At 61.0% G+C, this 57,671-nt stretch carries 55 protein-coding genes and 1 tRNA gene (1 of these 56 running past the window's edge); 17 read left to right on the top strand and 39 right to left on the bottom strand.

Features of this window, described 5'->3' with window-relative positions; genetic code table 11:
• The 8 genes from VFO29_02010 to VFO29_01975 all read right to left on the bottom strand — a co-directional run.
• On the bottom strand, positions 1-2,938 hold the 5' portion of the coding sequence (locus VFO29_02010; protein ID HET9392287.1) for an efflux RND transporter permease subunit. It extends 575 nt beyond the left edge of the window; only the first 2,938 of its 3,513 coding nucleotides appear in the window; it begins with the start codon at positions 2,936-2,938; its stop codon lies off the left edge, out of view.
• Between the two features lie 160 nt (positions 2,939-3,098).
• On the bottom strand, positions 3,099-3,686 hold the full coding sequence (locus VFO29_02005) for a CVNH domain-containing protein (GenBank protein ID HET9392286.1): 588 nt from the start codon (positions 3,684-3,686) through the stop codon (positions 3,099-3,101).
• 50 nt (positions 3,687-3,736) lie between these two features.
• Positions 3,737-3,820, bottom strand: a tRNA-Leu gene (locus tag VFO29_02000).
• 146 nt (positions 3,821-3,966) lie between these two features.
• Positions 3,967-4,911, bottom strand: a complete 945-nt coding sequence (locus tag VFO29_01995; protein ID HET9392285.1) for an ABC transporter permease — start codon at positions 4,909-4,911, stop codon at positions 3,967-3,969.
• A complete protein-coding gene (locus VFO29_01990; protein HET9392284.1) occupies positions 4,911-5,885 on the bottom strand; it encodes an ABC transporter permease in 975 nt (324 codons plus the stop codon). The genes VFO29_01995 and VFO29_01990 overlap by 1 nt, the downstream gene beginning before the upstream one ends.
• A gap of 6 nt (positions 5,886-5,891) precedes the next feature.
• Complete coding sequence (locus VFO29_01985) at positions 5,892-6,734, bottom strand: 3-keto-5-aminohexanoate cleavage protein (protein ID HET9392283.1); 843 nt, start codon at positions 6,732-6,734, stop codon at positions 5,892-5,894.
• A gap of 6 nt (positions 6,735-6,740) precedes the next feature.
• Positions 6,741-7,652 carry a hypothetical protein gene (locus VFO29_01980; protein ID HET9392282.1) on the bottom strand — a complete coding sequence of 304 codons (912 nt, stop codon included), beginning with the start codon at positions 7,650-7,652 and terminating at the stop codon, positions 6,741-6,743.
• Positions 7,649-8,209 (bottom strand): manganese efflux pump, encoded by a 561-nt coding sequence (locus VFO29_01975; protein ID HET9392281.1) that lies wholly within the window; start codon positions 8,207-8,209, stop codon positions 7,649-7,651. Before VFO29_01975 ends, VFO29_01980 begins: the two co-directional genes overlap by 4 nt.
• 14 nt (positions 8,210-8,223) lie before the next feature.
• Here VFO29_01975 and VFO29_01970 point away from each other — a divergent pair, with 14 nt between their 5' ends.
• The 4 genes from VFO29_01970 to VFO29_01955 all read left to right on the top strand — a co-directional run bounded on the left by VFO29_01970 (position 8,224) and on the right by VFO29_01955 (position 10,768).
• Complete coding sequence (locus tag VFO29_01970) at positions 8,224-8,994, top strand: ABC transporter permease subunit (protein ID HET9392280.1); 771 nt, start codon at positions 8,224-8,226, stop codon at positions 8,992-8,994.
• Between the two features lie 7 nt (positions 8,995-9,001).
• Positions 9,002-9,895: a proline dehydrogenase family protein gene (locus VFO29_01965; protein ID HET9392279.1), complete on the top strand. Its 894-nt coding sequence runs from the start codon at positions 9,002-9,004 to the stop codon at positions 9,893-9,895.
• 1 nt (position 9,896) lies between these two features.
• Positions 9,897-10,346, top strand: coding sequence for a D-aminoacyl-tRNA deacylase (dtd, locus tag VFO29_01960; protein HET9392278.1), 450 nt, complete (start codon positions 9,897-9,899; stop codon positions 10,344-10,346).
• 83 nt (positions 10,347-10,429) lie between these two features.
• Positions 10,430-10,768: a hypothetical protein gene (locus tag VFO29_01955; protein ID HET9392277.1), complete on the top strand. Its 339-nt coding sequence runs from the start codon at positions 10,430-10,432 to the stop codon at positions 10,766-10,768.
• On the opposite strand, the gene VFO29_01950 is transcribed toward VFO29_01955, so the two are convergent.
• On the bottom strand, positions 10,761-11,147 hold the full coding sequence (locus tag VFO29_01950; GenBank protein ID HET9392276.1) for a hypothetical protein: 387 nt from the start codon (positions 11,145-11,147) through the stop codon (positions 10,761-10,763). The genes VFO29_01955 and VFO29_01950 overlap by 8 nt on opposite strands.
• Positions 11,126-12,586 carry a peptidylprolyl isomerase gene (locus VFO29_01945; GenBank protein ID HET9392275.1) on the bottom strand — a complete coding sequence of 487 codons (1,461 nt, stop codon included), beginning with the start codon at positions 12,584-12,586 and terminating at the stop codon, positions 11,126-11,128. Before VFO29_01945 ends, VFO29_01950 begins: the two co-directional genes overlap by 22 nt.
• 98 nt (positions 12,587-12,684) lie before the next feature.
• Here VFO29_01945 and VFO29_01940 point away from each other — a divergent pair, with 98 nt between their 5' ends.
• From VFO29_01940 to VFO29_01930, 3 genes are read left to right on the top strand one after another with little or no spacing between them, the layout of a single operon-like run.
• A complete protein-coding gene (locus VFO29_01940) occupies positions 12,685-13,023 on the top strand; it encodes a KGG domain-containing protein (protein HET9392274.1) in 339 nt (112 codons plus the stop codon).
• Positions 13,024-13,075: 52 nt separating this feature from the next.
• Positions 13,076-13,771: a hypothetical protein gene (locus VFO29_01935; protein HET9392273.1), complete on the top strand. Its 696-nt coding sequence runs from the start codon at positions 13,076-13,078 to the stop codon at positions 13,769-13,771.
• Between the two features lie 21 nt (positions 13,772-13,792).
• A complete protein-coding gene (locus tag VFO29_01930) occupies positions 13,793-14,464 on the top strand; it encodes a hypothetical protein (GenBank protein ID HET9392272.1) in 672 nt (223 codons plus the stop codon).
• 164 nt (positions 14,465-14,628) lie between these two features.
• Here the strand turns inward: VFO29_01930 and rpoD are convergent, their stop codons facing one another.
• Together rpoD and dnaG are read right to left on the bottom strand one after the other, a co-directional pair.
• The gene (rpoD, locus tag VFO29_01925; GenBank protein HET9392271.1) at positions 14,629-15,825 is read right to left on the bottom strand and encodes an RNA polymerase sigma factor RpoD; all 1,197 of its coding nucleotides are present in this window, start codon (positions 15,823-15,825) and stop codon (positions 14,629-14,631) included.
• A 25-nt stretch (positions 15,826-15,850) separates the two neighbouring features.
• Entirely contained in the window at positions 15,851-17,632 is a 1,782-nt protein-coding gene (dnaG, locus tag VFO29_01920) for a DNA primase (protein ID HET9392270.1), read from the bottom strand.
• A gap of 65 nt (positions 17,633-17,697) precedes the next feature.
• Between dnaG and VFO29_01915 the strand changes: the two genes are divergently transcribed.
• Genes VFO29_01915 through VFO29_01905 form a run of 3 tightly spaced genes read left to right on the top strand, consistent with a single transcriptional unit; the run spans position 17,698 to position 22,178 of the window.
• Positions 17,698-18,903, top strand: a complete 1,206-nt coding sequence (locus VFO29_01915; GenBank protein ID HET9392269.1) for an HD domain-containing protein — start codon at positions 17,698-17,700, stop codon at positions 18,901-18,903.
• Positions 18,900-19,649 (top strand): HAD-IIB family hydrolase, encoded by a 750-nt coding sequence (locus tag VFO29_01910; protein HET9392268.1) that lies wholly within the window; start codon positions 18,900-18,902, stop codon positions 19,647-19,649. Before VFO29_01915 ends, VFO29_01910 begins: the two co-directional genes overlap by 4 nt.
• Before the next feature lie 39 nt (positions 19,650-19,688).
• On the top strand, positions 19,689-22,178 hold the full coding sequence (locus tag VFO29_01905; protein ID HET9392267.1) for a M1 family aminopeptidase: 2,490 nt from the start codon (positions 19,689-19,691) through the stop codon (positions 22,176-22,178).
• A 31-nt stretch (positions 22,179-22,209) separates the two neighbouring features.
• Here VFO29_01905 and VFO29_01900 read toward each other — a convergent pair whose 3' ends face one another.
• The 7 genes from VFO29_01900 to VFO29_01870 form a co-directional block, all read right to left on the bottom strand.
• On the bottom strand, positions 22,210-23,931 hold the full coding sequence (locus VFO29_01900) for a hypothetical protein (GenBank protein ID HET9392266.1): 1,722 nt from the start codon (positions 23,929-23,931) through the stop codon (positions 22,210-22,212).
• A gap of 4 nt (positions 23,932-23,935) precedes the next feature.
• A complete protein-coding gene (ppdK, locus tag VFO29_01895; GenBank protein HET9392265.1) occupies positions 23,936-26,605 on the bottom strand; it encodes a pyruvate, phosphate dikinase in 2,670 nt (889 codons plus the stop codon).
• Complete coding sequence (locus tag VFO29_01890) at positions 26,602-27,948, bottom strand: glycine--tRNA ligase (GenBank protein HET9392264.1); 1,347 nt, start codon at positions 27,946-27,948, stop codon at positions 26,602-26,604. The genes ppdK and VFO29_01890 overlap by 4 nt, the downstream gene beginning before the upstream one ends.
• Before the next feature lie 232 nt (positions 27,949-28,180).
• Positions 28,181-28,624 (bottom strand): hypothetical protein, encoded by a 444-nt coding sequence (locus VFO29_01885; GenBank protein HET9392263.1) that lies wholly within the window; start codon positions 28,622-28,624, stop codon positions 28,181-28,183.
• Entirely contained in the window at positions 28,611-29,708 is a 1,098-nt protein-coding gene (gene rlmN / locus VFO29_01880; protein ID HET9392262.1) for a 23S rRNA (adenine(2503)-C(2))-methyltransferase RlmN, read from the bottom strand. Before rlmN ends, VFO29_01885 begins: the two co-directional genes overlap by 14 nt.
• Before the next feature lie 8 nt (positions 29,709-29,716).
• Entirely contained in the window at positions 29,717-30,400 is a 684-nt protein-coding gene (locus VFO29_01875; protein ID HET9392261.1) for a uracil-DNA glycosylase, read from the bottom strand.
• Complete coding sequence (locus tag VFO29_01870; GenBank protein HET9392260.1) at positions 30,397-30,723, bottom strand: heavy metal-binding domain-containing protein; 327 nt, start codon at positions 30,721-30,723, stop codon at positions 30,397-30,399. The genes VFO29_01875 and VFO29_01870 overlap by 4 nt, the downstream gene beginning before the upstream one ends.
• A gap of 27 nt (positions 30,724-30,750) precedes the next feature.
• On the opposite strand from VFO29_01870, the gene VFO29_01865 reads away from it, so the two are divergent.
• Positions 30,751-31,722: a glycosyltransferase family 9 protein gene (locus tag VFO29_01865; GenBank protein HET9392259.1), complete on the top strand. Its 972-nt coding sequence runs from the start codon at positions 30,751-30,753 to the stop codon at positions 31,720-31,722.
• On the opposite strand, the gene VFO29_01860 is transcribed toward VFO29_01865, so the two are convergent.
• Positions 31,661-33,094, bottom strand: a complete 1,434-nt coding sequence (locus VFO29_01860; protein ID HET9392258.1) for a DUF2079 domain-containing protein — start codon at positions 33,092-33,094, stop codon at positions 31,661-31,663. The two genes, VFO29_01865 and VFO29_01860, sit on opposite strands and share 62 nt — an antisense overlap.
• Positions 33,061-34,068: a peptide chain release factor 2 gene (gene prfB / locus VFO29_01855; protein ID HET9392257.1), complete on the bottom strand. Its 1,008-nt coding sequence runs from the start codon at positions 34,066-34,068 to the stop codon at positions 33,061-33,063. The genes VFO29_01860 and prfB overlap by 34 nt, the downstream gene beginning before the upstream one ends.
• Before the next feature lie 174 nt (positions 34,069-34,242).
• Here prfB and VFO29_01850 point away from each other — a divergent pair, with 174 nt between their 5' ends.
• The 3 genes from VFO29_01850 to VFO29_01840 are packed head-to-tail and all read left to right on the top strand — an operon-like array spanning position 34,243 to position 36,702.
• Entirely contained in the window at positions 34,243-34,986 is a 744-nt protein-coding gene (locus VFO29_01850; GenBank protein HET9392256.1) for a hypothetical protein, read from the top strand.
• Between the two features lie 28 nt (positions 34,987-35,014).
• Entirely contained in the window at positions 35,015-36,496 is a 1,482-nt protein-coding gene (locus VFO29_01845) for an aspartyl protease family protein (GenBank protein HET9392255.1), read from the top strand.
• Positions 36,497-36,519: 23 nt separating this feature from the next.
• On the top strand, positions 36,520-36,702 hold the full coding sequence (locus tag VFO29_01840; GenBank protein ID HET9392254.1) for a hypothetical protein: 183 nt from the start codon (positions 36,520-36,522) through the stop codon (positions 36,700-36,702).
• Here the strand turns inward: VFO29_01840 and VFO29_01835 are convergent.
• From VFO29_01835 to VFO29_01820, 4 genes are read right to left on the bottom strand one after another with little or no spacing between them, the layout of a single operon-like run.
• Positions 36,699-37,067 carry a hypothetical protein gene (locus tag VFO29_01835; protein HET9392253.1) on the bottom strand — a complete coding sequence of 123 codons (369 nt, stop codon included), beginning with the start codon at positions 37,065-37,067 and terminating at the stop codon, positions 36,699-36,701. The two genes, VFO29_01840 and VFO29_01835, sit on opposite strands and share 4 nt — an antisense overlap.
• A 12-nt stretch (positions 37,068-37,079) precedes the next feature.
• Positions 37,080-37,250 (bottom strand): hypothetical protein, encoded by a 171-nt coding sequence (locus VFO29_01830; GenBank protein ID HET9392252.1) that lies wholly within the window; start codon positions 37,248-37,250, stop codon positions 37,080-37,082.
• 18 nt (positions 37,251-37,268) lie between these two features.
• A complete protein-coding gene (secA, locus tag VFO29_01825; protein ID HET9392251.1) occupies positions 37,269-39,848 on the bottom strand; it encodes a preprotein translocase subunit SecA in 2,580 nt (859 codons plus the stop codon).
• Positions 39,849-39,886: 38 nt separating this feature from the next.
• A complete protein-coding gene (locus tag VFO29_01820) occupies positions 39,887-41,458 on the bottom strand; it encodes an ATP-binding protein (protein ID HET9392250.1) in 1,572 nt (523 codons plus the stop codon).
• Between VFO29_01820 and VFO29_01815 the strand changes: the two genes are divergently transcribed.
• On the top strand, positions 41,372-41,581 hold the full coding sequence (locus VFO29_01815) for a hypothetical protein (GenBank protein ID HET9392249.1): 210 nt from the start codon (positions 41,372-41,374) through the stop codon (positions 41,579-41,581). The genes VFO29_01820 and VFO29_01815 overlap by 87 nt on opposite strands.
• Here the strand turns inward: VFO29_01815 and VFO29_01810 are convergent.
• The 7 genes from VFO29_01810 to VFO29_01780 are packed head-to-tail and all read right to left on the bottom strand — an operon-like array spanning position 41,578 to position 47,607.
• A complete protein-coding gene (locus tag VFO29_01810) occupies positions 41,578-42,696 on the bottom strand; it encodes a hypothetical protein (GenBank protein ID HET9392248.1) in 1,119 nt (372 codons plus the stop codon). The two genes, VFO29_01815 and VFO29_01810, sit on opposite strands and share 4 nt — an antisense overlap.
• Positions 42,697-42,740: 44 nt before the next feature.
• Complete coding sequence (locus VFO29_01805; protein HET9392247.1) at positions 42,741-42,875, bottom strand: hypothetical protein; 135 nt, start codon at positions 42,873-42,875, stop codon at positions 42,741-42,743.
• 11 nt (positions 42,876-42,886) lie between these two features.
• Positions 42,887-43,711 (bottom strand): polysaccharide deacetylase family protein, encoded by an 825-nt coding sequence (locus VFO29_01800; protein HET9392246.1) that lies wholly within the window; start codon positions 43,709-43,711, stop codon positions 42,887-42,889.
• Positions 43,708-45,096, bottom strand: a complete 1,389-nt coding sequence (locus VFO29_01795) for an LCP family protein (GenBank protein ID HET9392245.1) — start codon at positions 45,094-45,096, stop codon at positions 43,708-43,710. Before VFO29_01795 ends, VFO29_01800 begins: the two co-directional genes overlap by 4 nt.
• Complete coding sequence (gene rimO / locus VFO29_01790) at positions 45,089-46,408, bottom strand: 30S ribosomal protein S12 methylthiotransferase RimO (GenBank protein HET9392244.1); 1,320 nt, start codon at positions 46,406-46,408, stop codon at positions 45,089-45,091. Before rimO ends, VFO29_01795 begins: the two co-directional genes overlap by 8 nt.
• A complete protein-coding gene (locus VFO29_01785) occupies positions 46,408-46,902 on the bottom strand; it encodes a YajQ family cyclic di-GMP-binding protein (protein ID HET9392243.1) in 495 nt (164 codons plus the stop codon). Before VFO29_01785 ends, rimO begins: the two co-directional genes overlap by 1 nt.
• A gap of 3 nt (positions 46,903-46,905) precedes the next feature.
• On the bottom strand, positions 46,906-47,607 hold the full coding sequence (locus VFO29_01780) for a RodZ domain-containing protein (GenBank protein ID HET9392242.1): 702 nt from the start codon (positions 47,605-47,607) through the stop codon (positions 46,906-46,908).
• A 44-nt stretch (positions 47,608-47,651) separates the two neighbouring features.
• Here VFO29_01780 and mnmA point away from each other — a divergent pair, with 44 nt between their 5' ends.
• The gene (gene mnmA / locus VFO29_01775; GenBank protein ID HET9392241.1) at positions 47,652-48,731 is read left to right on the top strand and encodes a tRNA 2-thiouridine(34) synthase MnmA; all 1,080 of its coding nucleotides are present in this window, start codon (positions 47,652-47,654) and stop codon (positions 48,729-48,731) included.
• A gap of 44 nt (positions 48,732-48,775) precedes the next feature.
• Here mnmA and mqnC read toward each other — a convergent pair whose 3' ends face one another.
• From mqnC to VFO29_01750, 5 genes are read right to left on the bottom strand one after another with little or no spacing between them, the layout of a single operon-like run.
• A complete protein-coding gene (gene mqnC / locus VFO29_01770) occupies positions 48,776-49,858 on the bottom strand; it encodes a cyclic dehypoxanthinyl futalosine synthase (protein HET9392240.1) in 1,083 nt (360 codons plus the stop codon).
• Positions 49,845-50,675, bottom strand: a complete 831-nt coding sequence (locus VFO29_01765; GenBank protein HET9392239.1) for a menaquinone biosynthesis protein — start codon at positions 50,673-50,675, stop codon at positions 49,845-49,847. Before VFO29_01765 ends, mqnC begins: the two co-directional genes overlap by 14 nt.
• On the bottom strand, positions 50,668-51,816 hold the full coding sequence (locus VFO29_01760) for a CofH family radical SAM protein (GenBank protein ID HET9392238.1): 1,149 nt from the start codon (positions 51,814-51,816) through the stop codon (positions 50,668-50,670). Before VFO29_01760 ends, VFO29_01765 begins: the two co-directional genes overlap by 8 nt.
• Before the next feature lie 49 nt (positions 51,817-51,865).
• On the bottom strand, positions 51,866-52,453 hold the full coding sequence (locus VFO29_01755) for a phosphatase PAP2 family protein (protein HET9392237.1): 588 nt from the start codon (positions 52,451-52,453) through the stop codon (positions 51,866-51,868).
• Between the two features lie 57 nt (positions 52,454-52,510).
• On the bottom strand, positions 52,511-54,820 hold the full coding sequence (locus VFO29_01750) for a DNA translocase FtsK (protein ID HET9392236.1): 2,310 nt from the start codon (positions 54,818-54,820) through the stop codon (positions 52,511-52,513).
• A gap of 26 nt (positions 54,821-54,846) precedes the next feature.
• Here VFO29_01750 and VFO29_01745 point away from each other — a divergent pair, with 26 nt between their 5' ends.
• Positions 54,847-55,923 carry an isocitrate/isopropylmalate family dehydrogenase gene (locus VFO29_01745; GenBank protein ID HET9392235.1) on the top strand — a complete coding sequence of 359 codons (1,077 nt, stop codon included), beginning with the start codon at positions 54,847-54,849 and terminating at the stop codon, positions 55,921-55,923.
• Here the strand turns inward: VFO29_01745 and VFO29_01740 are convergent.
• Both VFO29_01740 and VFO29_01735 read right to left on the bottom strand, forming a co-directional pair.
• Entirely contained in the window at positions 55,920-56,753 is an 834-nt protein-coding gene (locus VFO29_01740; protein ID HET9392234.1) for a DMT family transporter, read from the bottom strand. The two genes, VFO29_01745 and VFO29_01740, sit on opposite strands and share 4 nt — an antisense overlap.
• 3 nt (positions 56,754-56,756) lie before the next feature.
• Positions 56,757-57,638 (bottom strand): ABC transporter permease, encoded by an 882-nt coding sequence (locus tag VFO29_01735; protein ID HET9392233.1) that lies wholly within the window; start codon positions 57,636-57,638, stop codon positions 56,757-56,759.
• Between the last annotated feature and the right edge of the window lie 33 nt (positions 57,639-57,671).

The raw sequence follows: 57,671 nt of genomic DNA, 5'->3' as shown, positions 1-57,671 counted from the left end.
CCAGATTCGTCATCGCTTGGCCTACCCAGAGCGCATTGCCCTGAGCCGCCGGCGCCACACCGGCCGGTAAGAAACCGGGTTCGCGCATCTTCTTCGTGAGCGGTCCGATAAGCTGACCGGATGAGTAGCCGGGCAACATGTCGGAGAAAACGTTGACGACGCGCTGGCGGTTGTAGCGCTCGACGCGTGTCGGCGCTTTCGTCCACGTGAAGTCCGCGATAGATCCGAGCGGAACGAGCATTCCATTGTTCGCGCGCACTCGGACGTTCTTTAAGTTATCGACCGAATTGCGATCGGCGGGCGGAAATTGCACGCGCACGTCAACAAGGCCGTTGGGTGTGCGCACTTTGGTTGCGACCGCCCCGCCGACGGCGATGCGCGCGACGTTCGCCGCTGCCGAGGGTGCGACGCCGAGCAGCGAGGCTTTCGACTGATTGATGTCCACGTTTAAGCGAGGTGCGGCAATCTCGGCGGAGGTCTGGACGTTGATCGCGCCCGGAACTGTCCGCAGGAAGCGCGCCACTTTCTCGGCCGCCGGCCCGATCTGATCTTCGGGGCCGGTCATCGAATACTGCACCGCTGAGCCGTTGCCGCTCTCTTGCGCAACCTCAAAGTCGCCGCCTGGCACAAGGTAACCCAACTTGCGAATAGTGGCGACGGTTTTGTTGGTGTCCTTGATATGACCGTCGTCCATTTGCGCGGTAAGTTGCGCGAAGTTTCCGCCCGTTATTCCGCTGAAGCTCGCAGGCTTACGGCCGACCGTCGAACTTACGGACTTGACGCCCGGCAGCTTCATAATGGCGGTTTCGAGCTGACCGACGAACCGGTTCGTCGTTGCGATCGGCGTCCCCGAAGCATAACTCACCGTCATGCTGATGACGCCGGTCTGCTGCGCCGGGAAGAAGTCGAAGTTGACGCCGCCCAGCAAACCGATGGTAAGTGCGGCCACGATTGGGAAACCCAGACTTGCCAGCGTGAGCGGAGGATAGGTCCCGAGCGAACTGTACCAGCGCAGCGGCATGCAAATCAGCCAATCCAGCGCGCGGTTTTCGCTGCTCACTTTATTCCAGCCGAAAGCGCGGAAAAAGATCGCGAGTACGTACGTAATGCCGGTCACCGCAAAGAGGAACCCGTCGACGAAAGCGGTTGCGATGCCGCCGCCGCCCAAGAGCGAGAATGCATTCAGCAGCAACGCCACGCAGACGAAGACAACGAAGCTTCCGTGCGTAAGCGCAAACGGCAGCAGTTTATCGAAGTAATACTCCGTGAACGCCTCATAGCGGTGCACGATGAAATTGAGAATCAGCAACGCGACGATGAAGACGGCGAAGACATTGAGCAAGAACCAGCCGGTCACGTTGCCCAGAACGAACATGCCGAGGGCAGTCGCGACGAGCGCGATATCCATAACCCTGTTGTCCAGCGCGCGAACCCAGCCCGGGTCGCCTTCCGAACGTTTCAGCATGCTCCATTTGGCGGCCAGCAGCGGCGTGAGCGTGAACGAAACGAACAGCGAGAACAGTGTCGCCGTGACGACCACTGCCCCGTATTCTTTCAAATACGTGCCCACCAATCCGGGCATAAACGCGATCGGTAAAAAGACGACGACGTCAACCATCGTGATCGCAACTGCCGCGTTGCCGATTTCGGAGCGGCCGTTGATCGCGGCGTCGACCGGCTTCTGCCCGAGATCTCGATGTCGTGCGATATTCTCAAGCACCACGATCGAGTCGTCGACCAAGATACCGATGATAAGCGACAATCCCATCATGGACAGGCTGTCGATGTGGAAGCCGAACGCCCGCATCAGAATGAACGTCGAGAGAATCGAGCTCGGTATCGCGATCAGCACGACGATGGCGTTGCGCCACGCGTGCAAGAACAGCATCATGACGATTGCCGTCAAGAAAATGCCTTCGATCAGCGACTGACCGACGCCCCAGAGTTGCTTTGCTGTGAGGTCTGCTTGGGCGTCTTCTTCGGTGAACTTCAGTTGCGGAAAGCGCGCCTCGATGATCGCCATTTGCTGGCGCGCGACTTGCGTGGCCTTGATTTGATCGGCGTTGAGCACCGGGTTTATGCCGATATAGACGCGCGGCTTGCCGTTGAAGTGCGAGATCGTTCGCATCTCCTGGTGGCTGTCGTAGACGTGAGCCACGTCGGCAATCTTCATGCCCTGGCCTGCGCCGTTGGGCACCGCAAGCGGAATGGCCAGAATGTCGCCTACATTATTAATGTACGAATGCAACGCAATGGTCGACTCCTGCGTCGGCTGAGTCATCATGCCGCCCGGCACGTTCAGGTTGTCGTTTGCAACTGCAGAAAAGATGTCGTTTAAGGTTGCGTTCGTCCCAAGCAATTGGCCGGGCAGCGGCTCGACATGAAACTCGCGGCTGGCCGATCCGTACACGTCGACCGACTGGACGTTGGGAATTGCTTCAATCAACGGCTTGACTTGGCTGTTGATGACGTCGGCGATCTGCGCTTGCGACAGTTTAGCGGAGCTGACCGCGATGTCGAGCAGCGGCGGCTCCGACGTCCCCGCCTTTATGACGCTCGGCGGATCCAAATCGTTGGGCATGAAGACGCGAGCGGTGTCGGTGCGGCGCTGCACGTCGACTGCCGCCAAATCGATGTTCGTTCCGAGGTTGAAAACGACGCCGACCGTCGCGGTGCTTTCCTGCGCGGTGGCAGAGATATGATCGAGGTTGTCGATGCCGGCCATCTGGTCTTCGATCGGCTTGACGACCATTCGCTCCATGTCTTGGGGCGATGCACCGGGATAGTACGCGACGACGACCACCACCGGAAAGTCCGTTCCCGGCGGGTTCGAGCTGCGCCCGAGCTGGAGGAACGAAATAATGCCAAAAATCGCGAGGCCTATGAAGACCACCGCGGTGATGATGGGCCGATTGATCGCGAACCGGGTCAACCACATAATGAAAGAATCCTTCGCTGCCTTCTAAGCCTTGCTACCTCACCATACGGCTCCGAGGCCTTGGCGGTTTCACCCCGGGCGGGCCTTCTTCGCGAGACTGGCCCTGCTCCGGCACAGCAAGCACCCGCCGGCACCTGCGGACGCCTACGCGCCGGGGATGCTAATGAGGCTTTTCATCGCAGGAATTGGGGTTGCTGTCATACTTCCAGGCATTAAGGGTTAGAGTTTCCCCGTTCGTTATTTTGAGGAAAATCCACTTATAGTCGCAGGTGACGGAAAGTTTCCGCGGACGCTCTACCTCGAAGCGCTGTTCGCCGGTGATAGCAATCCCCCGCAGCGGAAACGCCGTGTGGTGGAACACAAGAGGCCCTGCACCTTTCCGCGTTTCAGAAAGATGGAAGGGCTTTTTGTTGACGTCCACACCCAAAACTTCCACCGCGAAGTCGCCGCCACCGCCGCGTATGTTCAACGTAAAGCGTCCAGGCTCGGCCGGCGACAACCAGCACTCGAGCCGCCCGCTATTGTTTTCGATGTCGCGGCCGGCACATTTCGATAGCTCGATGCTCGTCTTGCGATGCATCCGCCCGTCGGGCACCGCACACTCGGCGCTGAGCACGCCATTGCTGACTCTAATATTCCGGCATGAGTCGCGATACGACCCAGGCGGAATGCTTTGCGCGAAAGCCTTCACAGGACTAAGCGTCGCGATTAAGGCGAACATCGGGGCCAAAGCCCAAAAACGATTCATGACCGTTAAATGCGCGGGACCGGTGGGGAGCCCTGCCGGCCTTATTTTCTTGCGCGAGACTGGACTCGAACCAGCACGCCCTTGCGGGCGCTAGCCCCTCAAGCTAGTGCGTCTACCAATTTCGCCACTCGCGCGTGGAGGGTGCCCGGCCAGTCTATCTACTTAATAGCGTTCGGGTCAAGGGCCCATTTAACCGGCACTCCGCACCTTTTGGTGCTGCGCGCCCCCTACGAGCAAAGCTCGCAGGGCTCCCCGCGTGATGCGCTGGCAGAGTTGGTGTCTATTTTATTGCGTTCGGATCGAGCGCATCACGCAAGCCGTCGCCGATGTAGTTGATGGCGAGGACGGTGAAGAGAATGCACAGGCCGGGGAAGACCGCCGCCCACCACTGGTCCTGGAGCGTCGCCTCGGCGTTGGAGAGCATATTTCCCCAGGACGCCGTCGGCGGCTGAATGCCGAAGCCCAGGAACGAGAGCACGGACTCCACGATGATGACGTTGGCGACGTCGAGCGTCGCCTGAACGATAAGCGGGGCCATCGCGTTGGGCAGCAGATGACGCAGCATGATGCGCAGATCGCCGTTGCCGACGGCTCGAGCAGCCTCAGCGTACTCGCGTTCGCGCAGCGAGAGGAACGAGGCGCGCACCAAACGGGCCACACTGGGCCAAGAGAGTCCCCCGATGATGATCACAATGACGTAAAAACTGAGCGCCGCTTTCGTCGAGCTCGCCGCCACGATGCCGGTCAACACCAAGAGCAACGGCAAGAGCGGAATAGACAAAAATACGTCGGTGACGCGCATCAAAATGTAGTCGACCCAGCCCCCGTAATAGCCGGCCAGCGCCCCGAGCAGCGTCCCGATGACCAACTCCATCAGCACCGCCGAAACCGCAACCGTCAGCGAGATCTGCGCGCCGAACATCAGGCGCGAGAGCTCGTCGCGGCCGTTTTCGTCCAAGCCTAAAAGGTGGCCGCCGCACTGCGCCGCGTTTTGGAAGCACGGCGCAACGGGGTTGCCCTGCCAGTGCACTTCGTCGATCGCGTTGGGATCGAACGGCGCGAGCTTCCAAGCAAATATCGCGACCAAAATCATGATGAGCAAAACCACCGCACCCGCCATCGCCATACGGTGGCGGCGGAAACGTTTCCATACCGTGACCTTGCTATAGACGGTGCTGTCGTCTTCGGCGATGAACGGCGCGGGCAGCGGCGCTGAAATAGCCATCAGTCGTATTTTACCCGCGGGTCGAGCCAAGCGTACAACACGTCGGCTAACAGATTAAAGAACACCACCAAAAACGCGTTCACGATCAAATAGCCCATCAGCACGGCGATGTCTTCTTGCCCGAGCGCGTTGATGAACAGCCGCCCCTCGCCGGGCCATGCGAAGATGGTCTCGGTGACGATCGCGCCGCCGAAGAGCGCCGGCAGCGACAGTGCCGTTACCGTGACGAGTGGAATCAGCGCGTTCTTCAGACCGTGTTTAAAAAGCACGACGCGCCGGCTCAAACCCTTGGCTGATGCGGTGCGCATATAATCGGTGTTGATCACTTCGAGCATCGAGCTGCGCATGAACCGGCTGTACAGCGCGATGTTCAAAAACGCCAGCGCTGTCGCCGGTAGAATCAAATGCGTAATTCGATCGCCGAAATCGAACGTGTCGGAACTCGATATTCCCGCGGACGGCAATTGGATCACGTACCCGAACGGCAGCGGTATTCCGTGCACCGCAAACGCGAGCTGCAGCATCAGCGCCAGCCAAAACACCGGCATGGACTGACCGAAGAAGGCGAACGTCGTGATGAAGTAGTCCCACGTCGAGTACGGATGAACGGCGGCGAAGAGTCCGGCCGACACGCCGATGATGAAGGCGATCGTGATGGCGGTGCCCATCAACAGGAGCGTTGACGGCAAGCGCTCGACGATCGCGTTGAAGACCGGCTCGGAGTTACTGGTCGAGTACCCGAAATCGCCGCGAAGCACTTCGCCGAGCCACGCGACGTACTGCTTATACAGCGGCTGATCGAGGCCAAGGTTGTGCTTCAGGCGCGCGATGTCCGCCGGCGTGATGTGCGGATTCTGCAAGTACGGGCCCAGACCGCCGCCCGGCGCGCTGTGCACGATCAGGAAGAGAATCAGCGAGATCAGCAACAGCAGCGGAACCGCCTGGAACGTCCGCCGCGCGACGTACGTAAACAAGATTCGCTACATTAAAGCTCTGCGGGCGTGCTCCTGTAGCGGCGGCAAGCCAAGCATTTCGCGGGCTTGGGCGGGTGTCGCCGCGGGCCGTCCCAGTTCGGCCGCAATGCGAACGACGCGCGCCACGAGCTCGTCATTGGTGGCGAGCTTACCCTTCGAATAATAGATGTTGTCCTCGAGCCCGACGCGCACGTGTCCGCCCATCGCGATCGCCGCCATCGCCATCGGGAGCTGCGCGCGGCCGATGCCGGCCACGGACCACGTGCATCCCGCCGGAAGCGCATCCACCAGATCGCATAGGTTGGCAACGCTTGCGTCCAATCCGCCCGGCACGCCCAATACAAAATCAACGTGTTGCGGAAACTTCAGCAAGCCTTCGCGTTCCAAGCGGCGCGCGTTGGAGAGATGGCCCTTATCGAAAATTTCGAGCTCGGGCCGGATCTCGAGTTCGTTCATACACTTTAGGATGGCGCGCATGATCGGAAAACTGTTTTCAAAAATATCGTCGCCGAAGTTTACCGAGCCGCACGTGAGCGTTGCCATCTCCGGGCGCAAATCGAGCACGCCGGCGCGCTCTTCCGGCGTCATGCCGATCGCACCACCGGTAGAAAACTGTACGATCAAATCGCTGCGCGCGCTGATCTCGGCATAGGCTTCTTTGAAACGGCCTTTGTCGTGCGTATTGCTGCCGTCGTCTTCGCGGCAATGAACGTGAATGATCGACGCACCGGCTTGACGGCATCGCTCCGCCACCTCACCGAGTTGTTGCGGCTTCACGGCCAGATGCGGCGTCTGCTCCGGCGTGAGCTCCGCGCCGACAGGCGCGACCGTGACGATCAGCGGGTCCATTTAGCGTTATTCTTTCGACGCTTCGGCGCCTGACACCGCGTCGGCATACACGTCGAAGACCGGCAACCCGGTTTCGCGCGCTACCGCCGTGCGAAACGCCTCGGCGTCAAAATCCCGCTCGCGGCCCATCGGTGCAACCGTCACCGCGACGACATGCAGCGGACGCTCGCATCGCAGCGCAACGCGCTCCACAAACCGCAAGAACTCTTTTCCATGAATCACGACTTGCGTTGGATCGCGCACGACTACTTGCCGCTTCTCACCCAGTTCGAGCAGCCTGCGGGCCGAAGCGGAAGTCAGGCCGCCTTCGATCTTCACAAACGGCTGCTGTGGATCGTACGATTGAATGCACAGGCGCTCGACGAGCGCGCGCGCGTATGCAGCCGCTTCTTCGATCGAAGTACCCGCGTCGGCCCCTACTGCAATGACGACCGCATCGTCACCGCCGGCTAACGCCGCGACGCGATCGATCGCGCCGTCCACAATCACTTGTTCACAGCCCAACTCGCGCAGGCGTTCGACGCAACGGCGAAGCTCCGATGCTTTCGGTGGACCTGCCAACTCGTAGAACGCCGGACGCCGAACGCGAGCAAACACAACGGCGCCCGCCGCCGTCTGCCAATTAGTTTCCTCAAGCACGTCAAAATCCGAGTGAGCGGGCAAGAGCATGGGCGCGGTCGCGACAATCGTGCCGGCATCGAGAAAGAGCCTCGGCTTCGCGGCAGCGTCAACCGCGTCGAACGTTTCACCGTCGCGGCCGGCGGACGTTAACCCGAGCGAAATGCCGCGGCGCGCAGCGGCCGTTGCGATCGCGCGCATCGCCACCGTCTTTCCCGCGTTTTTTCCCGTGCCGACAACGAAGAGTGAGGTGCGACCGTTTGCGCGCGCAAGGTCGAGCAGCGCATCTCCGGTTTTCACGCCGGAAGCAAGGCTTTTGCCAGCGTGAAGGCGATACCGGTCAACGCCAGCACGATGCCGGCCCAAAGTTCCGCACTCTCTTCAGCACGCCGTCCTACAACGCGTCCGAGTGTTAAGCCCAACGCGGTCGAACAGATCGACACCACGAATATTACGCCCAGCGAAAGATAGAGCGGCACGCCGATGTACAGAATTGAGAAACCGATGCCTAGCGAGTCCAGACTGATCGACAGCGATCCGATCAAGAGTCCCCAACCGCGCGACATGTCGAGCGGAGTTTTCAGCTCGGATTCACGCACCGCTTCGAAGATCATGTACGCGCCCAAACCGATCAGCGCCGCGAACCCGATGTATCCGGCCACGTCGCCGAGCAGATGCCCAGCGAGTTTTCCCAAACCCACGCCGGCGAGATTCATCACGACCTCGGCGGTTGCAAAAGCCAGGCCGATACGCACCTTGAGCCCGCGCGAGATGCCGCGCATCCCAACCCCGACTCCGACTGCGAAGACGTCGAGCCCCAACGAGAGGGCGATGACGAGAATTTTGAGGAAGTTCAACTCGAGGACGGGTCTTGAAATTTAGCCGAATCTCCTTCTTTCATCTCGCCGCGGCGGTGCTCGTCGTCGTAATGCTTGGCCCCGTCATCGCGATGTTCGCGGCGGTCAAGCCGGGCGACGTTATCGGCGCGTTTGCGCAGCCTCAAGCGCGCGACGCGCTGACGGTGTCGCTGATCGCTTCGAGCATTGCGGTCGCCGTTGCAACGCTGCTCGGCGTTCCGGCCGCCTACGCGCTCGCACATGCTCCCGCCGCACCGCGTGCGATCGCGCTGGCTCTGCTCGCGCTGCCGCTGGCGTTCCCGCCCGTTGCCTCGGGCATCATGCTTTTGCAAACGATCGGAACCCGCACGCCGCTCGGCGCGGCGCTCGCCGCGCACGGGCTGATCTTCGCCGACTCGCTGTGGGGTGTCGCGCTCGCCGAATTTTTTGTAGCCGGCTCGTTTGTTGCAATCGTATCGACGGCCGCATTCGCAACCATCGATCCAATCTACGAGGAGTCAGCGCGAACGCTCGGCGCCGGCACGGCCACCATCTTCTTTCGCATCGCGCTGCCGCTTGCCGCGCCGAACGTACTGGCGGGCGTGGTGCTCACGTGGATGCGCGCCATCGGCGAGTATGGAGCCACGTCTATCGTCGCGTACCACCCAACGGCATTGCCGGTGCAGCTCTACGTAACGCTCTCCGCCCAAGGGATCGCCGCCGCGCTCGCGCTGAGCTACGGCTTCGTTGTGTTGGCGGCGCTCGCCATCGCACTTCAATGGGCTCTGAGGCGGCGCGTCGTATAGCGGCTCTGTGGCAGTTCTCGACCGTTTCTTCGCGCCCGACTCGACCTTCCAACGCCGTTTTTTCTTTCTAGCCAAGCGCTTCGTCGCCGGGAAAACGATCGATGCCGCGATGGCGGCGGTTCGGGAGCTGAACGTCGCCGGTATGACCGCTTCGCTCGACTTCTTGGGTGAAGACGTCCTCGAGCGCGAGGCGGCGCTCAAAACGCGCGATGCATACATGCAGATACTCGACGCCATCAAGGCGACCGGCGCGCAAAGCAACGTTTCGGTAAAGCTGACCGCCCTCGGATTGCTGATCGATGAAGACTTCGCGTTTGACAATCTGGCGGCAATCTTGGAGCGGGCGCAGTCGAACGCCGATCCGTTCGTGCGCATCGACATGGAAGGCTCGGCGGTTACCGAGTCCACGCTGCGCGTCTTTGAACGAGCCTACGCGGAGCACAAGAACATCGGCCCCGTCCTTCAAGCGTATTTAAAACGGACGCCGCGAGACGTCGAACGCACCATCGAGTTGAACGCTCGCGTGCGTCTTTGCAAAGGCGCCTACAACGAACCCGCGGCGATCGCGTACAAAGAGATGCCCAAGATTCGCGAGCAGTACTTGCAATGCGCGCGCGAGCTCTTAACGCGCGGAAACTATCCCGGCATCGCCACCCACGACCGCCGGCTCATCGCCGCAGTCAAGGAATTCGTCGCAGCTGAAGGCATAGCGCGCGACCGCTTCGAGTTCCAGATGATCTACGGCGTGCGCCCGCACCTTCAGCGTCAACTCGTGCAAGACGGCTATCGCCTGCGCGTCTACGTGCCGTTCGGCACGCACTGGGCGGCGTATTTCTACCGCCGCGTTGCCGAGCGCAAAGAGAACCTGCTCTTCGCGCTCTCCAGCATCTTTTCGCGCTAAGATGCGAGCCGTTGTTCAACGCGTTTCCCGCGCGGAGGTGCGCGTGGACGGACGAGTCACCGGCTCGATCGCCGGCGGGCTGGCCGTCCTGCTGAGCGTCGGCGTGGACGACGGCGAACGCGATGCCGAGCAGATGGCCGAAAAGATCGCCACCCTGCGAATCTTTCGCGACGACGAGGGCCTTATGAACCGAAGCGCCGCCGAAGCCGGCGGTGGCATATTGTTGATCTCTCAATTCACTCTGCACGGCGATGCGCGCAAAGGCCGCCGCCCTTCATTTGTTGCCGCGGCGCGCGAAGAGCAAGCGAAGCCGCTCTACGAACGCGTCGGGGTGCTCTTAAAGCGCGACGGCTTGCACGTAGAGTATGGTGAGTTCGGCGCGATGATGGAAGTCGAACTGGTGAACGACGGGCCCGTCACGATCTTGCTCGACACGAAAAAAGTCTTCTAGAGTTCTTCACAAGGAAACATTCCGGAAACAATCGCAGTGTATCGTATGCCGGCATGGAGAGGGACCCTACAACGCGCGAAGTGATGGACGCCGTCCTCGAACTTCGTGACGCCGTGTCGCTCGGCTTTGCCCGGGTGGAAGGCGAAATCAGAGCTTTGGATGGCCGCCTGGAAGATTTTAGAAACGACGTCAATCGCCGTTTTATTCTCGTCTTCGACAAGTTCGACAAGATTGACGAGCGTTTCGAACAGGTCGATCGACGTTTCGAACAGGTCGACCGACGCTTCGGACAGGTCGATCTGCGCTTCGAAGAGATGGACCGGCGCTTCGACCGGGTCGATGCGCGGTTCGATCAGATGGACTCAAAATTTGACGGCCTCAACAATCGCGTCGAGCGGCTCGAAACCCGGCTCGCTATTTGACCGTTTGCGAGGTTCCGTCCTGATAAACCACGCGCGTGGCAAAACAGCGCATCGCGCGGCCCAAACTCCCTGAAACCTTTGTAGGAATCTCGAACGTCACATTCCGTTCTTCGCCCGGGTTTAGCGCCAGCGGGATCTTTGTTGTGCCGGTGAGATGCGTCGTGCGAAAGTCGCGGTAGAAATCGGCCGCTATCGACAGGCCGCTAACGGGTTTGTAGGAGTCGTTCTTCACGACGGCAGTTAGGGTGACACCGTGCGAGCCGACCACGGTATCGCACGACGGAATCTCGATGGGGAGCTGTTGCGGCGTCCCGCAGCCCGAAAGGATCAGCGCAAGCGCCACAAGCGCAATGCGCACTACGGTGAATCCGGGATGCATTCGGCGCGAACGATTTTGTCGGACTCGATTAGCCGGCCCAAGACATCCGTGCCGCCGATCACGCGCCCAAAGACCGTAAAGTCGCGATCCAGATGCAGCTGCGGCGAAAGCGTGATGTAGAATTGCGTGCCCGCCGAGTCGCGGATAGCATGGGCGTTCGGCGGATCGGTGTAGTTCATGCCCATGGAGATGATGTAGCTGTTCTGCTCAATCGGATTCTCTTCGGCCGGAATGGTGTAGCCGGCGTCGCCGCTGCCGTCACCCTTTGGATCGCCGGTCTGCACGACGAAGTCGGGCACGATGCGAAACCATGGATTGTTGTCGTAATAGCCGGAGTTCGTCAGGTTGAGAAAGTTTTCGACCGTGAGCGGCGCCCACTCCGGAAAGAGCTCGATGTAAATGTTGCCCTTGGTCGTGACCAGCCGGACACGCGGATGCGGGCCTTTGGCGGGTCCGGAAACCAAAGCGATGGTCGTCGGATAGAGCGGCGGCGCAGTCAGAATTGCGTCGGGGCTCGGTTTTTGCGGACGTGCGGAGGAGACCGCGCGCGGCAAAGCGGCCAAGGATGCGAACCGATCCGGCTCCGGCGCGGGCGTGTGAATGCCGGCGGGCATTTCTTTCAGATGTGCAGTCAGCGCGCCGCCTTGCAAAACTTTGATCGACTCTAGCGCTTGCTCTTGCACACGCCACGACGGATCTGCGGTCAACGGCTGAAGCCACGCGATCGCATCCTTGTCGCCGCGCCGTCCGAAAGCACGCACGGCCTCGATGCGCACGAGGTCGCTGCGATCGTGCAGGCCGGCCTGCAGCGTTTCAACCGGCGCGCGTTTAGCGTATGCGCGGAAGAGCGTCCACATGATATGCCAGCGCACGTATGAATCGCGTTCGCCCGCATAGGCGCGCGACAGCGAACCGACGACGTCTTGCGCAAACGACGACCCGTGAAAGGCCTCGAGTGTGGTGGCCGCGCGGCCGCGCACGATGACGTCGGCCACGCCCAGGAGCTCGCGGACCCGCCGCCCGGCAGCGCGTTCCTGATTGACGGAGAGCATGTGCGCGGTCTCCAGGCGATCGGTGGCGTCGAGCGCCACCACTTGTACGGCCCCGCTTGGGTCGTGCAGCAGCGCGTTGAGCACCGGGCCTGTCGCCGGGATGCCGCCGATGAGCCCCAGGCCGTAGATGCTCATGGCACGCAGAGCCGTGTCACGATCGCCGGCGTGCCGCGCTAAGAGAGCGATGCCTTCCGGTTTTTTGGTCCGGCCGATGGCCAGCGCGGCGCGTACCGCCACCCTGCGGTCGCCTGAATTCAGAAACCCGGCGAGGGCCCCGTTGCCTAGGCTCCGGGCCGCCTCGAGGCGCTCGATTTGGACGCTTGGATTGGCTGCAGCCGTGCTCACGGCCGATACTAAGGTAAAAGCAACCGCTTGGATCAGGGTCATTTGCTCAACTTTCCGGGCCGAACTTGCGTTCTAGTATATGGAGCATGAGATTGCCGTCCTTCTAGGGCGGCGCAAAGAACCGAGGTAGAAGTCTTATTATGAACACCCCAAACGGCCCGCTCAAGAAAGCCGGCGGCATGACCGTCCGCGAAGCCGGGCAAAAAGGCGGCGAAACCGTCAAGAAAAAGTACGGCCCGGAGTTTTACGAGCAGATCGGCCGCAAGGGCGGCCAGGCTACGAAAAACGCCCACGGCCACGCCTTTTACGAGCAGATCGGTAAGAAGGGCGGCAAAAAGGGCGGCGAAGCAACGCGCGACCGCTATGGGCCAAGCTTCTACGAGGCGATCGGGCAAAAAGGCGGCCAAAAAGTTAAGCAACTCATCGAAGAGGGCAAACGCGCTGCTGCAGCCGCCGAAGAGCAAAAGAAAGCCAGCTAAGCTGGGTCGCGCCGGAATACTGGCGCTCGCAGCCGCATCCGTTATCGCAGCAATGAGCGCGGGCCCACAAGAGGCTCGCGCTATTGTTGTTCCGCGCACGGTCGGATCGGCCAGTCCGGCGCCGGAGCCATCCCGTTCGACAACGGACCTCCCACTGAACTCGAGCATCTTCTTCGTTCTCGACGGCGACATTAGCTCGCGCGGTCAAGAGGGAACCTTTGTGCGCGCACATCTGCGCGATCCCATCATTCTGGGCGGCATGACGGTCGCCGCCGCCGGCGCGCCGGTTCAGATTCGCATCCTGCACACGTCGGGTGCGCAGATGGCCAACGTCGACGGCTCAGTGGACATTTACTTTGAACCGTTCACGCTTGCGAACGGCCAATCGTTGCCGCTGGTCACTCCCAGCTCGCACATCGATCCGTCTTTAACCGCGGGCCAGGCCTCGACGCGCAACGTGACCGACACGGTCGGCGACATCTTCATCCCGTACCACTTTCTCTATCACATGCTGCGCAAGGGCATGGAGGTCGATCTCCGCCCCGGCACTGTTATGCGCGCGCGTATCGCCGCTGAATTACGCTCGGTTGCCGGCGCCGTGGCGATCGTAACGCCCCAGCCCATCGCGGGAGCGGCCGACACGCCCCGCCCACCGTTCCGGCCGGCTTCGGTGGCCACGCCTCCGGGATTCACACCGCCCACGCCGAAGCCGTCGCCAAGCGTTCTACCGACCGCTCAACCAACGTAAATAAAGACGGAGTGTTGACCCATGAAACGTGCGCTTTTCGCACTGGCGCTATCATTTTTCGCCGCGTCGGCCGTTCTGGCTCAGACGCCGGCCCCGCTCCCCGACACGCCGCTCCCGAGCGAGCTGGCGTTCGTGCAAAACGCTACTAAAGATCTGAACGCCCGCTTTCCCAATCCGGCCGCAGCGATCAAGGGCGGCTACTTCCGCTACAACAACGAGGACAAGACGGGCGCCATCAGCTACGCGAACCTGAAATGGAACAGCGTTGACCCGCGGCATCCTTCTCAGCTCTGGTACGACGTCAAGGGCCGTTTGCTCGGCGCGGACTTCTCGCGCACACTCACGATGCCGGCGGTTACACCGCATCTGTGGGGACTGAGTCCGGGCCGCTGGTTCAAATTCCGCGTCGCGCATGTGCATTGGATTTTGAAGAATCCCGACGGAACGATGAGCTACGGACTGGCGGCGCGCGCCAAGGATTGGATCGCGGCCGGCGGCGACATCAACAATCCGCAAGTCGCAACCCTCGTAAAGATGGGCAAAGTCAAAGACGCCTCACAGGTCGCGAAGATCTTTCTCTTCCCGGCTCAATGGGACACAGAGATTTGGCTGACACCTAATCCGAAGGGCGCGTTTGCGGCGACCAATCCGCTGGTTCATCCTTCGACGGAGAACGCCAAAGGCGAGATGTAGCTTTGTCGCGCGTCCCAAGCGGGGACTCGATCCGCGAAATGCGCGCACACGCCCGTACGAAAGCATTTCGAAGTTCTTTATAACTTCGCGGATCGAGCCCCCGCTTGGGCCTCGCGTCAAATCAATTGGGGTAAACTGGACGGAGTGTAACCCCGCCGATCAACTTATTCGTTTGACCAATAGTCTTTGAGGGCTTTGCCGCGCGACGGGTGGCGCAGCTTGCGTAACGCTTTGGCTTCGATTTGGCGGATGCGTTCGCGCGTTACGCCGAACTCTTGGCCGACTTCCTCGAGCGTGCGTTGATGGCCGTCTTCCAAGCCGAACCGCAGCACGAGCACTTTGCGTTCGCGGTCGGTCAAGTTTTGTAGAACGTCCTGCATTTTTTCTTTGAGCAGCATCACGGAGGCGGCTTCCGCCGGCGCCACCGCTTCCTGATCTTCGATGAAGTCGCCCAAGTGCGAGTCTTCCTCTTCGCCGATCGGCGTTTCGAGAGAGATAGGCTCTTGGCTGATCTTAATCACTTCGCGAACTTTTTCAGGCGTGAGGCCCATCTCGGCGGCGATCTCTTCAACAGATGGATCGCGCCCGAGCTCTTGCAGCAACTGGCGTGAGATCTTAATGAGCCGGTTGATCGTCTCGACCATGTGCACGGGAATGCGAATCGTGCGCGCCTGATCGGCCAGCGCGCGCGTGATCGCCTGACGTATCCACCACGTGGCGTACGTCGAAAACTTGTAGCCTTTACGGTAGTCGAATTTTTCGACCGCGCGAATCAAGCCGAGGTTCCCTTCCTGGATCAAGTCCAAGAAGAGCATGCCGCGGCCGACATACTTCTTCGCGATCGACACGACGAGCCGCAGGTTGGCTTCGGTCAGTTGGCGCTTGGCTTCTTCGCCGGTGGTGACGATAGTGGAGTTGATCGAACCGTTGCGCTCGAGTTCGCGTTCGCCGGCCTCGATCTTCATCGCGAGATTCTTCTCGTCGTCCATGGAGAGCAGCGGAACGCGGCCGATCTCCTTAAGATACATGCGTACCGGATCGTCCAGCGCCAGCCCGGCCGCTACGGCTTCTTCAGCGGCGGCCTCTTCGTCGGCTTCGGCTTTCTCTTCTTCGGTTTCCTCGACGACCTCGATGCCTGCGGCGTTGAGATCCGTCATCAATTCTTCAAAGATCTCGGCTTCGTTGAGCTCCTCGCGCGTCTCCGCCAGGCGGCCAACCTCGAGATTGATCTCGTCAAGCGTAACCGAACCGCGCTTCTTCCCGCGTTCGAGTATGCGCTTCTTGAGCTCTTCGATCGATGTGGTCGGAGCTTCAAGGACTGCGCCCGTGCCGTTCGCGGACGGCGATTTCTTGCGTGCCATTATTTTCTATCTCACCTCCTTTCGTTTATTTTTTGAGCTTGGAGACCAGGGCGTCGTACTCGCCGCGCAGCTCCGTGCTAATGTTTTGCCCGGCGGTAGCCAGTTCATCTATTCGGCGCGACAGCTCCTGATAGCGTTCCCGCTGATCGTCGAGCTGCAGCCGTTCGACTACCCGTTCCAAGTGGGCTCGCCGCTCGTCAGAGTCTGTATAAGGCGGCGTTGAACTCCGGTCCCGCTGACTCAACCCCGAAAGCAGGGCCAAGGTTTCATTATCGTCTGTAAAGAGTGAGAATACGTCCGCCGTCTGGTTCAAGCGCTCCGCGGCGGCGGCCAGGCGGTCGTAAATCCGCCGGTAGACCTCGTTGCGAAACCGCTCTTGCGGAATCCGGTCCTTAAACTCGCGCAGAAGCGACGGATCCTCGATAACGATCGCCAGGACGTCGCGCTCGAACGACGAGGGGTGCACGCTGCGCGTGCGGTGCCCGGTGACGGGCAACTGGCGCGGCGCGAAGTTTGCGCTGTTGGCGAAAAAGCGGCTGTTGCGCAGTTCGTCGACGTTGAGCTGCAGGCGCTGGGCGATCCACACGCGCCAGCGGTCCCACTCCGCCTTGGGAATGAGCCGCCGGATCAGCGTCTCGGCCTCGCGCGCGATAACCGCGGGCGACGAGAAGCCGGCCTGCAGCCGCGCAACCTCGCGCTCCAAGCGGAATTCGATCGCCGGCTTGGCGTTCTTGAGCAGCGTCGCGAATGCTTCGGCGCCGTGTTCGCGCACGAAACCGTCCGGATCGGCGCCTTCAGGCAGTTCCACGATGCGAACGCCCGAGCCGGCATGTTCGATGACTTGCGCGGCGGTCTCGATGGCTTTGTCGGCGGCCGACTTTCCGGCTGTGTCCGCATCGAAGCACAAAAAGATGCCGTCGGCATATTTGCGCAGCTCTTTGGCTTGCTCTTGCGTGAACGACGTACCGAGCGCCGCCACCGCGTTTTCGAAACCGGCTTGGTGCAGCGCGATGCAGTCGAGATAGCCCTCAACGACGATCAGTGTGCGATCGCGCGCGGCCGCGCGCCGCGCGATATTCAAAGCGAAGAGATGGCGGCCTTTCTCATACGCGGGCGTCGTCGACGTATTCAAATATTTGGGCTCACCATCGCCGAGCGTGCGTCCGCCGAAGGCGATTACCTCGCCGGTCGTCGAGTACGTCGGCACCATCAAGCGGCCGCGATAGAAATCGTAGAACCCGCGCTCGCCGCGCTTAAGCAAACCGCCCTTGGCCGCAAGTGCATGATCGATATTGTTGCGCCGGAGTTCGCCCGCCAGCGCTTCCCATTCGTCGGGCGCGTAACCCAGATGGAATTTCTCTATCGTGGCTTCGGACAGCCCGCGTCCTTCGCAGTATGCGCGGGCCTTGGCGCCCGCCGGGGTACGCAGCATGCGCTCGAAAAACGCCGTGGCGATGCGGTTGGCCTCATGAATTGCTTCGCGTTCGTTGCGCGCGCGCGTGGCTTGCGGATTTTCGGGTTCCAGTTCCACGCCGGCGCGCTGCGCCAGCATGCGCAACGCGTCCGGAAACTTCAGATTTTCATGGCGCTCGACAAATGTGAAGACGTCGCCGGCGGCGTCGCAGCCGAAGCACTTGAAAAAGCCCTTGTCGGGATGCACGTGAAACGACGGCGTCTTCTCGTTGTGAAACGGGCAGAGGCCGACCAGATCGTTTCCGCGCTTGCGCAGCTGAACGTAGGAGCCGATGAAACTCCCGATGTCGATGCGAGCGCGAATCTCGCTGATGGCTCCCTGGTCGACCGGCATCAGCGGCAACTTCGCCGCAGCGCCGGAGTCTCCGCCGCTGCCGCAGAACTCGCAGGACGTATTATATGAAGCGAATTTACGATCCGGTCCATCATTTCATCGAGCTGGAGCCAGCCGAGGCTCGTCTTTTGGACACGCCGGCGCTGCAGCGCCTGCGGCGGCTTAGGCAGCTCGGCCTGGCGTACCTCGCTTTTCCCTCCGCCGAACATTCGCGCTTCGGACACGCGCTGGGAGCGCTCGCTGTAGGGACGCGCGCATTCGACGAGCTGGTCCGTCACGGGCGCCAATTCTTTACAAACGATGTCGACATCAGCTATCAGCGGCGGCTCGTGCGCGCGGCTCTGATCTTGCACGACGTCGGACACGGTCCGTTCAGCCACGCGTGCGAAGCCGTCCTCGGCGTGCGACACGAAGATCGCACCCGAGCTATTCTCGAGCGTCCCGAGATTCAAGCGCACCTGGCCGATCTCGACGTCGACTCACAACACGTCGGCGATCTCATTCTGGGCAAGCCGCAGGCGCAGTTTGGCGTGCTGGCGGAGCTCGTCAGCGGCCCCAACCTCGACGCCGATCGCATGGACTACCTGCAGCGCGATGCGTACTTTACCGGCGTCGCGGGCGGAAGATATGATGCCGACCAGCTGCTGAGTTCGCTCCGCATCTTCGAAGTCGAAGGGAAAGCCGTTATGGGCATCGACCGCCGCGGCGTCGTCGCGCTCGAATCGTTTCTGCTGGCGCGCTATATGATGTTTGCCTCGGTCTATTTTCATCACACGACGCGCATGTTCGAACGGATCTTGCAGCAGGCATTAACGGAGCTGTGGCCCGACCCGCACGCATTGGATTCGATCGACGAATTCTTGCGCTGGGACGACTTTCGCGTGCTCAACGAACTCCGCGACCGCGACACGACTGCCGCGCGGGCGCTGCGCGAGCGCGTGCGGCTCTATGCGCTTGCCGCCGAATTCAATGCCGAGAAGGACTTGCGCGCATTCGAGCGCTGCGAAAAGGCGCTCCGCAAAGCTTACGGCGATGCCGTGTGGGCGGACGAGCAGACGCAGCTCATGCACCGTCTGCCGCTGCAAGCCGATCCCAAAGCGCCGACCGTCTGGGTAAGCACGAGTTCGGGAGCGGTCGTTGACGCGCGCGAAGCGTCGGATTTAATCGCAAAACTTTCCGGCAAAGCTTACTGGCGCAAACTTTTCGTCGAGCGTGCGCGCGTCGACGTTACCGAAGCGCGCCAGATTTGCCGCGTGGCGACGCACTCATGAAAAAACTTATCGTTTTTGACCTCGACGGAACTTTGGCGCTCAGCAAATCGGCAATCGACGATGAGATGGCAAAGCTTATCACCTCGCTCCTAGGCGTCGCCAAGGTCGCAATCATCTCCGGCGGCGGCTATCCGCAATTCCAGACGCAAGTCGTCGCGCATTTACCTCAGGACGACCGCCTAAAGGACCTATCGCTATTGCCGACGTGCGGCACTAGGTTCTATCAATATAAGGACGGCGATTGGAAACTGCTCTACGCCGAGGATTTCACCGACGCCGAAAAAGCAACGATCATTAGCGCGCTGCAAAAAGCGGTCGCGGAATCCGGCTTCGCCGTTCAGCAGACTTGGGGCGAAACGATCGAAGATCGCGGAAGCCAGATTACGTACTCCGCGCTTGGCCAGCAAGCTCCGCTGGACGCCAAGGAAAAGTGGGATCCGGATTTCTCGAAACGCAAGGCGATCAAAGCGCTGCTCGACAAGACGCTGCCGAATTTCTCCGTGCATATGGGCGGCACAACGTCGATTGACGTCACCAAGCCTGGAATCGATAAAGCCTACGGAATCCGGAAGCTGCGCGACATTCTCGGGATCGCGATTTCGGAGATGCTCTACGTCGGCGACGCCCTGTTTCCGGGCGGCAATGATTATCCGGCGCGTGAAACGGGCGCCGTCTGCATTCAAGTGCGCGATCCGGACGAATCCAAGCGCGTAATTGAGACCGTCATCGCTTGCCTGAGTGACTAGGGCAAGGAATAGCCCAGAGCCCTTCACAACTCCTTAAAAATGAAGAATGCCGGACGTGCGGCCGTTGCCGCGATATTGGGAATCGTTTTTATCGCCGCGATTGCGGCGCCGCCACCGAGAGTTCACCCGCGGCCCTACGGCCGGGGGCAGGCCTACTATCACAAGACCGCGATAGCGCCGTATCGCTTCCACAATACGCTCATCAAAATGTCGTTCGACTTTGCAAAGGGCATCGCTTACGGCGATGTGACGAACGTCATCTCGCCCAAAGCGAACGGTTTGAGCGTCGTCCCGTTCAACAGCGTAGGCCTGCAATTTTCAAGCGTAACGGTGAACGGCGCGCCGGCGCATTACAACGTGGCCAACGATCATCTGTACGTCAATCTCGCGCAGCCGGCAAAAGCCACCGATACGCTCGCGATCGAGATGAAGTACAGCGTGAAACCGGTGCGCGGCATCTACTTCATCCGTCCGGACAAGTATTATCCAAATTACCAGCCCGAGATCTGGTCGCAAGGCGAGTCTGAGGATAACCGCCTCTGGCTGCCGACGTGGGATGAGCCCAACCAGAAAACGCCAGTTGAGCAGATCATCACGGTGCAAAAAGGCTGGCGCGTGACGGCCAACGGCCACTTGAAATCCTACACGGCCAACGGCTCGACCAGCACATGGGACTGGGTCGAACCGGCGCCTTTGTCCACGTATCTCATCGCTTTTAGCGCCGGACCGTACGTCCGCTTTCACACCGTAAACGGCACGACGCCGGTGGATTTCTTTACGTCGCAAGCCGACGCGCAGTGGGGCTCGATTTGCTTCGGCCGCACCAATCAAATGGTCGCGTTTTTCCAAAAGATCATCGGCGTTCCGTATCCGTGGGAGAAATACGACCAAACGGCCGTTGAGCGCTTTACCGCCGGCGGCATGGAAAACGCGTCGGCTACGACGCAGACCGAACTTGCCATTCATCCGCCGCAATACGATCTCGAACGCTCGTGTGACGGTCTCGTCTCTCACGAACTCGCGCACCAATGGTGGGGCGATGACGTTACGATGGCGGATTGGCCGAATGTCTGGATCAACGAAGGGTACGCGACATACTTCCAAGAGCTGTGGTCGCAGCATCACTTCGGCGAAGCGCAGTTCCAATACGAGCGCTATCACGCTCAACAGGCGTATTTCGGCGAAACTAGACGCTATTGGCGGCCGATCGTCGAGTACAGGTACGCCAACGCCATGGATTCGTTCGACTCAAGCGGCTATCCGCGGCCCGGACAGGTGCTGCACATGCTGCGCTGGATGTACGGCGACGCCAAATTCTTCCACGCGTTGCACGATTATCTGCTAGCCTACCAGCACAAGAATGCCAACACGCATCAGTTCTTCGTCGCGATCGGAAAATCGCTGGGTACGAACCTCGACTGGTTTGAAAACGAGTGGTTCTACCGTCCGGCGTATCCGGATTTTTGGGTCAAGGAGAGCTATGACGCGACCGCTCAGACGCTCACGCTTGACGTCACCCAGAAGAACCACGACGGTAAACCGTTCACCATGCCGATTGACGTCGGCGTTTGGATCGCAGGCTCGACGAGCAACGCGTTGCCCGGAGGAGCGGCCAACGTCGCGCACTTCACGGCCAACGCCAACCACCAGGTCGTGACCATTCCGAACGTCGCGTCGCAGCCCGTGATGGTGTTATTCGACTACAACAACAACGTGCTGCGCGGCTTGCACGTCGATAAGTCGATCGCGGATTTGGGCTACCAGGCTCTGCATGCGCCGTACGTCGGAGATCGCTTGTGGGCAGTCGCCAACCTAGGCAGAGCAAAAGGCAAAGACAAAGCTGCCGCGGCGGGCTTCATCCGCCAAGTCGTGACCGGCGATCCGTTCTATGGCGTGCGCGTTGATGCGCTCGATACCGAATCGTCGCTCGACGATGCGGAGACAGTGCGCTTGGCTCTGCACGACAAGGATCCGCGTGTGGTCATCGCAGCGGGTGGGGTTGTCGAAAATCTCGACCATCCATCGGTCCCGGCGCTCCAGAATGACCTCAAAGCGCTGACCACTTCGTCAAATCCATTGATCGCGGGCGCGGCGCTGCGCGGGCTCGGCGCGACCAAGATGGCCGGCGCATATGAGATCCTTGTCGCAGGCCTGAACCGGCACGCGTTCCGTGAGCCGGTTGCAATCGGCGCGCTGACCGGGCTTGCGAACCTTGGAGACTTCCGCGCAATTCCGCTCATCAAAGCTCGCGCTGCGTACGGCGTAAATGAAGCCGAGCGCCTCGAGGCTATCTCGTCTCTCGGCACGATCGGCAAGAAGAATCCGACGCTGGTGGAGGGTACGCTTATCGCGCTTGCCAGGAGCGATCCGTATTTCCGTGCACGGTCGTCCGCGATTCGCGCGCTCGGAAGGCTGAATCAGAAATCGGCTATCCCAGCGCTGCAATTCGTACAGACGCACGACACCGAACCGGGCGTACGAAATGCAGCCTGGGACGTAATCGCCGATCTCAAAGACCGCGGTCAGTGATGCTTGCATGGCGCCGACACTCGCTTTTTTGCTAGGTTAATCGCTCGGTCGGCACCATGCTGCGCGTAATTGCGGGCTCTGGAACCTGCATTTGCGATAGCCAGGCGCAGGCCACGCCAACTTCTGTAGCGAGATAGGCCAGCGCATCTATTTCGTCGGTTAGATACGCTGTGCGATCGGCCTTGGGCCCGCAGCACGCGAATCCAACCAGCACTCCGCGGGCGTTCATCGGCAGAACCAGCGTGTGGTGTTCGCCGCCGGCGTCCAGGGTTTCGAACGGCTCTTTCCAGCGGCGCAAACGCAGCAGCAACGCGCTGTTCATGTCGAACGCTTCCGGCCACGGAGCATCGCCCGCCGCGCGCAGCATGACGTATTCGTTCCCATCGCGCAGATAAAAAGCGACTGACGGTATATCCAGCCCTCGATGCATCGTTGCACACGCAACCTGCATAATGGCGTGCGAATCGGTTGCAATATCCGCCTCGCGAGCGACGCGACGAATGTCGTTTAATCCCGCAATCCGTTTGTGAAAGACGACTGCGGTGAGCCGGCTCTCAACGATCGCATGAATCCAGCGCACGGAAATGCCAAGTATCAGAACAATTATCAGTGCGACCACTTGCGGCGCATTTTCAAAGAGTCGACCGACTAGCCATTCGGCGAGGGCAAAGAGCGCTACAATAACAAGCAAGACCACCGCGTAAATCGTGGCACGCGTTACGAAGATATTCAGATCCGTCAAACGATGACGTAAGATCGGATACGAGATGCCGAATGCAAACAGAATGTTGGCGATAAAAGGCAGCGGATCGAGTGCATGGATTCCGAAGGTGCCGGCGATTAAGTCATAAGCTAGACCGTAGCCTGCCGTTAATGCGGCAGCGATGAGCCACGAGCCGGCCAGCCAGCGCGTCGCAGCGCGATAGGTGATCGGCGCGCGCACAAGCGCATCGACGCACGCAGCCACCAGCAATAATTGCAGGAGGCCGGCGAGCGCAATCCCATTGTTTCCAACCGAACTTCTGAAGTGTTGAGCTGCCGTTAACGGCACGTAAAACGTTACGTATGGAATGGTGGACGCTAACCAAGCGAGTATTCCCGCGGGAACTGCAGCGTATTGCAGAACACGCCGAACGATTCCCGGGTTCGGCGGAAACGTTCCCAAAAGAAACAGCATAGCGGCCAGAATGACGCCGTCGGTCAGCCAAACGGCGTACTGCGCACCTTCGCTTAACGCCGTTGTCGGCGCGGCCAAAGTCAGCGCTCCGGCGACCGCTCGCCATCCGAGCGCCAATAACACGAACGTAGCGATTGGCCCTAACCGCGACTCGCGCGCACGCATTCCCACCAGGAGCGCAAGTACGAAGGCCAGCAAAGCCGTGATCGCATAACCGGTTTTGCGCCACTCCTCCACGGTCGCAAGGGGCGGCGTGAACGGCCCCCACGTTAGCTTCATAGGCTGCCACCGGTTCCCGCGCAAAACCAAAATCGTTATCGCATCTCCTGCGCGTCCCGAATTCCACGTTACCCGGTCTTGGTACGGAATGAAGAACTGCGTACCGACACGCAATCCGGCGCGCGCGGCCACTCCGCCGGCATCGATGTTGCGAATGGTGGCGCGCGTATCGTTCGCGGTTGTGCCGGCTTTGAAACGCACCGTGAGGCCGCCATATCCCCACGTTACGGGGGCGATCAGCAGCACCAGCGCTATCGGAAGCCCGATGGCGGCGAAGACGACGCTAAATGCTTTCATGCTGTTACTTCAGAGAACCGAGCGCGGCTTGCGCGGCGGCGAGACGCGCGATCGGCACGCGGTATGGCGAACACGAAACGTAGTTCAACCCGAGGCCGTGACAAAATGCCACGCTCGACGGATCGCCGCCGTGCTCGCCGCAAATGCCGATCTTCATATCCTTCTGTTTCTCCCGCCCGCGGCGCACGGCGTCCTGCATCAGCGAACCGACGCCCTGGCGGTCCAACACCTGAAACGGATCGTCTTTGAGGATCTTGAGCTCGAGATAACGCGGAATAAACGACGCTTCGGCATCGTCGCGGCTGTAGCCGTACGTCGTCTGCGTCAGGTCGTTGGTGCCGAACGAAAAGAACTCGGCATGTTCGGCCAACTCGTCCGCGACAGTGCAGGCACGCGGCAACTCGATCATCGTGCCGACGTGATAAGGAACCTTCACACCGCGCTCGGCCATCACTTCTTCCGCAGCCGCGCGCGCGGCGTCGCCCGTAAACTGCATCTCTTCTTTGGTGCCGACGCCGGGAATCATCACTTCCGGCCGGACGTTGATGCCGCGATTCTTCAATTCGCAAGCCGCTTCGAAGATCGCGCGCACTTGCATCGCGTAGATCTCCGGGTAGAGAATTCCCAGCCGGCAGACGCGCAAGCCGAGCATCGGATTTTGCTCGTGCAACTGCTGCACGCGCTTGAGCACGGCCATTTTCTTTAAGTACTTCGACGACTTCTTGCCCTTCTTTAAACGCAGCTCGGTCGTCTCGACCAACAGGTCCTGAAGCGAGGGCAAAAACTCGTGCAGGGGCGGGTCGAGCAGCCGGATCGTTACCGGCAGGCCCTGCATCGCTTCCAAGATTCCGAGAAAGTCCTCGCGCTGGAACGGCAACAATTTGGCAAGCGCTTCCGCGCGCGCTTCCGGCGTGTCGGAGAGAATCATCTCCTGAACGATCGGCAGCCGCTCTTGCTGCATGAACATATGCTCCGTGCGGCAGAGACCGATACCGGTGGCGCCCAACTCGCGCGCCTTGATCGCATCCGGCGGCGTATCGGCGTTGGCCCAAACCTCGAGCTTGCGCTCCTCGTCGGCCCAACTCAAGAACGTGGCTAGCCAATCCGGCAACTGCGACGGCGGGTCGATCAGCTTGAGTTCGCTTGCGATGACGTCCCCGGTCGTGCCGTCGATCGTGATCCAATCACCCTGTTTTATCGCGGCCTTTCCAAGGGTCGCACGCTTTTTGGCCGTGTCGATAAGCAGCGCTTCGCAACCGGCAACGCAGGGCTTGCCCATTCCGCGCGCGACGACGGCAGCGTGCGACGTCGCGCCACCCTTTGCGGTCAGCACGCCGCGCGCGGCAAACATGCCGTGCACGTCGTTGGGATTCGTCTCGACGCGCACCAGGACGACAGCTTTGCCCGCGGTTCCCCAACTCTCGGCGGTGTCGGCGTCAAAGACGGCTTGCCCGGCGGCCGCTCCGGGCGACGCGTTCAAACCCTTGCAGGCAACTTCGTACTTCTCTTTCGGATCGATGCGTGCATGAAAGAGCTGATCTAATGAAGCGGCGCTGACGCGGCCCAGCGCCTCGCGTTTTTCGATTACGCCTTCCCGCACGAGGTCGAGCGCGATCCGGACGGCAGCCTCTGCCGTGCGTTTCGCATTGCGCGTCTGCAGCATGTACAGCGTGCCGCGCTCGATCGTAAATTCAAGATCCTGGACATCGCGATAGTGGCGCTCGAGTTTATCGGCGATGTCGACGAATTGGTCGTAGACCGCGGGCTGCGAGCGTTGGAGGTCGGCGATCTTCTCGGGCGTCCGGATGCCGGCGACGACGTCTTCGCCCTGCGCATTGCGTAAGTACTCGCCAAAGAGCTTCTTCTCACCCGTGTTCGGATCGCGCGTAAATGCCACGCCCGTGCCCGAGTCGTCGCCGAGATTTCCGAAGACCATGGCCACTACGTTTACGGCCGTGCCCCAATCGTCGGGGATCTTATTGTAGCGGCGGTAGTCGGTCGCGCGTTTGGAATACCAGGAATCGAACACTGCGTTAATCGCAAGCTTCAGTTGTTCTTGAACGTCCTGCGGGAATTCGCGCTGTCCGTGCTTGCGAACGATTTCGTTGAACTCCGCGACCAGCTCACGCCAGTTCTTCGCGTCGATCTCGGGATCGGTCGAAACACCCAGTTTTTTCTTTCGTTCCGCAATGCGCTCTTCGAACAAGTCCTTTTCGACGCCGAGCACGACGCTCGAAAACATCATGACAAAACGGCGATAGGCATCCCACGCAAAACGGTCGCTGCCCGAAAGCTTTGCCAATCCTTCGACCGTAATGTCGTTGAGGCCGAGATTGAGGATCGTGTCCATCATGCCTGGCATCGACGCACGCGCGCCGCTACGCACGGAGACGAGCAGCGGATTGGCCGGATCGCCAAAACCTTTGCCGGTGCGGCGCTCCAATTCGGCCATCGCCGATTTGATGCCGTCTTCCAAACCCGGCGGCTCGCGGCGTCCAAGGTCGTAGTACTGCAGGCACGTTTGCGTGGTGATGGTAAAGCCCGGCGGCACCGGCAGCCCGGCGCGCGTCATCTCCGCCAGGCCCGCGCCCTTGCCGCCAAGCAAGTCGCGCATCTCGGCGCTGCCCTCTTCAAAAAACCAGATCGGTTTTTCCAGTGCGTTCGAAACGGTCATCGGATCAGACGTTCGCGCAAATAGGCCTCAAGCGCTTCTGTCGGGACGCGCTCCTGCTTCATCGAGTCGCGCTCGCGCACGGTGACGGCCTTGTCGGTTAAGGTTTCATAATCCACCGTCAGGCAGAACGGCGTTCCGATCTCGTCCTGGCGCCGGTAGAGTTGCCCGATGTTGCCTTCATCGTATTGCGTGCGAAACAGCGGACGCAGCCGCGCCTCGATCGAGCGAGCGAGTTCCACGAGCTCCGGCTTGTTGCGCGCGAGCGAAAACACGGCGGCCTGCACCGGAGCGATGCTGGGATGGAAGTGCAGGACGATGCGTTCGGTTTCTTTGCCGGCCGGGTCGACGGCTTTTTCCTTTTCGTACGCATCGATCAGCATGACCAGCGTCGTGCGGTCCATGCCGGCCGAACTTTCGATCAGCAGCGGCGTGTAGTGCGTCTTGCTCGCCTCGTCGTAGAACCGGAGATCCTTACCCGACACGCGCATGTGCGCGTCGAGGTCGTACGTACCGCGATGCGCGATCGACTCGAGCTCGCCCCAACCCCACGGAAAGAGATATTCGACGTCGATGCCGGCTTTGGCGTAGTGCGGACGCTCGTCGGCGGTCAGTTCGTAAAACCGCAGACGCTCGGCGTTAATGCCGTACTTCGAGTACCACCCCTTGCGCAGCTGCACCCATTCTTCGAAATGTTTGAGATCTTGGCCGTCATCCGGAACGAAGTACTCGAGTTCGGCCTGTTCGAACTCGCGTAACCGATAGGTAAAGTTACCGGGCGTGATCTCGTTGCGAAAGGCTTTGCCGATCTGGGCGATGCCGAACGGCGGGCGCTTGCGCGCGCTCTGGTAAACGTTCTTGAAGTTCACGAAGATGCCCTGAGCCGTCTCCGGACGTAAATACGCCGCCGCAGCCGAGTCCTCCATCGGGCCCACGAATGTGCGCAGCATCAAATTAAAATTGCGCTCTTCAGTGAATGAGTTTTTGCTGCCGCAATCCGGGCACTGCTCGCGATTCTTGAGTTGATCGGCGCGAAAGCGGTGCTTGCAGACTTTGCAGTCCACCATGCGATCGTTGAACGCCTCGAGATGGCCGGATGCCTCCCACGTGGTGGGATGCATAATGATCGACGAGTCGAACGGCACGACGTCGTCGCGCAGATCGACCATGTCGCGCCACCACGCCTGCTTTACGTTATTCTTGAGGATCGCGCCCAGCGGCCCATAGTCATAGAAGCCGCCAATGCCGCCATAGATTTCGCTGGATTGAAAAATAAAGCCGCGGCGCTTCGCGAGCGCCGCGATCTCTTCCATCGAAGCTTGTGCACCGGAAGGTCCGCTCTCCATTGGCCCCGAGTTTAGGTCAGGAAGCGAAACCGTCCTTTGCCGTTGCCAAAAACGCCCCACCGCGTGACAGAGCAGTGCTGGGGCTCCCGGGCGCTCCAGCCGCGACGACTCAGTTGTTGCGAAGCCGTAGGAGATGTGCTACCGTCGGATCGCTAGGGGTATCATTCCGACAACACATCGAAACGCGCGAGGCGCTGCAGTGATGCGGCGCCTCGTCTTTGTTGTAGCGCGGTTAGCCGATAAAGCGCTGTAACGTCCCGCGGTACTGCGACAAGTCAAACTCGTAGCGCCCGGCAAGGACCGGCTCGAATGTGAAGCGATCGTACTCATAATCGGGCCAGAACTTTGCAAAGGTCTCCCAGCGAACGCGATCGCCGACTCGCGTGACGCTGACGGCAATGCCGCCGCATTCTATGTCGAGGCACTCGCGGCAGCCGTAGATCTGCGCTCGGCCTTCAAGGCGCTGATCGCCGGAAGCTTCGCTTAAGAGCTGACGCGCAAAATCGCTGCTGTCCCATTGATCGCTAAGGACGGCAACATCATCAGTTTTCAACACTTCTCGTAGAGAAATGCCGTCGATGACAAAATCGAAGAAGTCTTTCGCGCTTCTATTCCCGTCCTTTGAAAGGACTTGGGCGAGCGATACCGGCACCAGCGTCAGTTCAGACGGGAGCATTTTCTTTCCGCACCTTCGGCTGAGTTTCCACGCGTAGCTGGCCGCAGGCAGCGGCGATATCGCGTCCCATGTTCTGGCGCACGGTCACCGGAACGCCCGCAGCTTCCAGAATCGCCGCGAACCGCCAGATCTGCTCCTGATCCGTGCCGGCATATGACGCACCTGGCGTAGTGTTGTAGGGAATTAGATTCACATGGTAAAGGTGCCCCGCCATACGGCGCGCGAGCTCCCGTGCATTTTCATCGGAGTCGTTGACGCCGCGCAGCATCACGTACTCAAAGAAGACTTTTCGTTTGGTCTTGCGGATATATCGATCGCACGCGGCCATAACTTCTTCGAGCGAAAACTTGCGATTGACCGGCATCATCGAACTCCGGATCTCATCGTTCGGCGCGTGAAGCGAGATTGCGAGGTTCACTTGCAGATGCTCGTCGGCAAAGGAATCGATCTTATCCACGAGTCCGACCGTGGAAATCGTGATATGCCGATGGCCCAAACCCAATCCATGCGGATCGTGCAGAAGCGCGACCGCGTCCATCACCGCGTCGTAGTTGTGAAACGGCTCGCCCATGCCCATAAAGACGATGTTGGTGATCCGCTCGCCCTTAGCCGCGAGCTCGCGCGCAAAATAGCGCGCCTGGTCGAAGATCTCGGTTGCCTCCAGGTTGCGCGTGAAGCCGGCCTGGCCCGTCGAACAAAACGCGCACGCGAAGGCGCAGCCGGCCTGCGAGCTGATGCAGACGGTGTTGCGATCGCGGTAGTGCTCCATCAGCACCGCTTCGACTTCCGCGCCATCGGCCAGGCGAAAGAGTCCCTTGCTCGTTTGCCCATCGCTCGAGCGCTGCACCAGCACCGGCGTGACCGAATCGAAAGCAAAATCCGTTTCCTGCAGCTGCGCGCGCAGCTCTTTGGGCAGCGGCGTCACGTCGCCGACGTCTTCAACCAACTCTTTGGCGGCTGCGCGATAGATCTGCTCGAGGCGGTACGGTTTGAGATTGAAATGCGCCGCGAAGGCCTGCGCATCGGCAAACCCGGCGCGCCTCACTTTTTCCGCAAACCATATCTCTTGAGGATTACGAGCCACGGCGGCGATTATAACACGGGGCGGGGGCCGAACAAGTCCACTTGCTCCGGAACGCTCGGCTTGGCGGCCTGAGCTTGTAGCTCATCGAGCTTGGCCCTCACCTGTTTGAGATCCGACCAGACCTGGCGCTTTGTCTCCGTCAGCGCCATGCCGCCCTGGCGTAAGACGTAGGCCGGATGAAACGTCGCCATCAACGGAATGCCGTTCGGCCCCTCGAACCAGAGGCCACGCGACCGCGTGATGCTGAACGTGGCGCCCAAAAACGATTTAGCTGCCGGCGCGCCCAGCGCCAGAATAACTTGCGGCGCAATGATTTCGATTTGTTCGTCCAAATATGGGCGGCAGTTTGTCATCTCGATCGGCATCGGCGCGCGGTTGCGCAGTTTACCGCCTTCTTCAACGGTAGGCCGGCATTTGACCGTGTTACAGATGTAGACGTCTTCGCGCGGAAGATCGATTGCTGCCAACATTTTGTCGAGCAGCTCGCCCGCGCGTCCGACAAACGGACGTCCGAGCAAATCTTCCGTCTCACCCGGACCTTCGCCGATCAGCATCAGCCGCGCGCACGGATCGCCTTCGCCATACACGTTGTTGCGCCGCTCGTAGCCGATCTGGCATTTCCGGCATGCGGCCGCGACGGCTGCGAATTTTTCGAGCGCGCGTTCGCGCCGCGCGCGGTCTTCCAAACTCATTGCAGGCGAACCGCTTCGCCGTGCGCCATCACAGCCGTCACGCCGCCCTCATCCTCGACCGCGTCGAACCGAATCTTGATAACCGCGTCCGCTCCCAGCGCCGAAGCATTGCTGCGCAGCGACTCAAGCGCTTCTTCGCGAGCCCGCTCGGCGTCGGTCAGGTATTCGATCGGTGCGAGGCCGATGAACGCGCCTATGCTGCGGAAGGTCGCGCGCAGCATGCTGTGCGGACGGCTGGCGGAGCCCGTTACCCGTCCCAGGCTGCTCGCGACCCGAAAGCCGTCGGGCGCATCCAGGGTTACCAGATTCTCTTTGGCAATCATTGGCTTGAAGTGAACTCTTCCCCATCGGTGCTTATCGTCCGTCTGGATGCGATTGGCGATGCGCTCGCGCTCGTGCCCTTAATCGCCGCACTGCGCGAGCGCGGCGCGAGCGTGGACGTCGTTTTGCGGCCGGCGAACGCCGGCGTTTTTTCGAAGGACGCGGTCAATGCGGTGCACGTTGCCACGTTTCCGTTGCGCGACAGCTCGCCCGAAGCGCGCCGAGAAATCGCGCGGCTCGGCAGCGAGCTGGCGGCCGCGCACTACGACTATGCGCTGATTGCCACGGAGGATCTTGCGGGCTACCAGCTAGCTCGCGTGAGCGGGGCGCGCCGGCGCATTGGGTTCGAGAACGGCTGGGGCAAGCCGCTGAAAACGCTATGGGCGCGATTGCTCTGCACGAGCACGGTTCACCGCACGGCGGGGCTGGATCCACGCGCTCCGCATGAAAGTCAGGTGCTGTTTTCGCTCGGACGCGACATCGTCGGAGGTTCCGCCGTGCCCCGCGATCCCACTCGCCTGCGCCCCTTCGTGATCGATTCCGAACCTGCACCGGACGACCGCGTCGTCTTGCAAGTCACCGACAAATGGAATCGCATGGGAGCATCGCTCGACGATCTCGTCGCGCTCGCCCGCACCCTGAGCGCGCGTCACACGATCCGCTTCATCTCTGCCGCAGTCGAACGCGCTTACGCTAAGAAGTTTTCCAAAGCCGCCGGAGTTTCGATCGAATACTTCGCCGAGCTCGAGCCTTGGAAAGAGGCTATCGCCTCGGCCAAAGCAATCGTCGCTCCGGATTCGGGCGCGGTGCATGTAGCCGGAATGGTCGGAACTCCTACTGTTGCGGTGTTCGCCGTCCAGAACTTCGCCCTGCAGACCGCCCGCTGGTCGCCGTGGGCGTCGCCTTATCGCGTCGTGAAATTGGAAGGCGCGTGGCCGGTCATCGCGGCGGATGCGTTGGAAGATCTGCTCCGCGACACAGCCGCGACTTATAAAGGGTGATGCCGCCGTCGCGCCGCGCCGTGATGTAGGTTTGGCTGCTCGTCAATAACCCAACGAGCTCGCGCGATTCATTCAGTCGAACGGAGTCCGGAAAGTCGGTGTCGGTCAGCAAATAGCAAGCGCGCACGGAGCTCTGCGACCCCTCAGGCAATAGCGTTGCATTCGGATCGGTCGCGGCGAGGTGCGTATACGCTTCTTCTTGCGTGGCGACGTTTAGGTCGGGCGGAAGTCCAGCCAAGAACCCGTCGAGCCGCGCATCCCGGGCGGCAGGCGCATGCAGAAAGTATCCCGGGTGCAGCGGATCCGCGACTACGAACTCGAGCGCACACAAACCGATACACCAATACAATAGGACGTGCGCGCGGCGCGTGTTAGAGCGCGCGATAGACGCTATTCCGAGCGCGAAGGCAAAAAACACATACCCAATCCAAGCTCCGGCGTAATGCGATCCCATCGTAAACGTCGTCGGCATCACAGAACTCAGCACTTCGAGTAGCGGCAGAATCGCGAGAACGATGGCGCGACTGCGGAACGGTACGAATAACAGCGGAACGAAAGCGAGCAACAAATAACCGGCGCGTTGGCCCAATGCGCTCGCAATGGCAGAAGCTAATCCGCCCCAGAGGCTCCAGTGCCAGCTATAAAAACGCGTGGGGGCCCAATTGGGATTGGCGTTCGCGTGCGGCTGAATGAGTGCGAAGTACGCCACGAAGACCACGGCTGAAGCTATCGCAATGCCGAGCGCCAAACGCATTCGCCGGTGGTCCCGCCGATAGCTCGACGCGCCGATTAGCCCTGCAACGGTCAAAAACAGCGCTTGGTCTTCTTTAATCGCAAGCGCGAGAGCAGCGAATACTACGGTTGCAACGACATAGCCGCCGTCGAACGCCCATAACAGCCAGGCGATTGCGGCCGGCGCTAAACCATTTTCGTGAAAGTCGTTGAACGTGACTCCGGCCAGCGGCGGATAGAGCAGCACGACGAACGCCGCGAGCAGCGCAGTCTTGCGATCCGCGTAACGCCGGACGATTCCATAGATCGGCGGTGCAGTCAACGCCCCTGCGATCGCCTGCACCGCCACCAGCGCCAGCGCCGAATGCCAAATCGCTACAACTGCACCGACCGCGTAGAGGATCGGCGAAAAATGAAAGGCCCAGTGACTGCCTTCGATCGGATTGCAGAAACAGCCGAACGCGCTGGCCGTGGTTTGCGCAAAGATGCCGAGGTCGACGAAATTGCGATGCCCCGCATACCGGATGTAACCCAGCGCAAAAAACACAACTGCGTAAACGACGACGGCGCCCCAAAGCACGCCGTCGCGCAGACTGCCGGGACGATCTAGCGGTCGCGCCGCTGCTGCAGATACGGCCAAATGAATGTGTCGATCTCGCCGTCCAGTACGGCGGCGGTACTGCCAGTCTCGACGTTGGTGCGATGGTCTTTGACGAGTTGGTACGGATTCAAAACGTAGGAACGGATCTGCGACCCCCACTCGTTGGCGCTGCGCTCGCCGCGTAATTCGGCCAAACGCTTATCGCGCGACTCCAATTCGCGCTGCACGAGTTTTGCGCGCAGAATGTTCATGGCTACGTCGCGGTTCTGGGCTTGCGAGCGCTCCTGTTGCGAGGCCGCAATCAGTCCGCTGGGTTCGTGGATGATGCGCACGGCGGACTCGGTCTTGTTCACGTACTGGCCGCCGGCGCCGCCCGATTTAAAGGTTTCGATGCGCAGATCTTCGGGATTGATCTCCACCTGCACGTTTTCGCCCGTCTCGATTTCCGGAATAATGTCGACTGCAGCGAAGGATGTATGCCGGCGGTGCGCCGCGTCGAACGGCGAGATGCGAACCAGACGGTGCACGCCGCGCTCGCTCTCCATCATTCCGTACGCGTTGCGCCCGCGGACAAAAAAGGTCACCGATTTCAGGCCGGCTTCTTCGGCCGGCGATTCATCCACGACGTGCGTCAAAAAGCCTTTGCTTTCAGCCCAGCGCAGGTACATTCGGGTAAGCATTTGCGTCCAGTCGGCGGCATCCACTCCGCCGGCGCCGGCAAAGATGCTCACGATGGCATTGTGCGCGTCAAACTCGCCGTCGAAGTTGGCCGCCATCTCGGCGTCGTCGAGCCGCTGCTCGGCCAGCGCGAGGTTCACTTCGACCTCTTTGCTTGCGGCGTCGTCTTCCGGAAAAAGCGCGAGCAGTTCGCGCGCCTCGCTGAGGGCGCGCGAGATCGCATCCATCGCATCGACGTCATCGCGGAGTTCGGAAAGCTGCTTCATGGTGCGCTGCGCGGGCTCGGGATCGCTCCAAAAATCCTCGCTGCGCGTGCGGGCGTCGAGCTCGCTGATCAGCCGCGTCTTGCCGGCATAGTCAAAGACGCTCCTTGAGCGTCACGAGACGCTCGGAGAGCCGGCCGATTGCAGTGAGCTGCGAGTCGCTCATTTTCGCGCCCTTCTGCGATGTTGGGGCCGGCCCTTTCCATCGCGCGGCTTTCGCGTGAATGAATGCACACGGAGGAGAGTATGCAGATCCAACAGAGCATCGCATCGCTCATCGGCGGCGCGATTGACGATTCTATCGGAAGCGACGCCGTCGCGGGCGCGCCGGACCGGCCCTCGGCCTGGAACGCGGGGCACATGGACAAAATCCGGCGGTCACCATTTCCGTCATGGCCTTCAACGGCCGGCGCGGCCGGCGGACTGGGCGCGATCCTTTCGCAGATCATGAACCTGCTGCAGCAACTGATGTCCGCGCTCGGAGCGAGCGCGCAGCCGTTCTTCAACAGCGCCCAAGGATCGTCGCAAGGCGACCCGCATCTCGCCTTTGACGGTACGACGGGCACGGGCACGCAGCAGGCGCGCTTCGACAGCATGGACGACCATCCGGACTTGCTGGATTCCAATTCGTTCCGCGGCGGTTTTCAGATCGCGACCGAGGTCACGCGACCCGACGCGAACGGCGTGACCTTTAACCGGCGAGCGGCGGTCACAACGAACTTCGGCGCGACCCAGGTCTCGCTCGACAACCACGGCCAGGCCCGCATCACGCGTAACGGCAAGTCCACGCTCTTGTCAGCCGGGCAAAGCTTGCAGCTGGGGCGGAGCGAGAGCGTCGTACGCAATGCGGACGGCTCGGTCGTCATCTCGGAGACGAACGAATCGGGCGGAAGCATTACGACGACCCTGCGCGATAGCGGCCCGGGCGTGGACGTCTCCGTGGCGGCGCAGGCGGTTCAACTGGGCGGGGATTTAGTGCGCCACCCTTAATCTCTACGCCATGAGGCGTCTGCTCATAGTGGCAAGCCTCCTCATGGTCTGCGCCGGCGCCGCAAGCGCCACAGACCAATACTTGCCCGCGAATCTGAGCGCACCGGAGATCGTGGCCAGGGGCAGGACGGCACGCGGGACGCTCGCGCCAGGGCGTTATGTCATTGTCGATCGCATTCGCGGCGGCGGGATCGAACGCGTGCGCACGACCCACATCGACGGACCCAACTCCATTGCGATCGTACAAGCTCCGATGTACACGACCGCTTCCGGCGTGTACAACGGCCAGGGCTGGAATCAAGACGAAAACGGCGTGGTACTCCTGCGCAGCGATTTTCGCAGATACGTCGATCCCAACACGCAAGCGCTGTTGCATCCGGAGAATCCCGACTACCACGTTTCGGTTCTGGGCTTGACTCGAACGCAGCCGCAAGAATACGTAATCGAGGCGAATCCGCCGGGAGGAAGCGACCAAGTCCGCTACTACGACGCGAAGACATTTCTGGTCGACCGCTTCATAACGTTCGACGCCGATCTTCACCAGCACGTAACGGAGTTCAGCGATTACCGGTCCGTTTTCGGAAGCTTGCGTCCATTTCGCATTCACAGCTACGACGGCCGTCCCCAGAACGACACGGTCACCGAAACGGTGTCCTTCGAACAAGCGCCCGCAAATAGCGCGCCGGTCGCTATGCCGACGTCGCGTCCACTGTACACGATCGACAAACCGCTTTCCATTCCCGCAACGTTCGGGCGCAGCGGCATCATCGTGCGCGTGACCGTCAACGGCCGCGGGCTGGATTTCTTGCTCGACTCGGGCGCCGGCGGCTTGGCGATCGATCCCGGCGTCGCGCACCAACTGGGTCTGACGACGTACGGACGATCGAATCAGACGATCGGCGGCGAAGTTGACGTATCGCGGACCCGCATCCCCGAGCTCGACGTCGGTCCGCTAAAACTGCATGACGTCGCGTTCAGCGTTATCCCAATGAACTATTACACGGACGGCGTGCGCATCGTCGGCATTTTAGGCTGCGACTTCATCGCTTCGTCGATCGTCGGGATCGACTTTCAAAAATCGACGGTGACGCTCTATCCGGATTCGTTCGACCCGCACGCTCTCGGAATGGCCACACTGCCGCTTCAGATGGACGACGGCGTGCCGCGCGTTCAGGCGTCGTTCGAGGGCGTCCCGGGCTTTTTCTTGGTCGACACCGGGGCCACGGGTACGGTCGCCTACGACACGTACGTAAAAAAACTGAAGTCTGCTCAGCCGCTCGACGAAGGCGTGAGCCTGAACGCGATCGGCGGGACCGTCCCCGCCCAGCTCAAGCAGCTGACCGACCTCAAATTCGGCGGGATTCATTTCGGCGACGCCATGGTTTTCGTCCCGAGTTCCTCGACCTTCAACTTGAGCGACTACGACGGGATTTTGGGCCGTGACGTGCTATCGCAATACCAACTGTACTTCAACTACGCCAAGCGGCAGCTTTACATCAAGCCGGCATAGCGCCGATCGAAAAGTAGGTTCATGTGTCCACGAAATTGGAGCGCGGCGATCATGTGTTCATTAGGCCGCTGAACATTATGGGTGAGGTCATCGAGCCGGACACCCGCACGGTCATCGTTCGTTACAAAAAAGAGGACGGCGAGCTAATCGAGCACCGCTTCCCGCCCGAGGATTTAGAGTACCGCCCGAAGCCACACTTGACCTAACCGGGCGGTGGCGGGAGCTCGACCTCGGTAACGGAGCCGCTCGGTACTTCAAAGCGGACGAGGTAAATCGTGGTCTCGCAATCTTTTCCGGCCGTCACGGTTATAGCGTCGACGAAATGCATCAACACGGCTTTCAGGTCGGCATCGATGTCGGGTGTCGGCGGGATTATCGGAGTCTTGGTGCCGTCGCACTTGATGCCTACCAGAATTGAACCGAAACCTTCGTGGTTAAATCGCGCAAAAGTTGTAGCGGAGGGAGCGGATATCTCGATGCGTGCGGGCCACGTTGTGGTTAGGGGCGGAGCCGCCGGTGCGGGCGCAGGCGTTGCCACTTGAGCCAGGAGAAACGCGAAGAGAACCGTCATCCCGCCACGCCGTTACGGCGCATTACGCGTCGAGCTAAAGTAGATGCCGAGGTCGAATGGCCATAAGACAAGCGCTAACACGCCGCTCCAAAACGACAGATGCAGAAATCCAATCGTGAAGAGCCAGCCTGCGAACCAGAGTAAGCCGGTCGCGCTGTGCTGTTCTATCCTGATTTTTTCCATATCTGAATCCTTCGCCAGCTAAGCCGCGGCTCCGTGACATTTCTTGTACTTCTTGCCGCTGCCGCACGGGCAGAGTTCGTTGCGTCCGACTTTGCGATCGGCGCGATGCACGGGCTGAGTCGGCGTTTCGTCGTCGCGATTCGTGTGCAAAGCGCGGGGTCGCGCAGGCTGAGGAATCATCTGGCCGGACGGAATCGGCTCGAGCGACGGACTGCCGGGCAGGCCATTGCTTTGTGCGCCTTGCGGCGGCCCTTCCTCGATCACGACGCGGAATACGCCCTTGATCGCTTCGTCGGCAATGTTGCTCTTGAGGTCCTCGAATATTTCGTACGCTTCTTTTTCGTACTCAACACGCGGATCGATCTGGCCATAGCCGCGCAGGCCGATGCCGCTCTTGAGGTGATCCATCACATAAAGATGATCCACCCACATGCGATCGATGATCGGCAACAACAGATAACGCTGCTCCACCATGCGCAGAATTTCGGGCGTTACCTCAGCCTCTTTAGCCTCATATGCTTCGAGCGCTTTATCATGCAGCACGCGCCGGATCTCTTCGCGGTCCTTTTTCTCGATGTCCGTAACCGACAGCGACTGCTTAATCGGAAAAATCAACTCGAGTTCGTTGATCATCTCCTCAAGATCCCAGTCACTGGGATGCGCGTTCTCGGGCGCATTGCCTTGCACCGCGCTGTCGACCTTAGCTTCCAATGTTTGCAGCATGAATTCGCGTGAATCGAACGTGCCCCGCAGAATCGCGCGCCGGTCCCCGTAGATTACCTCGCGCTGCTTGTTCATCACGTCGTCGTACTCGAGGACGTGCTTGCGGATCTCGTAGTTGTGCGCTTCGACTTTGCTCTGCGCGCGTTCGAGCGATTTGGTCACCAAACCCGATTCGATGGGCGCTTCGTCGGAGAAGCCGACGCGCTCCATGATATTGGTCATGCGCTCGCCGCCGAACAGACGCATGACCTCGTCCTCGAGCGAGACGTAGAACCGGGTCGAACCCGGATCGCCTTGGCGTCCGGAACGGCCGCGTAGCTGGTTGTCGATGCGCCGCGACTCGTGCCGCTCGGTACCGATGATGTGCAAGCCGCCGATCTGTGCGATGCCGTCGCCGAGTTTGATGTCGGTGCCGCGGCCCGCCATGTTCGTGGCAATAGTCACCTGGCTGCCCTGACCGGCATCCTTGATGATCTCGGCTTCCTGAGCGTGATACTTGGCGTTGAGGACGTTGCACTCGACGCCGCGCCGCCGCAGCTGCGCCGCGAGCATCTCGGACTTCTCAATCGAGCGCGTGCCGACCAACACCGGCCGGCCCTTTTCGTGCTCGGCGATGATCTCGTCAACGACAGACTTGAACTTGGCCTGCTCCGTCTTGTAAACGATGTCGGAGTTGTCTTTGCGAATCATCGGCATGTTCGTCGGAATGACGACGACGTCGAGCCCGTAAATATCCCGAAATTCGCGCTCCTCGGTCTTCGCGGTACCCGTCATGCCCGCGATCCGTTCATACAAACGGAAATAGTTCTGGAACGTGATCGTGGCCAGCGTTTGGTCCTCGCTGCGGACCTTGATGCCTTCCTTGGCTTCGATCGCTTGATGGATGCCGTCGGAGTAGCGCCGGCCGTACATGAGGCGTCCGGTGAACTCATCAACGATGATCACTTCGTTGTCTTTGACGATGTACTGCTGGTCGCGGTGGAAGAGATTCCATGCCTTGAGCGCCGCGTTCAGTTGGTGCGTAAGTTCGATGTTGCGCTGATCGTAGAGGTTGGTGACGCCGAGCATCTTCTCAACTTTGGCGACGCCGGCTTCCGTGATCGGTGCGGCGTGCGCTTTCTCGTCAACGGTAAAATCTTCGCCCTTCTTCATCCGCGGAACGATCTGCGCGAACTGTTCGTACAACTCGGTCGGCTCGGTGCCCTGGCCGCTGATGATGAGCGGCGTGCGCGCTTCGTCGACGAGGATCGAGTCAACTTCGTCTACCAGCGCGAAGTACTGCTCGCGCTGCACCATGTCTTCGACCTGCCACGCCATGTTGTCGCGCAGATAGTCGAATCCGACTTCGTTGTTGGTCACATAGGTGACATCGCAATTGTAGGCGGCGCGACGCTGCGCGGGTTCGAGATCGTGCTGAATGACGCCGACAGTTAAACCGAGCGCCTCATAGATCGGTCCCATCCACTCGGCGTCGCGCTTGGCCAAATAATCGTTGACCGTTACGACGTGCACGCCGCGGCCTTCGAGCGCGCGCGCATAGACCGGCAGCGTCGCGACCAAGGTCTTGCCTTCGCCGGTCTTCATCTCGGCAATCCGGCCTTCGTAGAGAACCTCGCCGCCCATGATCTGCACGTCGAAGTGGCGCATGCCGACGCTTCGCTTGGCGGCCTCTCGCGCCACCGCGAAGACCTCCGGCAGCATGGCGTCGAGCGACTCGCCGGCGGCTAGACGCTCGCGGAAGTACGGCGTCTTTGCGCGCAGCTCGTCGTCCGAAAGCGCGGAAATCGCCGGCTCGAACGCGTTGACTTGCGCGACGGTGCGCCGCAGACGGCCGATCTCTCGTTCGTTGCCGTCGAAAAGTTTGAGAATTGACATGCCTGTCTTAGTACCGTTCGTCGCGCGCGAGGGTTGCTCTAGCGGGTCTCGGCCAGGGGCAGGGTAATCGTGAACGTGCTTCCCCGGCCCTCGGTCGAGGCGACCGCGATGCTGCCGCCGTGGACGTCCACGATCTTCCGGCTCACATACAGGCCCACTCCCGAGCCGGAGATGCCCTTGCGCCGGGCGTTGCTGGCGCGGCCGAACCGGGTGAAAACCTGGGCCAGCTCGTCTTTGGGGATGCCGATCCCGCGATCGACCACGGTTATGGTGGCGTTGTCGTCGCCCCGGCTTACCCGCACGAGCACCTCGCCGTCCGAATACTTCAGAGCGTTCATCAGCAAGTTATCCAGCACGTGATTAAAACGCCCGGGATCCAGCGAAACGGGCACGGGCTCCTTCGAAGCTTCAAAGCGGATGCGATCCTCGGCGCGGTTGCGCGCCTTCACGCTCTCCTCCAGTACTTCGCGCAAGTCGAGAATCGAGCGGTCGAGTGAAAAACCGCCGGCCTGCGTCTGCGCCAGCGCGACCGCGTCTTCGGAGAGCCGCACCAGCCGCTGCGTCTGCGAGTAGATCGTTTCGAGTTCTTCGTGCACGGCCGCGGGCGCGTTCTCGAGCAAGAGTTCGCAATAGCCCGCGATGACGGTGAGCGGACCTTTGAAGTCGTGGGCCAGCATCGCCAGCAGGTCGTCTTTGAATTCGTTGCTTTCCGAGAGCGCGCGGGCCAGCTGTTGAATTCGCTCGAAACCGATCGCGGCCGAAAGCGCGAGCTCCAGATGCGAGGCGAGCGTGCGCAAATAGACGCGGCGCTCAACGTCTTGCCAATCGAAAGCTCCGGGCGAGTCCATGAAGAGTATGAATCCCCAAACGTTTTCGTCGCTCCGCAGCGGCACCACCGCTCCGCTGTTGCTGCCGAAAAGACGTTTGCGTTCGGTGTCGGGCAATTTTTCGGAGAGCGTCAGATCGCCGCGCTCGAGCATCGGCAAAAGGTGCGAGGCATCGAAACGCACCGGCATACCGGCACGCGCCGGTTCGAGCGTTCGCACCGCGCGCCGCATCGCGGCCGTGCGATCGACCTCATAGATGGCGCACGCGACCTTCACCTCGTGTGAAACGGTAACGGCAAAAACGAGAACGACTTCTTCGACCGTGCGCGTGTCTCGCAGCATCCGCACGACGCGCTCCAGCGACTCGGCCCGCGCCCTGCGCAGACGTTCGAGTTCGTACACTTGGACGTTGGCCAATGCCAGCGCAACGTGCGATGCCACCGAGCGCAGCAAGAGCGCATCGATTTCGTCAAACGCGTTGGGCTCCGTAAAATGAAGCGCGATTGCGTTTTCGACGCGCCCCTCGATAATCAACGGTGCGATCAAGGCAGACCCGGCGTTCATGGCGCGCATCAGGCCATCGTGCGGATCGTCGGTCGCACGCGCTCGCGTGATGACCGACCCTTTGAAAACGTCGTCCAGCCAGGTTTGCGCGATCTCCACGGTGGCCGGCATCGGTGTGCCGACGCGGTCTTTTTGCGCCTGCGCCAGCACGCGCGCAAAACCGGGAGCATCGTCTCGCCCATAAATGACGGCGCGAGCCGCGCCGAACGCGGCGCGGATGTCTTCACTCAGGGATTCGACGATGCGTTTGCGGTCGAGGATGTGGCCGGCGCGTTCGTTGATGAGCGCAAGCAGGGCATTCAGCTTGGCTTCGCGGTCGGCGGCCGGCGCACGACGCTCTAGGGCGATAGCGCGAGCCCCGTGACGCTGCCAACCGGCAGCGCTATCGCGACCATCGGCGCGACATTTCCATTGGCTGCCGGAGCAAAGATCAACAATTTGTTCGCCCCCGCATCGGTCACGTAGATGTTTCCGGCCGCGTCCAGTTTCACGTCAAGAGGATTCGAAAGTTGGGTTAGCGCGCCCGCGATGACGCGCGTCGGCGCGACGTTTCCGTTCGCTCCGGCTGCAAAGATCCGGACGCTCGGATTGCCGTTGTCGGGATCGGTCACGTAGATTACGTTGTTCGCATCCAAGGTGATCCCGGTTGGCGCGATCAGCCCCGTGGCAGCTCCGGCGATTACGACGCTCGGCGCCACGTTGCTGTTGAACGGAATCGGCGTCGGCGTCGGCGAGGGACTTGCGGACGGATTTGTGGTCGGCGTGGCCGTCGGCGTCGTCGATGGAACGGGCGTCGGAGTCGGAATGACGTACGCCGTCACCGAGCCGCTCCCGCGGTTGGTCACGAAAATTCTTTTGGTCGAATCGATGGCAACGCCATTGGGACTGTTCAGCTGCGTGAGGTTGCCCGCAATAACGACCGACAGCCCCGGCGCCGAGACCGACGTTAGCGGTGTGAACACTAGAATGGCGCTCGTAAAGGCTCCGGTCGCCGACGTGTTGGCCACAACGAGCGTTCCGTCGCTCACGAGCGCGATGCCGTGCGGCTGATCGAGCAATGTTCCCGGACCGCTCACTGTTGCGAACGGTAGCACGTTACCGGTGGCGAACTGCGCGTAGACGTTAATAGCGGCGGCCTGTGTTCCCGGATTGTAATTCGTTGTGTACAGCCGCGTCGAACTGTCGAATGCCGCGTACTGCGGTCCGTTGAGCTGCGTGTTCGAGCCGCCGATCGCGTATTGCGGCGTCGCGGCTGCCGCCGGACTCGGCGTATAGAGCTCTACGACGTTTTGCGTCGTGTTGGTCACGTAGAGTGTGCCCGTGACAAAGTTCGGCCCAATCCCGGGGACGCCGCCGCTTGAGGGGACGGTGTTGTACCCCCCGCCGCCGCCGCACGCGGCAAACACGGCACCGCATGCCAGGGCAAAGATCAGTCCGGGGAAAGAGCGACGCAGCATACTTCTCCTAGAGGGGTGGCTTCCCAGGATACCCGCAGCGCGGATCACTTTCCTGGAAAATGCAGGGCAAAGGCGATAACGAACAGGGCCACGACCAGGACCGCGACCACAATCGTCGCGGTCACCCGCCGCACGTAACGCGGCCGGCTCGACTCCGTATCGATGATTTGACGCGGCATGGCTCTTGGGGTTAAACGGGATGCCTGGCCGGATGGTTCACATCGTCGGCCCGGACTGCCCTGAGCAGCTGCCCAACCGTGACGAACCGGTAGCCGGCCGAGCGGAAGGCTGCCGCCACCGCCGGCAACATCTCGATCGTGGCGAGTTTGCCGCTATGCAGCAGCACGATATCCGGCGCGGTCGCAGCGTGCACGATGTGCTGGGTCAGCTCGCCCGGCGACACCACGCTGGTGCGCCAGTCTCCGGGGTCGTCGTTCCAAAGCACCGTCGTATACCCCAGCGACTGCGCTATCTGCACCGTGCCGGCCGTATAGCGCCCATGCGGCGGCCGGAAGAACGTGTCGATGGCGGGATCGCGCACGATCGCGCTGAGCGAAGCACGGCCTCCCGCGATCTCGTTACGCACTTGCGCGCCGGAGAGCAGATCGAGATCGGGATGCGTTTGCGTGTGATTGGCGATCTCGTCGCCGCTGCGTTCGATCCGCTGCGTAAGCTCGGGCCAATGCTGCGCGTCGTGGCCTATAAGGAAAAACGTCGCCGGAAGCTTCAGCGCGTTTAGCTCGTCCAACAGCAGCGGAGTGAAAACCGGATAGGGACCGTCATCAAACGTTAGCGCGATGAGCTTTTCGCCGTGCACGGGAGCGCCACTTATCGCCGGATCGCGAAGCAAGCGCCTCACGTGCCCGAGCAGCGACGGAGCGACGGCTTCGCGCGCATCCATCTGCGGCGTTACGATCGCGGGCTGCAAGTGGCTCGCGTGAAGAAATAGCCGGTAGATGCCATAAGCGATAATGGCGCAGACCGCCAACGCAGCGATGGCTCGGGCCCGGTTCATTGCGGGGATTGTGCAGCCAGCGAGGAGACGAGATCCGATCCGACGATGACGGTGACGTCGCTCGGCTTTGCGGCGCTCGATGAAACTGCTTCCGAGATTACCGGTACGCTTTTGGCGGCGGAACCCAGACCGCCGCGAACCTTCAGGCCCGCCAGCGCCAGACGGGAATGCTCGCGCACTTCGGTGGTCGTCACGTTTGACGAAACCGCATTGCTGACTTGCGCTATTTGAAAGCCCTCGGATCGCAGGAGCGCGGCTACGCGTTTGGCCACGCCCGGAATTCCGGTTCCGTTTTCAACGTCCACACGCAGCGAGCTTGGCGCGAGCGCCGCCAAGGCGCCCGGATCGGGCGGCGCGGACGGCTGCGGCGGTGCGATCAGCATCGTTCGCACCAACTGCGCGCGTTGCGTTTCATCCGCGACGATCGCAGCTCCGCCGTCCGGCAGCGTCACGTCCGCGACGTATGGCACTTGCTTAGAGGTCAGTCCGTTCGGCCCCATGTCGGCAAAGGCCGTCGCGATGCTCACTTCTTCCTGGCGCGATAGATTGGTCGAAACGTCGCGGTTGATGGTTGCGAGCAGATCGTTCAAATGCAAAAGCGTGTTCAGCTTATCCGCCGTCAACTTGTGCAGCAGCGCATGCAGCACTTCTTGTTGCCGCATGATGCGGCAGGGGTCGCCGCAGAAGTCATGCCGGAAGCGCATGTACCCGACAGCCTGCGCCCCGTTGAGATGCTGCATGCCCGGCTTGAGATGGATATGCAGGTGGCCCCAGCTGTCGTCGTAATCCAGCGGACCGTTCACGCAGCCGTGCGGGTGCATCAGGCAGTCGGCATTCATGACTTTGACATCAACGCCGCCGATCGAGTTGACGAAATCCTTGGTTGAATCGGGGCGAAAAACCATATACCGGTCGAACCCGGGAATGCCCAGGAATTGCGCGATGACGGTTTTTGCTTCTTTGATGCCGCCATCCGATTGCGCCTGATTGATCTTCTGGCGGCCGCCGTTCGGAAACGTTGCGACCATATCGCGCGGAATCGAAAGTTGATAGACGCGGTGATTCAGAAAATCGAGATTCACCGCCCAGATGACGTCGCTGCGCGCGTGCGACGAGTACTCAATGTCTTTGGCGGTGTAATCGTAATCGAGGCCTTCGATCAAGACGAGAATGTGACTCTTGCCGAAGATTTGCTGCGGTGAAGGCGTCAGCGCGGTCGCAACAATTTGCCAGACGGGCTTCCGCTGCGCGACCGACATGCCGGCCAGCGTCGCGACGCAACCCAATACCAAAACTCCGAGCACCATTGCAACGCGCTTTAGAGTCCGCCCGCGCGGCTGCCCCGGCGATTCGATGTAATCTCCGGGCGCCATGTGCTTACCCATGATTCATCCGTCCGTGGAAATCGAACGCGGCGCTGCGCTCGAGCGTGACATCGACAAACTCTCCGGGCGCTGCGCGGCCGGTAAAGTGAATTGCGCCGTCAACGCCGGGCGCTTCGCCCATCGAGCGGCCCACCCAGCCGCGCCGCGTGCGCGCCTCCACCAGCACGCGAACCGTCCTGCCGATACGCCGCTCGCGCGCCTCCAAAGAAGCGCGGCGCTGAGCTTCGCGCAAGCGCACTAGGCGGCGGCGCTGCTCGCGCGCCGGCACCTGTTCTGAAAGTTCGGCGCTTGGCGTGCCCTGCTCGCGGCTGTATTGAAAAAAACCGACGCGATCGAGGCGAGCTCGCGCGATCCACTCTTCCATATACTGTACGTGTTCTTCGCGCTCGCCGGGAAACCCAACGATGAACGTCGAGCGCATGGTCAAGTCCGGAATGCGCTCGCGGAAGCTTTCCAAGATCTCGAGGTACCGCTCGCCGTTTCCGGGACGCAGCATCGCGCGCAAGACGTCGGCATGCGCGTGCTGCAGCGGCATGTCCATGTACTTGCAGACCTTCGGCAGCTCGGCCATAGCCGCGATCAATTCCGGGTCGATCGTCGCGGGATACAGATACAGCAACCGGATCCATTCGATGCCGTCGATTTCATGCAGTTGCCGCAACAAATGCGCCAGGCCGCCGCGGCGGTATCCGCGGTCGCGCCCCCACATCGACGTATCTTGTGCGATAAGCACGAGCTCGCGCGTTCCGGCGCCGGCCAGCGCGCGCGCTTCCTTTAGAATGGCCTCCTCGCTGCGGCTGCGGAAGCGGCCGCGCAGCAGGGGGATAATGCAGAAGGTGCACGGGTGATCGCAGCCTTCGGCGATCTTTAAATAGGCGGTGGCGCGCGGAGTCGTCACGAGCCGCGGCAGAAAGTCATGTTCGGGCTCGGGTTCGAAGCCCAGGCGCGCGGGACGCGCTCCGGCCTCAACCTCATGCAGCAAGTCCACGATGCCCGCGTATGCGCCTGTTCCGATGACGCCGTCTATTTCGGGCACGAGGGCCTGGAGCTGCTCGCCGTACCGTTGCGCCAAGCAACCTGCAACAATCAGCTGCTGCCCGGCTCGTTTGCGCTGCGCCTGTTCCATGATCGCATCGGTCGATTCGGCTTTCGCGGGGTCGATGAACGCGCACGTGTTCACCACAACGGTGTCGGCCGCAGCCGAGTCGGCGCAGAGCTCCCACCCGGCTTCACCGAGCTTTGCAATCATGACCTCGGTGTCGACCAGATTCTTCGCGCAGCCGAGGCTAACGAAACTAACGCGCTTGCGCACTAGCGATAATTGACGAATTGCAGCGGGAGCTCGTATGGCAGTGAGCGCAGGTGCGCGATCACTTTCTGCAAATCGTCCCTGTTTTTTCCGGAGACGCGAATCTGTTCGTCCTGAAACTGCGCGTTGACTTTGAGCTTCAGGTCTTTGATGGCGTCCATCAGCGGTTTGATCTTGTCTTTCGGTATGCCGCTCTTTAGCGTGATCGTTCGCCGCACCGTATCGCCCGCGGCGGGTTCGATGGCGCCGAGTTCCAGGGCTTTGAGGTCGATGCCACGGCGGACGGCCTTGGATTGAATGATGTCAACGACGTTTTTCATCTTCATCTCGTCGTCCGAGGTGACGGTGATTAGTTTTTTCCCGTCGTACTCGATCTTCGTCTTGCTGTTCTTGAAATCAAAACGCCCGGCAATCTCTTTACGCGCCTGGTTCAGTGCGTTGTCGAGTTCCTGTTGGTCGATGCGTGAGACGATATCGAATGATGAATCGGTTGGCATAATTTAGAGCGAAAAACGTTTCTCCACGACGGCGCCCTTCGCGCCGAGTTTGCCGGCGGGTTTACCGTTAACCGTTACCTCTACGCCGGCTGCATTGCCGGCGAGAACGACCGCGGTTTTGCCGTGAAAAGTCTTGCTCGTGCCCCGCGGAAACGTACCCTCAATACTAACATTGCCGTCAATGGTAACCCTGAGCCACGACCCGGACGTAATGTTGACGGCGAGCGTCCGCGTCAGCAGCGGCTGCGGGACGGGTGACGGGTGCGGCGTTGAGCCGGTCGGTAGGGCGGAGGGCGCGGGCGTGGCGCTTTGCCGCACTGCGGTAACGGCGTTACGCGGCGGCGACAGATAGAGGTAAATCACAAAGCCGATCAGCCCGATTGCGATGACCCCTGCGATCCAGATTAGGGGCGCGAGGCTGCGCTGGCCGGGCGCGGCGGGAGACGCCGGCGACGCTGCGGACGAGGCGGGCGGCGGCCCAGTGGCGGAGTTGAACTCGGCAACCGCCTCTTCAGGATCGAGGCCTAAGAAGCGGGCGTACGTGCGCAAAAAGCCGCGGATGTAGACAGGCGCGCCGATCGCCTTCCAGTTTTCTTCTTCAATGGCCGCGAGATAGACCGAGCGAATGCGAAGTTGTTCGCCGACCTCTGAAAGCGTGAGGCTCCGTTCCTCGCGCGCAGCTCGAAAGCGTTCGCCCAGCCCCATCGAGCTTCTGTTAGAGGCCGTATCCTGTTATCCTGTGTCTTTAGATGATGGAAAAAACACGCGTAATCGCCGCAATGAGCGGCGGCGTTGACTCGGCGGCGGCCGCCGGCCTGCTGGTTGAAGCGGGTTACGACGTCATTGGCGTGACGATGAAGATGTATTCGCAAACGCGCGCGCCTCACGCCCGCAGCTGTTGCGGCGTGGACGATTTCGACGATGCCCGTCGCAGCGCCGCGGCACTCGGAATTCCGCACTACGTGCTTGATTTTGAGGAGACGTTCCGTCGGAGCGTGATCGAACGCTTCGCCGATGAGTACGCTGCCGGCCGCACACCGAACCCGTGCGTCTCGTGCAACAACTTCGTCAAGCTCGGAACGCTGCGCAAATACGCCGACTCGCTCGGCGCGCAGTACGTCGCGACCGGTCACTACGCGCGGATCGAACAGCGCGATGACGGGCCGCATCTGTTCCGCGGACTTCATGCGAAAGATCAGGCATACGCGTTAGCACAGCTCACACCGGATCAGCTTGCGCGCTTATTGCTTCCGCTCGGTGAGCTCGACAAACAAACGACTCGCGAGCATGCGCGGCGACTCAGTCTGCCCGTGCATGACAAAGTCGAGTCGCAAGATATTTGTTTCGTTGAAGGCGCGGACTACCGCGACATCGTGGCTGAGATGCGCCCCGAGTCTGCGCGCGAGGGTGACGTCGTAACGCTGGCAGGCGAGATCGTCGGGCGGCACGCCGGCGTGTCAGGTTTTACGATCGGCCAGCGCCAAGGTTTACCGGCGAGCGGTGACGGTGCGCGTTACGTTACGCGGATCGACGCCGTCAGCAATACGATAGTCATCGGCCGCGAGGACGAACTAGCCGTTACGGGGCTGGTTGCGAGCGAAGTCAACCTTATCCGGCCTGAGCGTTTCGGCGATCCGCCGCAAAAGGTGTTGGCGATGACCCGCTACCGCGCGAGTTTAGAGCCTACGCTCGCCACTATCGATGGTGATACGCTGCGCTTGGAGTTCGAAGCTCCGCAAAAGGCAGTTTCGCCCGGCCAATTGGTCGCGCTATTCGACTTAGACGGCGAAGAGGTGCTCGGCGCCGCCACAATCGAGCGCACGTTTTAGGGCTAGCGGCGCGCCCCAGAGTGTCATCCTGAGCATGTCGCTAATTAAGCTGTTGCTAAAGCGACGTCGTCGCGCAAATTCCAATACGTGTCGCGAATTACGGGTTTGAAGCCCGCCTTGATAATGATCTCTTCAATGTCTTTGCGCGTTGCGGCGTTGGTCGAGCCGGCGTCGTGGACGACTTGCTCTTCCAGAATCGTGCCGCCCATGTCGTCGCAGCCGTAATACAGCGCGACCTGGCCGATCTTCAGCCCCGGCGTCAGCCACGAGGCCTGCAAGTGCGGAACGTTGTCGAGATAGAGTCGCGAAACCGCGAGCACGCGTAAATACTCTAGGCCGGTCGCCTCTTTCCCGCGCAACGGCGTCTTCCACGGCACGTAGTACCACGGAATGAACGCGGTAAAGCCGCCCATCTCGTCCTGCAAGTTGCGGATGACGTCCATGTGCTCGACGCGTTCCTCGTCGGTTTCGATCGAGCCGAACATCATCGTCGCCGTGGTCGGCATGCCGAGCTTCTGCGCCTCGCGCATCACGCCGATCCATTCGTCCGGTTTGACCTTGCGCGCGCTGATGCGCTTGCGCACCCGTTCGACCAAAATCTCCGCGCCCGCGCCGGGCAGCGATTTCATGCCCGCCTCTTTTAGGCGCACGAGAATCTCGGGGACGGGCAGCTGCTCGACCGTCGAAAGCCCGACGACTTCAGAAACCGAGAGCGAGTGCAAGTCGACTCTCGGATATTCGCGCCGCACGCGAGCGAAAAGTTCCTCGAACCACGCTAGGCGCAGTTCCGGATTGACGCCGCCTTGAATCATGATCTGCGTCGCGCCCTGGTCGGCGGCGAACTTCACGCGCGAAAGCACATCGTCGTGCGACATCGTGTAGCCTTCGCCGTGCTTTTCGGGCCGGAAAAACGCGCAGAACGTGCAGTGCACGTTGCAGACGTTGGTATAGTTGATGGTCGTGTCAATCACGTACGTCACGACGTCGTCCGGATAGAGCTGCATTCGTCGCGCGTGAGCGGCGGCGCCGAGGTCGTGAATGTCGGCCTCTCGATAGAGCCGCACGCCTTCCTCGAACGTCAAGCGGCCGCCCGAGGCGGCACGGTCCAGCAAACTAGCTAGAGACACCAATGGCCTCCGGAACGATGGGCGGCAACGCTTCAATGGCGCCGATGGCGAGCAGCTCGCGGCAGTACGCCGCCAACCCGCGCTGCGCCGCCGAATGGAACGTAAAGTTCAGCTTCGCGTAATAATTCTCGTAAAACCCCGCGGGACGCGCGATGATTCCTTGCGCGAGCGCGATGACCGCCGGCATGTTGCCGCGCGCCCATGTATAGGCGTCGGTTAATGCATGCATGCACGCGCGCACGGCGTCGGGATCGCGCTCGTAGACTTCGCGGCGCGCGACCCAGACGGCGAAAACCGTCTGCTCGCCTGTCCAGTCGTGCCAAAGCGTTCCGAGATCGTACACATTTTCAACCGGCAAAGTGAGCATCGCGTCGATCGCGCTATCGCCTATCAGCAAAGCCGGCTGGCCGGACAGCGCGGCTGCGGCTGTGTCGCTGCTTTCGACAAACTTCGCGTGCACGCTGTAGCGCCGTTCGAGCAGAACGCGCAGCAAGTTTCGCCCCGTCGCCGATTCGGGCGTCACCGCAATCTCCGCGCCGTCCAGCAAGGCGGGTGGCACGTTCGAGACGAGCACGACCGAGATTACCTCATCGCGTGCACCGATGCAAAGATCGGGCAGTAGCACATAGCGATCGGCGTCCTGCGCGTAAGCGAAAGCGCTGATCGGGCCGACATCGAGCAGCCCATCGCGCATCATCTCGTTCAAACGCGACGGCACGTCTGCGTGCAGCTTGCCGGGATACGCGATGACGCCTTCATCGAATGCCGCGTACACGGGCAGGTCGTTTGTGTACTTGATGCGCCCGCAGTTAAGCATACACTTCTTCCGCTTGCGCGGCGGGCGGCGTCCAATCGTAGGGAAACGTTTCATACGTGCTGTTGCGGCGCACCGGAACGTACCCGGCTTCTTCGATGAGTCGCCTGAACTCACGGTCGTCCACGTACTGCCCCGATTGCGTGCCCGCGCTGTGATAGATCAGCTCTTCGTCGGTGCTGCCGTGCGTGCCGTCCATGTCGTCGGCGCCGAAATGGAGCGCGACTTGGCAAATCTTGAGTCCCTGGATCATCCAGTACGCCTTGATGTGATCGAAGTTGTCCAGCATCAGGCGCGAGACGGCGAACATCTTCAAGTCGTCGAGTCCGGTCGTCCAGCCGCAATCGTTGAGTTCGTTGCCGTCGGGATGAAACGCCAGCGGAATGAAGGCGTTGTAGCCCGGCGAGCGCGCTTGCGATTCGCGCAGGCGAATCAAATGGTCGACGCGATCCTCGAGCGTTTCGATCTGGCCGTACAGCATCGTCGCATTCGAGGCGATGCCTTGGCGATGGAGCTCCTCATGAATTGCGAGCCAATTGTCGGTCCCGACCTTGTTCGGACAAATCTTGCTGCGCGTCTCCGGAGCAAAAATCTCGGCGCCGCCGCCGTTGACGTTGTCGAGCCCGGCTGCCTTCAACGTGGCGATGAGCTCCGGATACTTCATCCGGTGGCGCCTGGCCATGTAATCGAGCTCGGCGGCGGTGAAGAGCGAGAGCTGGACGTGCGGAAGGCGTTCCTTGAACCGGCGCATCAGCGGAAGCCAGTAATCCAGCGAGAGTTGGCGCGGATCGTGGCCGCCGACGATGTGAATCTGATTGAAGTTCGTGCCGGTCTCCAGCGCCTTGGCCAGCACTTGCTCGGCGGCCATGCGCACGATGCGCTCGGGCTCCTTGAACTCATCTGCCGCAAACGAACAGAATTTGCAGCCCGCATAACAGACATTTGTCGAATTGATGTAGCGGTTCAGCACGTAATAGACTTTTTTGCCGCTCTTGCGTTCCTTCTGCGCGCGCGCCATGCGGCCAAGCGAGTGCAGATCGCGCGTCGCAAACAGCGTCAGCCCGTCTTCAAACGAAAGCGGGATGCCTTCCTCAACTTTGTGTTCGATGGGTTTGAGAGCCGGGTCGATCACGTGCGCAGCCATCAGCCGATGCTTCGGAATCGGCAGCATCCCCCCTGGTGGCGGCGGCTCTTCAACGCTCGACGACCGGATGGCCGGCGAACTCCATCACCGCCGTTCCGGCCAGGATAATCGACAAGGCAAGCATCACGCCGCCGATGACGTCCGTGATGTGATGAGCCGCCAGTTCGATCCGCGACCAGATGATCGCCAGCGTGATGAACGTCAGCACCGTGAACAAGGTATAGCGCAGCCAGTTAGGCAGCTGCGATCGCAGTGCAAAGAGTCCGCTCAAGAAGTAAAACCCGGTCGAGATTGCCGCATGCGAACTGGGATATGAGAACGCGGTCTCATGGCGTATCAACCAGTCGGTGCGGCGCGGCCGCGCAAAGAAATGCTGGAACTCGGTTGCAGCGAACCAGCAGATCAACGCGACAGCAACCGTGAATAACGCCGGCAGGCGCCACTCCGGGCGGAAAATCGCAAGCACGATCAGCGCTAGGTAGAGCGGCCCCAGCACGTAGCCCCAACCCATCTCAGTAAAGGTCCATGCGATGCCTGTGCCGTGGCCTCGTATCTGCAAAGCAAACACCGAGAGCGCGTGCGGCTCGGGATGCGTAGTTACATACCGGCCAAGCAACAGAAACGCGGCGAAGAGCACCAGCGCCGCGACAAGGTGTTCGATCGCGTGCTTACGATTCGCGGTGATGGCTATTTCTCAGGAACCAGCGGCGAAGAGATCTTGTTGTCCCCGCTCGGTTCCAAACCGATCGGATATGCGCTCCAAATCGTCCAAGCCGAAATGGATGCGGCGCGGCTTCGTGCCTTCGTGCGGTCCGACCACTTTTAGTTCTTCAAGCTGCTTCATTATGCGTACAGCGCGCGGGTGGCCGATTGAAAACTGCGATTGCAGCGCGGCCGTTGACGCGTAATTGCTTTCGATGATGAACTTCGCCGCCTCGAAGCAGAGCGGGTCGACGTCTTTCTTCTCCTCATCCGAAATCGGTTGAATGTCCACGTCGAGCAGATTCTGCGGGCGCGCCTGTTTCGTCCAAAAATGTATCAGCCGCTGCAGCTCGCCGCCGGAGATGAAGGCGCCCTGCGCACGAATCGGCTTGGGTGAATCGATCGGCAGATAGAGCATGTCGCCGCGGCCCAGCAGCCGCTCCGCGCCGACCAGGTCGAGAATCGTGCGCGAATCAACCTGGGATGTAACGGCAAATGCGATGCGCGATGGAATGTTGGCTTTGATGAGCCCGGTGATGACGTCGACCGACGGCCGCTGCGTTGCGACAATCAAGTGTATGCCGGTGGCGCGCGCGAGTTGCGCGAGGCGCATGATCGTCGTCTCGACCCGAGCCGGCGCAATCAGCATGAGATCGGCGAGCTCGTCGATGACGATCACGACGTACGGAAGATTCTCGTCGGGATACTTCGCATTGTACTCTTCGATCTTGCGCACGCCCGCCTTGGCGAAGCGCTCGTACCGCGCTTCCATCTCTTTGGTCATCTCGAAGAGCGCGCCCGCAGCCAGTCGCGGATCGGTGATAACCTCTTTTATAAGGTGCGGGATGCCGTTGTACATCACGAGCTCGACGCGCTTGGGATCGATCATCAAGATCTGCACTTGATCCGGAGTCGCGCTGACAAGCAACGACGCGATCACGGAGTTCAAGCAAACGGATTTTCCCGAGCCGGTGGCGCCGGCAATCAGCATGTGCGGCATCCTCGAAAGATCGCCCAGCACGGCACGGCCTGGAACGTCCTTGCCGAGTGCCATCCACAGCGGCGGAACTTGCCCCCGCTGCGGCAGCGCTTCCAGAATCTCGCGAATCGAAACGATCGAAACGGTCTTGTTGGGAACCTCGATGCCGACGGCCGACTTGCCGGGAATCGGCGCTTCGATTCGTACGCTGGTAGCGGCGAGCGCCAGCGCCAGGTCGTCGGCCAAGTTCGCAATCTTCGAAATCTTGACGCCGCGGTCGGGCTTGAGTTCGTACCGCGTGACGGACGGGCCGCGCTCGATGTGCACGACCTTGGCGCCGACCCCGAACGAGGCCAGCGTATCTTCGAGGACGTGGGACCGCGTCGAGTCGTCGACCGCCTGCGCTTGCGGTGGATCGAACAGCGAGAGATCCGGTAACTTGTAGGCTCGCGGGCCGCCGGCTACAGCCGCGGCCGATTCGTACTCGCCGGAAACGGCCGGCTCATCTGCATCTTCGTCTTCGTCTTCATCCTCGTCTTCGTCGAGATCGTCGTCGTCCGTCTCATCGTCGAGCTCTTCGTCGTCTTCTTCTTCGCCGATATCGGGATCGTCGTCGGCTTCCTCTTCCTCTTCATCATCCGCCGCATCATCTTCAAGGACTTCTTCATCTTCGTAATCCACGGCCACCGGCAGAGGCGCCGCAACCGGTTCCACCGGAATGATCGCGGTACTCGCGAGATCGGTGCGCTCTTTCTTGGGCTGGGTCGCGGGCAGCGCGAACGCGTCACGCAGCGTTTCGTGTCCCTCCGGCAACGCAAGGCGCACTTTTGGCATGCGTAGCTTTGAAAATACGAGGACGAGCCAGCCGATGATCTTCTTGACGGAAACGTCGCTGATCCAGACGAGCAGCAACACCGCGATCAGCCCGATCACGATCCGCGATCCGGTTAATCCGAGCAGCGCCGAGAGGCCACGCCACAACTCGGTCCCGAGAAAGCCGCCGCGTTTGGCAAGCGAGGCGTCGATCAGTATAAAATAGCCCAGCGCGGCAACGCCAAAAGTCGCCATGATGCGCGTCAGGTTGATCTCCAGGAAGATGATTGCGCCGAAGAGCGCGATGAGAACCGGGAAAAGCCCGGCGGCGGCTCCAAAGGTCCAGTGGAGAGCTCGCGCGGTGGCGGCGCCGATGTATCCGGCATGCGCCGGCGCCAAAGTGAGCGCAACCGCCAGTAGAACGGCGATGCCGATCGCCGCCATGCCGGCGATCTCATAGTTCAGTCGCGATTTCGCCGCCCGGCGGCGCACGCGTGCCATGGACTGCATACTTCTTCATTTTAATAGGAGTTCATTTGACCCCGACCAGCATCGTAGTTCTCGAAGGCGACCAGACCGGACAAGAGCTGCTGCTCGAAGCGCTACGCGTTCTCGACCGCTCCGTGATCGATGTGGAGCTGGGATTCGAGCGATTCGATCTTTCACTCGAAAACCGCCGTGCGACGCGCAACGCCGTCGTACTCGAAGCTGCCGAAGCGATGAAGCGCGCACGCTTCGGATTGAAAGCGGCCACGATCACGCCCGAGGAAAAGGACGACGTCGGATCGCCCAACGCGATACTGCGCAAAGCCGTTGACGGCAAGGTGATCGTGCGCACCGGACGGCGCTTGCCACGCATCCGGCCGGTCGGGGGCGTCCACGCGCCGATCTCCGTCGTGCGCATGGCTGTCGGCGACGCCTACGGCGCCAAAGAGTGGCGCGAGGGCGAAGGCACGAGCGAGATCGCCTATCGCACCGAGTCGATCGACCGTGGCGTTTGCCGCGTCGTCGCCGAGTACGCTTTCGTGCATGCCGCGCGCATGCACGCCAAAGTTTTCGGCGGCCCCAAATATACCGTAAGCCCGGTTTACGAAGGCATGTTCAAGGAAGAGATGGATGCCGCCGCCGCACGCCATCCCGATGTGCCATACGATCCGCAATTGATCGACGCCACATATGCGCTGCTGCTGAGTACCGATGGCGAGATCCCGATGGTCATTCCGGCGCTCAACCGCGACGGCGACTGCCTGTCGGATTTGGTGATCCAGCTCTTCGGCTCGATTGCCGGCGCGGAATCGGTTTTGCTTTCCTTTGAAGAGGGCCTCGAACCGTCGGTCGTGATGACCGAAGCGCCGCACGGCACGGCTCCCCGTCTCTTCGGCAAGAACGTCGCCAATCCGATGGCGATGATCCTCGCCTCCGGCGCGCTGCTTTCTTATATGGAAGACAAACGTGCGCAGAACGCATCGCGGGCGATCTACGAATCGACGCTGGAGGCCGTTCACGAGGGCATCGCAACCAGCGACCTCGGCGGCCATGCATCGACGACGGATTTCACCGACGCCGTGATCGATCGCGTCAAGCGCAAGCTCGACGTGTGGTCTAGTCTTTAGCTCGCGATCAGCGCGACGCCGGCAAGCGCAAAAGCGACGCCGATCTTCTGCAACACTGCGAGCCGCTCGCCCAATACGATTCGGGCAAGAAACACCGTGCTCGCCGGATAGAGCGACGTGAGAACCGCTGCGATCGAAAGATAGCCGGCCAAAGCTGCGAGCACGTAGAATGCATTTGCCGCCATGTCGAGCGCGCCGGCTAAGACGATCACGCCGAGCGCCGCCGGAGCTGCGACGATGCTGCGCCGCATCACGACGGCGATGACCAACAAAAGAGCGATCGAGCCGAGGCGCGCGGAGACGATCGGGTAAAGACCCGCCTCCTTTCCACCTAACGCGAGAAACGTATAGAAGCCGCCCAAGATAATGCCCGATGCAATCGCTTCTTTCACGCCGGCAGTCGAGAATTCGAACGTGCCGTCCGCTTCAGTCGAAAGCGATATGAGGATAACCGCGAGCAGCGCAACGGCGACACCGGCGAGTTTAAAGTTACTCAAATGTTCGCCGCGCACTGCGCCGACGATCACCGGGGTTAAAGCCGCCAGCACGGCCGTGATGGGCGACACGACGCCCATCTTTCCAATGGACAGCGCATGGTAGAGCAGCAGCAATCCCAGTCCGCCGCACATGCCCGCGACGAACCCCACCTCAAGTGCTTGCAGCGTCGGGCGTCCCGGAAAAAACGGAAGCGCGCAGAGGATGAGCGCTAAGCCGACGGCCTGCGAGATCACCGTCACCGCAAACATCGGGCTGCGCCGCGTCGCGAAGCCGCCGCAAAAGTCCGCCGAGCCGTAGAACACGGCGGCGAGCAAACCCAGAACGATCGGCATTATTTACCGCTGGGTGGGATCGAGTGCGTCCCGCAATCCGTCACCCAAGAGATTGAAACCGAGAACCATTAGCGTGATGGCCGCGCCCGGAAAAATCAGCGACCACGGTGCCGAGAGCCAATAGTCACGCGCGTCGTTGAGCATCGCGCCCCATTCGGGCGCCGGCGGACGCGCGCCCAAGCCTAGATATGAGAGTCCGGCCGCTTCGAGTTCGGCGGTTCCGATGCCAAGCATCGCTTGCACGATCAGCGGCGCGAGAATATTCGGCATGATGTGCCGCCACAAAATCCTCGGTATGCGCGCACCGAGCGCTTTGGCGGCTTCGACGTACTCCAACTCCTTGACCGAAAGCACTGAAGACCGAGCCAGCCGCGCGTACTGCGGGATGTACACAATGCCGACGGCGATCATCAGATGGTTGATGCTCGGGCCCAAGATCGTCGTGATGCCGATTGCCAAAATGATCGATGGAAATGCCAGCATGAGATCCATGAATGACATGATCGCGCCGTCGGTCGCTTTGCCCAAATAGCCGCCGAGGACGCCGAAGAGCGTGCCAATGGTGATCGCAATGCTCACTGCCAAGAACCCGATGCGAATCGAGATGCGCGAACCGTAAACGATCCGCGAGAACAAGTCGCGCCCAAGCTTGTCCGTTCCGAATGGATGCGCCAGGCTGGGGTGCTGCGATTGCTGCGCGAGGTTCTGGGCCAGCGGATCGCTATGCGCTATCAGCGGCGCAAAAGCCGCGGTCACAACGAGAATGGCGATCAGCCCGAGACCGATAAGCGCCCCGGGCGACTTTGTCAGCCTCCGCCAAACGTCCGCGAAATAGCCGCGCCCCGCAGGTAATTGTTCGGTTGCGGCGGCGAGCGTTACGTCCATAGTCGCAATCGGACCATGCCGGGCAGCAATGGG

Origin of the sequence: Candidatus Rubrimentiphilum sp. (genome assembly GCA_035710515.1) — a bacterium.
In the GTDB taxonomy this organism is placed as follows: domain Bacteria; phylum Vulcanimicrobiota; class Vulcanimicrobiia; order Vulcanimicrobiales; family Vulcanimicrobiaceae; genus Rubrimentiphilum.
Note: the sequence above shows the minus strand (reverse complement) of the source record. Positions and strands in the feature narration are given on the sequence as shown.

Excerpts from the sequence above, each read along its gene's own strand:
- VFO29_01950 (HET9392276.1), bottom strand. The coding sequence starts at position 11,147 with ATGCATCCCGGATTCACCGTAGTGCGCATTGCGCTTGTGGCGCTTGCG.
- VFO29_01915 (HET9392269.1), top strand. The coding sequence starts at position 17,698 with ATGAAGCGAATTTACGATCCGGTCCATCATTTCATCGAGCTGGAGCCA.
- VFO29_01760 (HET9392238.1), bottom strand. The coding sequence starts at position 51,816 with ATGGCTGCGCACGTGATCGACCCGGCTCTCAAACCCATCGAACACAAA.
- VFO29_01930 (HET9392272.1), top strand. The coding sequence starts at position 13,793 with ATGAAACGTGCGCTTTTCGCACTGGCGCTATCATTTTTCGCCGCGTCG.
- VFO29_01740 (HET9392234.1), bottom strand. The coding sequence starts at position 56,753 with ATGCCGATCGTTCTGGGTTTGCTCGCCGCCGTGTTCTACGGCTCGGCG.
- VFO29_01835 (HET9392253.1), bottom strand. The coding sequence starts at position 37,067 with ATGACGGTTCTCTTCGCGTTTCTCCTGGCTCAAGTGGCAACGCCTGCG.
- VFO29_01910 (HET9392268.1), top strand. The coding sequence starts at position 18,900 with ATGAAAAAACTTATCGTTTTTGACCTCGACGGAACTTTGGCGCTCAGC.
- VFO29_01905 (HET9392267.1), top strand. The coding sequence starts at position 19,689 with ATGAAGAATGCCGGACGTGCGGCCGTTGCCGCGATATTGGGAATCGTT.
- VFO29_01935 (HET9392273.1), top strand. The coding sequence starts at position 13,076 with ATGAGCGCGGGCCCACAAGAGGCTCGCGCTATTGTTGTTCCGCGCACG.
- VFO29_01850 (HET9392256.1), top strand. The coding sequence starts at position 34,243 with ATGCAGATCCAACAGAGCATCGCATCGCTCATCGGCGGCGCGATTGAC.
- VFO29_01875 (HET9392261.1), bottom strand. The coding sequence starts at position 30,400 with ATGAGTTTGGAAGACCGCGCGCGGCGCGAACGCGCGCTCGAAAAATTC.
- VFO29_01830 (HET9392252.1), bottom strand. The coding sequence starts at position 37,250 with ATGGAAAAAATCAGGATAGAACAGCACAGCGCGACCGGCTTACTCTGG.
- VFO29_01805 (HET9392247.1), bottom strand. The coding sequence starts at position 42,875 with ATGCCGCGTCAAATCATCGATACGGAGTCGAGCCGGCCGCGTTACGTG.
- VFO29_01800 (HET9392246.1), bottom strand. The coding sequence starts at position 43,711 with ATGAACCGGGCCCGAGCCATCGCTGCGTTGGCGGTCTGCGCCATTATC.
- VFO29_01735 (HET9392233.1), bottom strand. The coding sequence starts at position 57,638 with ATGGACGTAACGCTCGCCGCCGCAACCGAACAATTACCTGCGGGGCGC.
- secA (HET9392251.1), bottom strand. The coding sequence starts at position 39,848 with ATGTCAATTCTCAAACTTTTCGACGGCAACGAACGAGAGATCGGCCGT.
- VFO29_01780 (HET9392242.1), bottom strand. The coding sequence starts at position 47,607 with ATGGGGCTGGGCGAACGCTTTCGAGCTGCGCGCGAGGAACGGAGCCTC.
- VFO29_01900 (HET9392266.1), bottom strand. The coding sequence starts at position 23,931 with ATGAAAGCATTTAGCGTCGTCTTCGCCGCCATCGGGCTTCCGATAGCG.
- VFO29_01995 (HET9392285.1), bottom strand. The coding sequence starts at position 4,911 with ATGGCTATTTCAGCGCCGCTGCCCGCGCCGTTCATCGCCGAAGACGAC.
- VFO29_01785 (HET9392243.1), bottom strand. The coding sequence starts at position 46,902 with ATGCCAACCGATTCATCATTCGATATCGTCTCACGCATCGACCAACAG.
- ppdK (HET9392265.1), bottom strand. The coding sequence starts at position 26,605 with ATGACCGTTTCGAACGCACTGGAAAAACCGATCTGGTTTTTTGAAGAG.
- dtd (HET9392278.1), top strand. The coding sequence starts at position 9,897 with ATGCGAGCCGTTGTTCAACGCGTTTCCCGCGCGGAGGTGCGCGTGGAC.
- VFO29_01795 (HET9392245.1), bottom strand. The coding sequence starts at position 45,096 with ATGGGTAAGCACATGGCGCCCGGAGATTACATCGAATCGCCGGGGCAG.
- VFO29_01750 (HET9392236.1), bottom strand. The coding sequence starts at position 54,820 with ATGCAGTCCATGGCACGCGTGCGCCGCCGGGCGGCGAAATCGCGACTG.
- VFO29_02005 (HET9392286.1), bottom strand. The coding sequence starts at position 3,686 with ATGAATCGTTTTTGGGCTTTGGCCCCGATGTTCGCCTTAATCGCGACG.
- VFO29_01890 (HET9392264.1), bottom strand. The coding sequence starts at position 27,948 with ATGGAGAGCGGACCTTCCGGTGCACAAGCTTCGATGGAAGAGATCGCG.
- VFO29_01810 (HET9392248.1), bottom strand. The coding sequence starts at position 42,696 with ATGCTGCGTCGCTCTTTCCCCGGACTGATCTTTGCCCTGGCATGCGGT.
- VFO29_01940 (HET9392274.1), top strand. The coding sequence starts at position 12,685 with ATGAACACCCCAAACGGCCCGCTCAAGAAAGCCGGCGGCATGACCGTC.
- rpoD (HET9392271.1), bottom strand. The coding sequence starts at position 15,825 with ATGGCACGCAAGAAATCGCCGTCCGCGAACGGCACGGGCGCAGTCCTT.
- VFO29_01870 (HET9392260.1), bottom strand. The coding sequence starts at position 30,723 with ATGATTGCCAAAGAGAATCTGGTAACCCTGGATGCGCCCGACGGCTTT.
- mnmA (HET9392241.1), top strand. The coding sequence starts at position 47,652 with ATGATGGAAAAAACACGCGTAATCGCCGCAATGAGCGGCGGCGTTGAC.
- VFO29_01765 (HET9392239.1), bottom strand. The coding sequence starts at position 50,675 with ATGCTTAACTGCGGGCGCATCAAGTACACAAACGACCTGCCCGTGTAC.
- VFO29_01955 (HET9392277.1), top strand. The coding sequence starts at position 10,430 with ATGGACGCCGTCCTCGAACTTCGTGACGCCGTGTCGCTCGGCTTTGCC.
- VFO29_01985 (HET9392283.1), bottom strand. The coding sequence starts at position 6,734 with ATGGACCCGCTGATCGTCACGGTCGCGCCTGTCGGCGCGGAGCTCACG.
- dnaG (HET9392270.1), bottom strand. The coding sequence starts at position 17,632 with ATGCCGGTCGACCAGGGAGCCATCAGCGAGATTCGCGCTCGCATCGAC.
- VFO29_01945 (HET9392275.1), bottom strand. The coding sequence starts at position 12,586 with ATGACCCTGATCCAAGCGGTTGCTTTTACCTTAGTATCGGCCGTGAGC.
- VFO29_01885 (HET9392263.1), bottom strand. The coding sequence starts at position 28,624 with ATGCTCCCGTCTGAACTGACGCTGGTGCCGGTATCGCTCGCCCAAGTC.